The following is a 57,671-nucleotide window of genomic DNA, read 5'->3' on the forward strand; positions in this document are numbered from 1 at the left end:
GGGGGGGGGCTGTGTCGCGATGCACCCGGTTTCGAACGATGCACCCGGTTGCAACCGGGTGTTCGGTTCGAAACCAGGTGCAGCGGCAGGCATCACAGGTCGGCGTGGGCTCGCGTTGACAGGAGGGTGCGGCTCGTCTACTGTCGTGGAATCGGTTCCATGGAATCGATTCCACGCCGGGCGCACACCCTGCGACCCACACCACTACGACGAGGTAGAGCCCGATGAACACCGTGACGATCAGGGACGTGGCGCAGCGCGCCGGCGTCTCGGCGGCGACGGCCTCGCGCGTGCTGTCGGGCAACCCGGCCACCTCCGCCGAGTCCCGGGCCCAGGTCGAACGGGCCGTGCGCGAGCTCGACTTCCGGCCGAACGCCCAGGCCCGTGCGCTGCGCTCGACCCGCTCCGACACGGTCGGCCTGCTCGTGTCCGACGTCCGCAACCCGTTCTTCGCCGACCTCGCCCACACCATCGAGCAGTCGCTGCTCGAGCTCGGCTACGTCACCCTCCTCGGCAACGCCAACGAGAACCGCGAGCAGCAGGACCGCTACCTCGACACCCTCATCTCGCGCCGCGTCGACGGCGTCATCGTCGCCCCGCAGGGCACCGACTCCGCCAGCATCGACTCGCTGCTCGCCCGTGAGGTGCCGACGGTGTTCGTCGACCGCACGATCCCCGGCGTCGACGTGCCGAGCGTGACGACCGACAGCGTCCCCGGCATCCGGGCCGCCGTGCAGCACCTCGTCGACCTCGGTCACGAGCGCGTCGGGTACGTCGCGGGCCCGCAGAGCGTCTCCACCGGGCGCGAGCGACTCGAGGCCTGGACCGCAGCGGCCGCCGAACTCGGCCTCAGCACCGACCCCGACCTGGTCTACGTCGGCGACTTCCAGTCCGCCAGTGGCTCGGCCGCCGTGCACGCCCTGTTCGAGCTCGACGAGCCGCCGACCGCCCTGCTCGCGGCCGACAGCCTCATGGCCGTCGGCGCCATCGCCATGCTCAACCGGCTCGGCATGCGCATGGGCACCGACGTCTCGGTCGTCGCGTTCGACGACATCGAGTGGTTCTCGCTGCTCGACCCGGCCCTCACCGTCATCGCGCACAGCGTCGAGGAGATGGGCCGCATCGCCGTCCACCTGCTGCACGAGGTCATCGACGGGCGCACGCCCGACTCGGTCGTGCTGCCCAGCGAACTGATCGTCCGCGAGTCGACGACCCGCGCCTCCTCGTCCCCGACGGACCCCACAGACCCGACCGACCCCACCCCACCCCGACCCCTCGGCAGGAACTGACCCATGCCCCATTCGATCGACGACGATCGCCCCCTGCTCACGCTCGAGAACGTCAGCAAGTCGTTCGGCCCCGTGCGGGTCATCGACGACGTCACCGTGCACGTCCGGCCCGGCCGGGTGCAGGTGCTGCTCGGTGAGAACGGCGCCGGCAAGTCGACCTTGATCAAGATGATGTCGGGCGTGTACCAGCCCGACGCCGGCCGTGTGCTGGTCGACGGCGAGGCCGTCCACCTGCCGAACACGCACGCCGCCGAGAAGCTCGGCATCGCGACGATCCACCAAGAGCTCAACCTCGTCGCGTCGCTCAGCGTCGCCGAGAACGTGATGATGGGGCGGTTCCCGACCCGGTTCGGCCTGGTCGACCGTCGCGAGCTGAAGAAGCGCGCCCGCGCGGCCCTCGACCTGATCGGGCTCGACGTCGACGTCGACCAGAAGGTCGGCGAGCTCGGCATCGCCCGCCAGCAGCTGGTCGAGATCGCCAAGGCGCTGAGCATCGACGCGCGCATCCTGATCCTCGACGAGCCGACCGCGGCGCTGACCCGACACGAGACCGAGATCCTGTTCCGCGTCGTCGAGCAGCTGCGCGCCCGCGGCGTCGGCATGCTGTTCATCAGCCACCACCTCGACGAGATCGCCGAGATCGGCGACACCGTGGCCGTCCTGCGCGACGGTGCGTTCGTCGCCGAGGTGCCCGCGTCGACCGGCGAGGACGAGCTCGTCCGCCTTATGGTCGGTCGCGACATCGCCCACCAGTACCCGCGCACCCCCGGCAGCGAGAGCGACTCCCCCGTCGTCCTCGAGGTGCGGCGCCTGACGGGGTCGGTCTTCCGCGACGTCTCGTTCGAGGTGCGGGCGGGCGAGGTGCTCGGCATCGCCGGGCTCGTCGGTGCCGGTCGCACCGAGGTCGTCCGCGCGATCGCGGGGGTCGACAAGTACGACTCCGGCAGCGTGACCGTGCGCGGCAAGCGCCTCAAGAAGGGCGACGTCGCCGGGGCCATCGCCGCGGGCGTCGGCCACGTGCCCGAGGACCGCAAGGCGCAGGGGCTCGTGCTGGGCGCCTCCGTCAACGACAACCTCGGCTACGCGACGCTCGCGAGCAGCGCGAAGGCCGGCCTGGTCGACTTCGCCGGCCAGCGCGCGAAGGCCGACGAGGTCGCCTCGACCCTGCGCATCCGCATGCGCGACATCGACCAGGAGATCGGCTCGCTGTCCGGCGGCAACCAGCAGAAGGCCGTGTTCGGCCGCTGGATCATCGCCGGCTCGACCGTGCTGCTGCTCGACGAGCCGACCCGCGGCGTCGACGTCGGCGCGAAGGTCGAGATCTACGAGCTGGTGAACCGCATCACCGACGCAGGAGGCGCGGTCGTGATGGTCAGCAGCGAACTGCCCGAGGTGATGGGCATGAGCGACCGCATCCTCGTGATGCGCGACGGAGTCGTCGCCGGCGAGGTCGCCGCGGCCGACGCCACCCAGGACACGCTGATGACGCTCGCGGCACGCGACGTCCCCCCGACGAACTGACCCGAGAAGCACGGACCCGAGGACGACACCCATGACCACCACCACCGTGAAGGCGCAGCGACGCTCCTTCGACATCAAGACCTTCCTGGCCGCGAACGGGGCCCTCGTCGGGCTCGTCGTGCTGTGCCTGGCCCTCTTCATCGCGACGCCGGACTTCCTGACCGGCCGCAACCTGCTGAACATCGGCATCCAGGTGTCGACCGTCGCCGTGCTGGCGTTCGGCATGACCTTCGTCATTGTCGCGGGCGGCATCGACCTCTCGGTCGGCTCGGTCGCCGCGCTGTCGGCGATGGTCTCGGGCTGGTTCTTCGCCACGGCGGGGCTGCCCGGCGGCCTGGCGCTCGCCCTCGGGCTCGGCACGGGCCTCGTGGCCGGCCTGGTCAACGGGTTCGCCAGCGCGTACGGCAAGCTGCCGTCGTTCATCGCGACGCTCGCCATGCTCAGCGTGGCGCGCGGCCTGACCCTCGTCGTGTCGGACGGTCGCCCGATCGCGACTCCCCCGGCCGTGTCGTTCCTCGGAGGCAACATCGGCCCGGTGCCCGTGCCGATCATCGTGCTCGTGCTGGCCGCGATCGTCGCGTCGTTCATCCTCAACCGCACCGTCATCGGCCGCTCGATGTACGCCGTCGGCGGCAACGCCGAGGCCGCGCGCCTCTCGGGCCTGCCGGTCAAGCGCATCGTCGTCACCGTCTTCGGCCTGGCCGGGCTGTTCGCGGCCCTCGCCGGTCTCCTGCTCGCCGGACGCCTCGACTCGGCCCAGCCGCAGGCGGCCTCGGGCTACGAGCTCGACGCCATCGCCGCGGTCGTCATCGGCGGCGCCAGCCTGGCCGGCGGCGTCGGCCGCATCTCGGGCACCATCATCGGCGCCCTCGTGCTCGTCGTCATCCGCAACGGCCTGAACCTGCTGAACGTCACGTCGTTCTGGCAGCAGGTCGTCATCGGCCTCGTCATCGCCCTCGCCGTGGGCGTCGACGTGCTGCGGCGCAAGACGCGCAGCAGCTGAATCCCTCCACCCAACCCAACCCGAAGGACACACGATGAAGTTGACCTCGTTCCGCAAGGCCGCCACCGTCACGGCGATCGCCGCCCTGGTCGCGACCGGCACCGCCGGCTGCAACCGCACCCCCGCCGGAGAGGCGGACCGCCCCACGGTGGTCCTGTCGCTCAGCACCCTGAACAACCCGTTCTTCGTCGAGCTGCGCGACGGCGCCACCGCCGAGGCGAAGAAGCAGAACGTCGACCTCGAGATCGTCGACGCCCAGAACGACTCGGCCACCCAGGCCAACCAGCTGGCGACCGCGGCCTCGACCGCCGACGCCGTCATCCTGAACGCCGTCGACAGCGACGCCGCGGGCCCTGCCGCCAAAGCGCTCAACGAGGCCGACGTGCCCATCGTCGCCGTCGACCGCGCGGTGAACGGTGCCGACGTCGCCTCGTTCGTGGCGAGCGACAACGTCGCCGGTGGCGAGCAGGCCGCCAAGGCCCTCGCCGAGGCGATCGGCGAGAAGGGCGAGGTCATCGTGCTCCAGGGCGTCGCGGGCACCTCGGCCAGCCGCGACCGCGGTGAGGGCTTCACAAAGGGCATCGCCGCGTTCCCGAACATCACCGTCGTCGCGCAGCAGACCGCGAACTTCGACCGCGCCACCGCGCTCGACGTGACCACCAACCTGCTGCAGGCGCACCCGAACGCCGTGGGCGTCTTCGCCGAGAACGACGAGATGGGCCTCGGAGCGATCCAGGCGCTCGGCTCGCGCGCCGGCACCGACGTCCAGGTGGCAGCGTTCGACGGCACCGAGGACGGCCTCAAGGCCATCGAGGCCGGTACGCTCTCGAGCACGATCGCGCAGCAGCCCGCCGAGCTCGGCGCCCTCGCGGTCGACCAGGCCGTCAAGGCCGTCAACGGTGGCAGCGGCGACGAGGGCCCCTCGGACCAGGCCGTCGAGGTCATCACCGTCACGAAGGAGAACGTGGGTGACTTCACCGAATGAGTGGTCCTGATGTGAGCGGTCCAGGCGTCGTCGGGACTGCAGGAGGCGCGGGTGCGGTCGGCGCGGATGGTCCGGTTCCGGCCGGTTCGGCCGGCACGGTCGTCGTGGTCGGGTCGATCAACGTCGACCAGGTCGTGACCGTCGACCGCCTGCCCCTGCCCGGCGAGACGCTCATCGGCTCGTCGATGACCCTCTCCCCCGGCGGCAAGGGCGCGAACCAGGCCGTCGCCGCCGCCCGCCGCGGCGCCCGCACCGTGATGATCGGTGCGGTCGGCGACGACGGACGGGCCGACGACGCCCTGCCCCACCTCCGCTCGAGCGGTGTCGACGTCAGCGGCGTCGACACCGTCCCCGGGCCCACCGGCCTGGCGATCGTCAGCGTCGGAGCCGACAGCGAGAACACGATCGTCGTCGTCCCCGGGGCGAACGGTGCCGTCTCGGCGTCGTTCGTCGGCGGGCACGTAGGCGCGCTGGCCGATGCCGCGGTGGTCGTCCTGCAGGGAGAGATCCCCGTGGACGGCATCGCCGCCGCCGTGCAGCACGCCGGAGGGCGCGTGGTGTTCAACCTCGCCCCGGTGATCGACGTGCCGGCGGACGTGGTGAAGGCCGCGGATCCGTTGGTCGTCAACGAGCACGAGGGTCGGCTGCTGCTGGCCGCGTGGGCTGGTTCTGGTTCTGCCTCGGCGTCGGACGAGGAGGCGCGGGTCGACGACGAGTCGGTCGTCGCCTCCCTGCGCGCTCAGGGAGTCACCTCGGTCGTCATGACCCGCGGTGCCGCCGGCGCGATCGTCTCCGACGCGTCGGGCACCGTGCTGGTGGCCTCGCCTCGCGTCGCGGCCGTCGACTCCTCCGGAGCCGGGGACGCCTTCGTCGGCGCCCTCGCCGCCGGACTGGCCGCTGGTGCGTCGCTCCTCGAGGCCGCTCGGGACGCCGTGCGCGTCGGGGCGTTCTCGGTGACGGGCGTCGGCACGCAGGCGTCGTACCCGACGCTCGATGACGAGCTGCCTGCGGCGGCTGCCGCCCCGACGGAGGGGTCGGCGGATGCCGACTCAGCGGACGGAGTGACCTCGTGAAGCGGGGTGGCCTGCTCAACGCCCAGCTGAACCACGCGGTGAGCGGACTCGGCCACGGCGACCTCGTGGTCGTCGCCGACTGCGGACTCCCCCTGCCTGCCGGAGTCCCCGTGGTCGACCTCGCCGTCGTCCACGGCCTGCCGGCCTTCGCCGACGTGCTGGACGCCCTCACCGCCGACGTGGTCTTCGAGGCCTGCACGGCCGCGGACGAGAGCCACGACTCCCCCGCGGGTGCGCAGATCACGTCCCGGTTCGACGACGTCGCCTACGTCTCGCACGACGAGCTCAAGCGGCTGTCGGGTGGAGCGCGCCTCCTCGTCCGGACGGGCGAGGCGACCCCGTACGCCAACGTCGTGCTGCGCTGCGGCGTCCCCTTCTGAGGCACCTGCTCCCCCCTCGAACCCCGTTTACGAAGACGAACCCCGATCCCTGGTGGTTCTTCTTCGGAAACGGGGTTCTTCGGCTTCCGGGCCGACCCGCGCGTGGTGCGACCTCCCGGCCGCCCTCTCACCGGCCGTGATCGAGCCCAGGAGGCGCGGTGCCGGTCCCCGATACCGTCCTGACCAGGCTCTTCGCAGGCCCCCCTTCGGGGGTTACGAGAAGCTGAACGCAGGCTGCGTCGGTATCGGTCGAATGGGCCGAAAGTCAAATCCCTTGTGCACAGGCAGAAGTCAAATCGGATGTCTCAACCCCCGGTTTAGACAATTTTCTCCACACGTCTGTGGAATCGAGAAACCCCTGATCAAAGCCGGGTAAGCGAACTGAAGTATCTCGTTGTCCACAGCGTGATCCACAGTTCTCCCCAGGGTTGTCCGGCGTTGCTCACCTGTTCTCCCCAGAGTTATCCACAGGTGCATTTGCTGTGGAGAACTCGGTGTCCATAAGGTGTACCCGCGCTCGTCAGGGGTGGGTCACGGCGGTTCGGCAGGGGGATGTCGGGGGTCTGTCGTACAACTGCCTTGAGCGTCTTCGGTGCTGCCCCGCACCCACCCGATTCTCGCTGGAGGACCCATGTCGATCGCCCATCTCGGTCTCGCTCCCGATGCGTCGAACGCCCGCGATCGCGACCGTGGTGGCCCCGTCAACATGGACCGCGTCCCGCCGCACGACCTGCTCGCCGAGCAGAGCGCGCTCGGCGGCATGCTGCTCAGCAAGGACGCCGTGGCCGACGTCATCGAGACGGTCCGCGGCATGGACTTCTACGTGCCCAAGCACGAGGTCATCTACGACGCGATCCTGGGGCTGTACTCGCACGGCGAGCCCACCGACGTCATCACGGTCAGCGACGAGCTGATGAAGTCCGCCGACTTGTCGCGTGCCGGGGGAGCGGAGTACCTCCACACCCTCACCGGCGTCGTGCCCACCGCGGCGAACGCGGGGTACTACGCGTCGATCGTCGCCGAGAAGGCGGTGCTGCGCCGTCTGGTCGAGGCCGGCACGCGCATCGTGCAGATGGGGTACGCGAGCGAGGGCGAGGTCGTCGACCTGGTCAACAACGCGCAGGCCGAGGTCTACAACGTGGCCGGTGGCGTCCAGACCGAGGACTACGTGCCGTTGAACGAGGCGGTGACGGTCGCGATCGACGAGATCGAGGCGGCCAAGGGTCGCGACGGTCAGATGACGGGCGTGCCGACGGGGTTCGCGCAGCTCGACGCGCTGACGAACGGGTTCCACCCGGGTCAGCTCATCATCGTGGCGGCGCGACCGGCGCTGGGTAAGTCGACGTTGGCCCTCGACCTGGCGCGGGCGGCGTCGATCAAGCACGGGCAGGCGTCGGTGTTCTTCTCACTCGAGATGGGGCGCAGCGAGATCGCGATGCGTCTGATGTCGGCCGAGTCGAGCGTGCCGCTGCAGAACATGCGCAAAGGAACGGTCGACGCGCGGGACTGGACGAACATCGCGCAGGTGCGCGGCCGGATCAACGACGCGCCGCTCTTCATCGACGACTCGCCCAACATGACGTTGGTCGAGATCCGGGCGAAGTGCCGTCGCCTGAAGCAGCAGCACAACCTGAAGCTCGTGGTGATCGACTACCTGCAGCTGATGACGTCGGGCAAGCGGGTCGAGAGCCGTCAGCAAGAGGTGTCGGAGTTCTCGCGTGCCTTGAAGCTGATGGCGAAAGAGCTGCAGGTGCCGGTGATCGCGCTGTCGCAGCTGAACCGTGGTCCCGAGCAGCGCGCCGACAAGAAGCCCGCGATCAGCGACCTGCGAGAGTCCGGTTCGCTCGAGCAGGACGCCGACATGGTCATCCTGCTGCACCGCGAGTCCGCCTACGAGAAAGACAACCCCCGCCAGGGCGAGGCCGACTTCATCGTCGCCAAGCACCGCAACGGCCCGACCGACACCATCACCGTGGCGTTCCACGGCATGTTCTCGCGGTTCGTGGACATGCCCAGCTAGCGAACCGCCTCGCGGACGTCGGGCTCGGGCACGCACTGCAGCCCCGAACTCGTGTTCGCCGCGAGTTCGAGGGCGTGGGCCCACGCGGGGTTCACCTGCGGCCTCCGCGAACCGGAGTACGTGAAGAGCAGCAGCACGGCCGGTTGCAACCAGATGGTTTGTCGGCCCTTGCTTACGGGCGGGTCGTCAGCTCAGGGCCAGCTTCGTCACCAGGTTCAGGGTGGTGGCGATCAGGACGGTGCGGAACAAGTACGACACCAGGGCGATGAGGCCGGCCGTGCACCAGGTTGCCAGGGGGCCCAGCGTCGGTGCACCGGCCAGCCCCACGCCCACGCCGACGGCGACTCCGATGGCGACGTAGAGGCCCGTCCGTCGGGGGGACAGGATGCGGTCGTCCATCGGTACTCCTCGGTTCTCGGGCCGGTTCGGGTCCGGTCCGGGGTCGGGGTCGGGGTCGGGTTCGGTCGGGGTCGGGATCGGGTTCGGTCGGATCAGCCGGCCGACGGCACGGCGTCGGGGTGCAGCACGACCTTCGTCCAGCCCTCGTCGCGGGCGTCGAAGTGCGCGTACGCCTGGGGCGCCTCCTCGAGGGGCAGCTCGTGGCTGACGATCCACGACGGCTTCGCCTTCCCCCCGGCGATCAGATCGCGCAGGGCCCGGTTGTACTTCTTGACCGGGCACTGACCCGTGCCCATGGTCTGCCCACGGAACCAGAACTGGCCGTAGTCGAACGGGATGACGCCCTGCTTCGCCAGCTCGTCGGACGCACCCGGGTCCTGCGGCACGTAGACGCCGACGACGCCGAGGTCACCCGTGAACCGCACCGACTGCACGAGACGGTTCAGGGTCAGGTTGGGCTGCTCCGCGCCGTCGGGGTCGTGGGCCTGGTAGCCGACGCACTCGCAGCCGTTGTCGGCCCCGAGCCCCATCGTCAGGTCGAGGACGGCCTCGACCGGGTCGACGGACGAGTCGTCGATCGGGATCGCCCCGATCTCCTCGATCGCCGCGAGCCGGTCGGGGTGCCGGTCGACGACCATCACCTTGCTCGCCCCCTTGAGGATCGCCGAGTAGGCGGCCATCGCGCCGACCGGCCCCGCCCCGTAAACGACGGTCTGGTCGCCCGGCTTCACGCGGGCCATCTCGGTCGCGTGGTACCCGGTGGGGAAGATGTCGGCGAGCATGACGTAGTCGGTCTGCCGTTCTTCGGCGTCCTCGCCGAGGCGCAGGCAGTTGAAGTCGCCCCACGGCACGCGCAGCAGGTCGGCCTGCCCGCCGGGCCACGGACCCATGTCGGCGAACCCGAAGGCGGCGCCGGCCCAGGCCAGTTCGGGCTGCGCGGTGAGGCAGTAGTTGGTCAGGCCGCGTTCGCAGTTCTTGCAGTGGCCACAGGCCACGTTGAACGGCAGCACGACCCAGTCGCCGACCTTCACCTTGTCGACGCCCGAACCGACCTCGATCACCTGGCCCAGGTTCTCGTGGCCGAACCAGCGGCCGGTCTCGAAGTCGGTGCGGCCTTCGTACATGTGCAGGTCGGATCCGCAGATGTTGGTGCTGGTGATGCGGACGAGAACGTCGGTGGGCAGCTCGATGCGGGCGTCGGGGACGTCGCTCACCGACACCTTCCTCGGCCCTTCGTATACGACTGCTCTCATGATCTCTTCCCTTTCTTCGGTGGTGGGGCGACGGAGGCGCGGTGTCGGGTGGTGGGGGAGGCGCGCGTCGGGTGCCGGGGAGGCGCGCCTCCTCGGGTGGGTGGGTCGCGCCTCCTCGGGGTGGCGGGCACGGTGTCAGGTGCCGGGGCGGAAGACGGCGCGGACGCAGCCGTCGTCCTTGGACTTGAACATCTCGTAGCCCTCGGGCCCCTGCTCGAGCGGGAGGACGTGGGTCGCGAGGTGCTCGGTGTGGAGCTCGCCGGCCGCGATGCGGTCGAGGATCATCGGGATGTAGCGGTGGCCGTGCTGCTGGGCCCCGCGCAGGGTGAGGCCCTTGTTCATGACGGCTCCGAGCGGGAACTTGTCGACCAGCCCGCCGAAGACGCCGAGGCTGAAGACGCTGCCGCCCTTGCGGCAGGCGTAGATCGCCTCGCGCAGCGCGGTGGGCCGGTCGGTCTGCAGCCGCAGCTGTTGTTTGACCTGGTCGTAGAGGTGTTGCGCGCCGGTGCCGTCGGCTTCCATGCCGACCGCCTCGATGCAGACGTCGGGGCCGCGGCCGCCGGTGCGCTCCTTGAGTTCGGCGAGGACGTCGTCCTGCGCGAAGTCGAGGATCTCGGCACCGACGTGCTGCCGCACCTGGTCGAGCCGTTCGGGCAGCTGGTCGATGACGACGACCTGCTCGGCCCCGAGCAGCATGGCGGCGCGGGCGGCCATCTGGCCGACGCCGCCGGCACCCCAGACGGCGACGGTGTCGCCGGGCGTGATGCCGGCGAGGTCAGCGCCGGTCCAGCCGGTGGGGGCGGCGTCCGAGGCGAACAGGGCTGCTTCGTCCGAGACGCCGTCGGGGACGGGGAAGGCGCCGTGGTCGCCGTAGGGCACGCGGATGTACTCGGCGTGGCTGCCGGCGTAGCCGCCGAGGGCGTGGCTGTAGGCGAAGCATCCGCCGATGGGGGAGCCCCAGAGGGTCTCGGTGAGGGCGGGGTTGGGGTTGCCGTTGTCGCACAACGAGTACAGCTCGTGGTTGCAGTACCAGCACCGGCCGCAGGCGACGAACGAGCAGACCACGACGCGCTCGCCGACCTTGCGCTTGCGGACGCCCGACCCGACCTCGACGATCTCGCCCATGAACTCGTGGCCGAGGACGTCGCCCGACCGCATGGTGGGGATGTACCCGCCGAGCAGGTGCAGGTCGGACCCGCACGTCGTGCTGAGGTGGACCTTGACGATGACGTCCTGGTCGTTGAGGATCGTCGGGTCGTCGACGGTCTCGACCGAGGTCTCGTTGACGCCGGTCCAGGTGAGGGCCCTCACAGCAGTCCCTCCTCGTCGGCACGGTCGGTGGCCTCGTCGACGACGGCACCGGTGGGGGTGGCCTTGCGCTCGTCGTGGGGAGTGGGGTCGACCCGCAGGACCTCGCCGGCCTCGATGACCTGCTTCGCCCGTCGGAGCGCCACGCGGATCTCCTTGGCCGCCTCGGCGGCGTCGTCCTCGGACGAGGCGGGTTCGCGGAGGCGGGCGCGCAGTTCGGTGCCCTTGTCGGCGGGGGCGGGCCGCGCCTCCACCTCGACGGTGTCCCGGAGGTCGTCGAAGAAGGGCGGGGTGTCGTCGGCACCGAGCACGTCCTGCGGCTGGGCGAGGATCGTGACGGCCTGCCACCGGGAGCGGGACTCCTGGGGGGAGCCGGCGCCCTCGTCTGGGCGGCGGCGGTGTCGTCGTCCGACGACGGCGGCTGCGGCGGTCGCCACGGCGGCGACGCCGACGCCGGCCCCGGCGCCCGCCAGGCGGCCGGCCATCAGGCGGCCCTCCTCGTCGGGGGAGCGGGGGTGTCCCGCTGCGGATCGGTGGTGTTCATCTCGACCTCCTCGGTTCGCGCGAGTGCGCAGTTCTCTGGATGGGTGAGCGGGCGACCGGTCCCTGGATCTGCCCCCCGGCCGCCCGTTCGACCCCAGTGTGCGCACCGCGCGGCCCGTGCCGCGAGACGAATTTCTGCCCCTTGACACCGCCCGGGCGTCAGTTGTTACGTGGATCGGATGGGGTCCGGGAGGAGGCGCGGGGTGGGTCGGCGGATCGGCCCGGCTAGCCGATGCTCACGAGTGCAGGAGGGGCGGTGAGGGTCGTCGTCGAGAGGTGTCGGAGTTCGCGCGCGGGCTGAGGGCGGTGGTGACGGCGGTGCCGGTGATGGTGCTATGCATGTGCACGCACCTGTGCCGGTGATCGCGCTGTCGCAGCTGAACCGTGGCCTCGAGCAGCGTGCCGACAAGAAGCCGGTGATCAGCGACCTGCGAGAGTCCGGGTCGCTCGAGCAGGACGCCGACATGGTCATCCTGTTGCACCGCGAGTCCGCCTACGAGAAGGACAACGCCCGTCAGGGCGAGGCCGACTTCATCGTCGCCAAGCACCGCAACGGTCCCACGACACCATCACCGTGGCGTTCGACGGCATGTTCTCGCGCTTGGTCGACATGCCTAGCTAGGTTTCGCTTTTTGTCGTTTGCGATCTAGTTAGTTCAAATGCAGTCCAGAAAAACCCCTCATCGCGAAACGACAATCGCACTTGCACTCGGACCGAGGCGCCGCTAGGACAGACCATCTACGGGCTCAGCGGCACCATAGTAAACTTGTGAACGGCCGGGGATGTGCGCGCGTGACGCTGGAGCCGGCCATGATCCGGGGCTCTGCAGATTTTTGTAGAACCTATAAGACCCATTAGTGATGGCAAACTTTACTGAGGCACACCGCGGGCCACAACCAAAGGATTCCAGGCCAGCTTCCGCTCGTAATATTGATTGAATTAGACGGTGGCTTGAAACCGATCCCGAACGATCAGAGCTGGCGACTGAAGATTGCATCGACCACCTGAATGGCTTTGCGGAGCGCGGCCAGGGCGCTGGAACTACCGCGGCGCGCACTTGCTCCAGCACGTAAGGCCATTAGGGTCGAGAAAGCCTAGGTAAGAGCAATGTCAGGTTCTGTTCCAGTCTCGGGGGTTCACAGTGATGGCAATTCATGACCCATCTACCGATCGCACGTCTATGGCGGGTCTCGATGTGGAGCTGCGGGCTTCTCTGGCGCGCAGGCTCCAGAGCACATTGTTCGGCTGGATCGCGAGGAGGGCATGACAGGAGTGCGGAACCGCGGCGCTGGTTGGGGCATTTGGGACCTCCATGTTCATAGCCCAAGTTCAATCGTCCAAAATTACGGGGGCGATGACGACGCGACGTGGGCACGATACCTCGACGCGCTTGAGGCACTGCCCGAAGACATCCGAGTCATCGGGCTTAATGATTATTGGTTCCTGGACGGATACAAGCGAGTTCGCGATGCGAAGCTGTCCGGTCGTCTCGCAAATTTGGACGCAATCTTTCCCATCCTCGAAATGCGTATCGATCAGTTCGGCGGGACAGAGGGGAAACTTAAACGGGTTAATCTTCACGTGATATTTGATCCAGACCTCGACCCTATGGTTATCCAGCAGCAGTTCCTCGACAGATTGCACGGTAGTTTTTCTCTCACTGACACAACGAGCGGTGCCGACTGGAATGGAGCAGTCACACGGGAATCCATGGCGGATCTCGGACACAAGATCAAGGCATCTGTCCCTCCCCAAGAACTGAATCACTACGGCACTGATCTTGAAGAGGGCTTCAACAATCTGAATCTGCCTCTCGAGACGATTACAAAGGTGCTGGAGTCTTCTTATCTCCAGGGAAAAGCGCTCATTGGTCTGGGCAAGACTGAATGGGCCGCCATTAAGTGGAACGAGCAGGCGATCGCGTCAAAACGAAACACGATCTCAACCGCAAAGTTCCTCTTCACGGCTTTCGAAGACCCCAGCGATTGGCGCGCTCAGGTAGATAAGCTGAAAGATCAGAATGTCAACAATTGATTGCTTGATTGCAGTGACGCTCACACCTGGGCAGACGCCTCAGACAAGGATCGCCTCGGAGCATGCTCGACGTGGATGAACACCACCCCCACCTTCGCGGGCCTCATTCACGCCCTTGACGAATTCGATCAGCGAGTCTTCGTGGGTCTGGAACCTCCCGCACTAGGGCGTGTCCGTAAAGCACCCGAGCAAGTTATCGAAAGCATTCACATCACCTCGAGTGATTCGTCGAAATTTAATGCCTTCGACTACGAGCTCCCTCTAAACTCGGGATTCATAGCCATTGTTGGAAACAAGGGGCAGGGCAAGTCTGCACTCCTCGACTGCATCGCCTTGGCTGGCAACTCCTCAAGAAACAGCGAGTTTGCCTTTCTGAACCCAACACGTTTCCTAAGCGCAAGTAACAAGTCGGCCAAGGAATACTCATCTAATATAACTTGGCACACCGGTAATAATCGCAGCGTGGCTCTGACAGCTAAGTACGACTCTGCGGTCCCCGTTCTGGTCGAGTACTTGCCGCAGAAGTATGTCGAGCAGGTATGCACCACAGATCCCCTCTCTACTGAAAGTCACGACTTCGAGGACGAGCTCCGGGAAGTTCTCTTCACGCACATTCCCGAACAAGACAGAGCAGGAGAGACGTCCTTCGACGGTCTCATCGCCCGGAAAACCGAGGGAGCTCGGGACCACGTCGCAAGGCTGCGCGCCGCACTGCGCCGGACAGCAGAAAAGTACTCCGAGCTATCCGACTTCATCTCCGAAAACAATCCATCCGAAATAGACGGACGTATCAAGCTCAGAGTGATAGACGTCAGCACGGCTGAGAAGACCCTTGCTACGGATCGAGATGCCCTTTCCAGTCTTGATGCCACTAGCGCGGATGACCAAGGCATTGGTGCACTTCGTCAGGACTCAGAACAAATAGCTGCCAGGAGCCTGGAGGTACGCGCCGAACTTGCTCGGCTGCAACTGGTTGTCGGGGACATCGTCCGTCGAATCGGGGATGCTGAGGGCCTTCTGAGACAAGCTCGGAGCGTGAGAGCCGATGCAACCCGCATCAATGAGGCTGCGAGGGAGTTGTTTGTTTTTGACGACGACGCACCCGCAGCCGAATTCGTCACAATTGCAGTTGACGAAGCGCTTGCGGACCGATGGCGGGCTTCGCGGGAAGAGCTTGCTGCGAATGCGCGCGCACAAATCGCGGACTTGGAACTGCAAACCGTCGATCTAGCTGCGAGGAGCGCTGAACTGGCCAATTCCCTCGCTTCGGTCGACAGCACGAGGGAACTAGCCCGCCAGCGCGTCCTCCAGGGTGAAGAACGCCTCCGCCTTCTTAGGGGAGACCTTGAACAGCAAGATTCGCTCCTGTACCTTCAGGCGCTCCTAGAGCAGGCCAAGGCTGCTCCTCAGCGACTCATTGAAATGCAGGCTGAGCTGCTAAATATTTCTCAACAGATTCACGAGGCACTTCTCACGGAGCTCGCCGCCGTCCTGGACTTGTATGGCCCAGCATCACAGTTCATCTCGAACTCGCAGGTCGTCCAGAACGCCGGTCTGCAATTCAAAGCTGAGCTTGAATTCACTTCAGGCGTGCAACGACTTGGAAGTCTTCTGGACGGGCGTCGCAGTCCTGAACTTGGCGCGTGGATCGCGGAACTCCCACGGCGCGTTTCGGCCATGAGCTGGACCGACATGGTTACTGAGCTTTCCGTCATCGTGCGAAGACTCGGGACCGACCGCGGGTCCGAGACAGGAACACTTCGGCACGCCGGCAGCGGCCTACGCAGCGGCACGTCTCTTACCAGCTTCTTGGTCGATCTTCTCGACCTGTCGTGGCTGGAAGTCCGATTTGGTCTCACCGGCGATGGCCTACCCCTCGCTCAACTGTCACCTGGACAAAGAGGGCTCGTTCTTGCCCTCTTTTATCTGATCGTGGATCGCCGCACAACTCCGCTTCTTCTTGATCAACCCGAGGAGAATCTCGACAACGCGACCATCCACTCTCTTCTTGTCCCAGCCATTCGCGAAGCATCCGGTCGCCGACAAACCATCATTGTGACTCACAATGCCAATCTCGCAGTCGTCGGAGACGCCGATCAGATCGTTCACGCCACCGTCGCTGAAGGAGTCTTCTCCGTGACAAGTGGCTGCATCTCCGAGTTGGACGTGGCGCGATCAGCGATCGATGTCTTGGAAGGCACAAAACCAGCCTTTGACAGCCGACGACATAAATACGATGCATTCCCGAACTTGGGCGCTGCTGCATCCTGATACTTCCCGCTTAGAGAACCTGACCGCTGTCTTGAAGAGCCATCACCGTGGCTCTAGGGCGGTGCTAGAGGTCCTGCGACCACCGTTGGAGGCAAGGCGGCCTGCAGAATCAAACTTCTGTGACGATGCCTCACTTGTGCCGACTCGGCAGTCCTTCGAGGTGGCCCAAGCAGGCAACAGGGGGCGGGAGCGCATGGTGGGCCTCGAGACCGGCGGTGCGGTCGAGCTCGTAGCGTCCCTCACCGGGGACCATCACGACCGTGCCGTCGGCGTCCACCGTCACACCCTCGGGCGCCTCCAGACGGGTGGCCGCGGGGCGAGCGGCACGAGCGGGTCACCCGCGGTGGCCACGACGGGCAGGATGCGTACGCCATGAGATGCGTGACATGTCGGCTTGATCTACGGTGGGCGTAGCTCGTGCTGGGCGGGCTCTGATCGGAGGAAAGGCGTCGATGTCCGAGAACGAATTCCGCCGGGTCGGGTGACTGGGCCGTGTCACGCTACGAATTGCAGTGGGCGGTCGTCCTGAACTGCTCCGTCATCGCTCTCTTCGCGGGAGTCCACGCTGTCGACCCCGAGGGGTCGGTCTTCTGGGGGCTGCTCTTCGTCGGCCTCATGATCGGGCAGATCGTCCAGGCGACACGGCCAGAGCGTCCCGCGAAAGCCGCGCAGTCCGAGGTGGACGAGGCGGCGGCGAGCAGCGAGTGAGTGCTACGAGAACACAGGCCGTGCCCGCTCCCTAGGCTGAGCAACACCTGTCGCCCACGCCTACTCTGGTCTGCATGACCGATCTGCCTGCCCGCACCCGTTTCGCCACCGTCGACGCCGAGCGCTCGGTCGCCTTCGCCGAGGCCGACCTCGAGGCTCCGGGGGCGTGGCAGGTCGTCGTGCGCATCCGCTACACGGGCGTGTGCGCCACCGACACCCACGGGTGGGCGTCCGGCGGGCTCATCCCCGCCGCCGTGTTCGGCCACGAGTGGACCGGAACCGTCGTCGCCGCCGGCAGCCGGGTCACGGCCGTCGCCGTGGGGGACCGCGTCGTCGCCAGCGTCGGCCCGCCCTGCGGCACCTGCGCCATGTGCCGCGCCGGACACCCCGACCACTGCGACACCGCCTTCGCCGAGGCCAACGGCATCTCGCCCGACGCCCCCACCCACGGAGCCTTCGCCCAGCACGTCACCGTCCACGAACGCCGCGTCCAACGCGCCCTCGACGGCCTCACCGACGAACAGCTCGGCCTCGTCGAACCCACCGCCGTCACCTTCCACGCCGTCCGCCGCGCGGGCCAGCGCCTCGGCGACGTCGTCGTGGTGCAGGGCGCCGGTCCCATCGGGCTGCTCACCGCCCAGCACGCCCGCCACGCCGGCGCCGGAGCCGTCGTCATCGTCGAGCCCATGGAGGCGCGGCGCGAGACCGCCCGCCGCCTCGGCTTCACCGACGTCCACGCTCCCGGCGAGGGTTTCACGGCGCGGGTGCTCGAGCTGACCGACGGACTCGGGGCGGACGTCCTCTACGAGTGCACCGGCGCCTCCTCGCTGTTCCAGTCGAGCGCCGAGCTGGTCCGCCGCGGCGGCACGCTCGCGCTGCTGGGCTACCCGATGACCACCTCGGAGGTCTCGTACGGCGACTGGCAGAGCCGCGAGCTGACGGTCATCGGCAGCCTCGCCTACACGCACTCCGACTTCGTCGGCGCGATGCGCGCACTCGCCGACGGTTCGGTCGAAGCGGGGCCGCTCATCACGGGGACGGTCGGCCTCGACGAGCTGCCGGCCCTGCTCGTCGAGCTCGACGGCGGCGAGACGCAGCACGCGAAGGTGCTCGTCGCCCCCAACGGCTAGACCGCCGTCGGGACCGACACGAGGAGGCGCGGTGCGCGACGATCGCGCACCGCGCCTCCTGCGATCGGTCCGGGCTCCGCCCGCTACGTCACCGCTTGATGATCGGGTCCACCTGCTTCTTCATGCCGTCGACCATGCACGTGCCGAGCGTGGAGCCCATGCTCGACCACTGGTCGCGGGCGTCGTTGAGGTACGACCCCGACCCGAAGGCGTCGATCGAGTCGACCACCCACTGGACGCCCTGACTGCCGGCGACGCTCTTCTCGGCCTTGAGCTTCGGGTAGGCGAAGTTGATGGCCTTGTTCGCCAGGGCCGCCCCGCCCTTCGTCCCGAACTTCGCGGCGATGCTGCTCTCGGTCAGCTTCGGCCCGTGCGCCCAGCTCGAGATGCAGTCGGCGTACATGGCCGGGATCCCGGTGGTCGCCGTGACGATCGCGGTCACCCGGTCGTACTCGTCGAGACCCTTGCCCGAGACGCCGACGGCCTTCAGCCCCGTCGACACGAGCGACATCGCCGTCCCGAGCACCTTGAGCAGCGTCGCCTCCATCAACATGATGCCGGTGAGCACCACGGCCCCCAGGGCGATCGTCCGCTGGGCGACGCTCGACAGGCCGTTCACGATCTTCTCGCCGACGCTCGGCGTGTGGACGTCGGCCGTGACCGACCGGTCGCCCGTCATGACGACCCAGGACGTCTCGTTCTCGGTCTGGTCGGTGCCCGACCAGCTGTTCAGGTGGCCACCCGCCGGCACGTCGGCCTGCATCTGCACCACCGTTCCGAGGACGTACTTCGACGGGTCGTTGTCGCAGTTCGGACCGTTGGCGGCCGCCACCCGGGCGCCCAGCGAGAGCGTCGCGCACTTGGTCCGCAGGAAGATGCCGACCACGGGGGAGGAGCCGTCGGTGGGGATCGTCACCGTCTGCGGGCCCACCGGCAGGTCGTACCCGAGCGAGCCGTAGTCGGTCAACCCGATCGTGACGGTGCTGCCGGGGCGACCCCACAACGGCGGGCAGCCGCCGTCGTGCGCGATGATGTCGGCCCAACCACCGTCGTCGAGGTCGGAGAGGTCACCGAAGCGGTTGCCCGTGCGGAGCACGTTGTCGTACCGCCCGTCGGGCTTCTGGACGTGGACGTAGACGGCCAGGGGGACGCAGTACTCGATCCGGACGTCGGACATCGGGGTCCCGATGACCGATCCGTCGCGGCTCAGCATCGTGTAGAGGCGGCCGTCGGCTGCCCGGACTCCCTGGGGCCACCGCACCGTGTCCTCGGACGTCGGCCGGCCGACCGAGGCGATCGCCCGGACGGAGGACGGCGTCGGGGTCGTCGACCGGAGGACGACCGTCTCACCCCAGACCCCGGAGTTGTTCGGGCAGACGACCCGGCTCGAGTACTTGGCCGAGTAGTCGAACGACGTCTGCGTCGTGCCACCCTGCGGGTAGCTGAACTGGATCGGGCGGCACGTGTCCGACCAGTAGTCGGCGGCGATCGACACGCGGTCTGCGGGGGCGAACTCCATGTAGAGGACCGGGCCCCGTGACGAGCCGTCGGTCCCCGCGTCGGCGACGGCCTCGAGGCCGTCGACCAGTGACCACCGGATCTCGGCGACCGTGGTCGCCGGTGCGACGTAGTCCGTGTTGCGGTTCACCTGCAGCGACCCGTACTCGACCTTGTCGGCCCGCTCGGCGCGGACGATGGCTGTCCCGATGAACCAGTCCGTCTGGGTGACGACGGACTTGAAGCCCTTCGTCACCGCCCGGTCCACCGACGGGCCACGGCTGCCGCAACGCAGCTCGTCGATCGAGGTCGAGTCGCCGTCGGCCACGTTGGTGAAGGTCGTCGGCGTGTAGGCCGGCACCGTCTTGTCGGCGCTGATCGGCAACGCCGTGCTCGTCGTGACGGCGACGCAGCGCACGACGCCGTAGTTCACGCCGATGACGAGCTGCGCCTCCGCGGGGGTCGGCACGACGAAGGTGCGCGTCGCGGTGCCCGCGGCACCCGACCGTCCACCGGCCGGGGCGTCACCAAGGGTCGTGAGGGCGAGCGGGTCCTCGCCGGTGCGCTTCACCGGACCGAAGTCGCTCGTGCGCCAGTCGAGGAGGTAGGTGCCGTCGTCGGGCGTCGCCCTGACCGTCACCGTCGAGCCGGGCACGTAGCCCGCCGTGCCGTCGCCCGTCGTGCAGGTGCCGTCGTAGGGCTTCAGGTAGCGGCTCTCGCCGGGGCGCTCCGACGCGATGATCGCCTGCGTGCCACCGTCGCCGGGACGGATGTCGACGACGCTGCACTCGGCCGCCTTGAACGTGGCACTGACCTTCTGGTCGCCGGTGACGGTGGTCGTGTAGAAGCCACGACCGAGCTCGTCCGCCGTCGCCCCGTCGACCGTGTCGACGACGTAGGGTGTGCCGCCGTTGCGGCGGGCCTGGCCGACCGTCGTCACGGGCGTGATGGCCAGGTCGACGACCGTGCCCACCGCGTAGCGCGGTTCGCCGTTCGCGAGCTGCTCGAGCTCGTCGGCGGTCGGCGTGCGGGGGTCGGTGCAGTTGGGTTTCGTCAGGGCCTTGACCGTGCCCTTGGCGTAGTACCGCTCGGTGTAGGCGAAGGCCGGGTCGGTCTTCGCCACGATGTCGCCCCGCGGCGTGACCTGGAGCGTGTGGCAGACCGGTGCGTACCGGGTCGTGAACGAGAGGGACTGGAACGCCGTCACCGTGAAGCGGTACTCGTCGCTGGTCGCGACCCCCCGGCCGTCGAGGTACCACCCGGCGAACCGATAGGGGGCGGCGACGGGCTCGTGACGAGCCGTCACCGACGCACCCGTGACGAACCCGGCACGGTCGCCCCGTCGGCAGGCGGTCGACGGGTCGCCCGTCACCGTGCTCTGGTAGGCCGTGATCACGATGCAGTCCTTCGGCGTGACCGACGAGACCACGGAGGCGCTGGGCGCGTCGTCCGCGGAGGTGAAGCGCACCGACACGTCGAGCTTCGTCGACAGCGACGAGCTGGTGGGCAGCGGGACGGTCAGGGTGCAGCGACCCACCGACACGTCGGCCGAGCAGGTCGCGGAGCCGAGGCGCACCTCGACCGACCCCTTCGGCGCCAGCGAGCTGCCGGTGCCCACCTTCCAGCCGAACGTGACGGGGGTGCCCGAGACGACGGCCGACAGGTCGGGGGAGCTCGACCAGTCGAGCGTCGTCTGACGGGCCGAACCCGTGACGGTCACGCCGTCGACGGCGCCCTCGTGGTCCGCGTCGCCCGAGTATCGGATGTCGAGCGTGTTGCGCCCCGTGACGATCGTCTCGGCGGGCAGGGCGCAGAGGCCACCCGCGGCCGGAACGGTGCAGCTGAGGCCGGACGGCGAGGCCGTGACGGTGATGGTGCCCGACGGGTTCGGGGCGACGTCCGGGGTGACGTTCGACACCGACGGCGACACCGTCAGCGGTCGCCCGCTCGCGAAGACCGTGCCGGGCAGGTCGAGCCGGACGGTCGTGCGGGCCTTCAGCACCGAGACGGTCGTCGAGGCCGAGGTGGGCCCGTAGAGCACGCCGTCACCGGCCACCGAGACACTGGCGGTGAGGTCCGCGGCGCTGAGCACCTCGGTCGTCACGCGTCCGGTCAGGTAGGGCGACGTGGCCGGGAAGGTGGCCCGCTCGAGCAGCAGCGTCGACTCCACGCCGCCGATGGTGACGGTGGCCGGGGCGAGCATGAGCGGGGTCAGCGAGCGGTCGGCCGGACGGAGGCGCACCTCGAAGGTCGCACGGGTGCCGACCTGCATGCGACCGGTCGCGGCGATCTCGAGCGCCGCGGGGGCGGGCGCCGTCGTCAGTGTGACCGGAGTGCTCGACGCGGTCCAGGGGCGCGAGCCGTACGAGACCGACGCGACCAGGTCGACCCGTCCGCCGAACGGGCGAGTGACGTCGAGCGTGCCGGACAGGACCGTACCCACGGGGGACAGCGTCACGGTGCCGAGCCGGGTCCGGCTGTCACCGGCGACCACGGCCACCGTGGCCTCGGTCCCGGCCGGGATGCCGAAGCCTCCGCCGGGAAGGGCGCTCGCGGTGACGGTCACCGGGACGGCGACCCCGGCGACGTGGGGGCCGTCGCCGACGGTCAGGGCGAGCTGCGGGGCGGGCGGTGCCGACCAGGTCGTGACGGCCGGCGCGGACGTGATCGGCTCGACGCCCACCACCGAGGCGAAGCGTGCGACGGCCGTGTACCGCCACGCGCCGGGCTGCCGCTCGACGACGTCGAGGGTGCCCGTCAGGCCGCCGGCGAGGTCGACCCGGTCGACGAGCTCGGCCGTGCCACCGGGCAGGGCCCGGTAGACCGAGAGGCTGTCCACCGCGTAGGCGGGGGCGCCGCCGATGGTCGCGGTGAGCCGGATGGTCGAGTCCAGGGTGGCGGTCGTCGGTGCCGTGAGGGTCACCGTCGGGTCGAGGACGGGAGCGGTGGGCTGCGCGACCACGTAGGTCACCCCGAGCCAGGTCTGGTCGCCGGCGTACTCGATCCGGTACGAGTGGATGCCCTCGAGCACGGCCACCGGGACGTGGGCGGTGCCGTCGGCGGCGACGGTGCCGCGCCCGACGACCTGGTCCTCGCTCGTCACCGTGATCGCACCGGTCGGCGCGGGCAGACCGCGGACGGGCACGTAGGAGGAGTCGAGGTGGGCCGTCCCGGCGGCGGGGTCACCCGACCAGGTCCAGGGCTGGTGTTGCGGCCAGCGCTTCGAGACGACCTGCGAGTCGGAGTCCTTCGACGAGCGGGCCGAGCCCGCGAGGCCGCTGTACTCGGCCCGCCAGTCGTACGTCCCGGCGACCGTGGCCCCGGTGTAGCTCAGGTACGCCTGCCCGTTCGTGACGTCGACGCTGCGGACGACGCGCCCGTCGAGGGAGAAGGTCACCGCGCCTCCGGTGACCTTCGAGCCGTCGGCGGTGCGCACGTCGGCGACGAGTCCGACGGCGTCGCCGACCACGGGCGAGGGCGTCTGCAGCGTCAGGTCGGTGACGGTGTCGGCGAGGGCGACGTCGACGCCCGAGAACTCGGACCCGGTGCCGTAGTGGCTGTCGGTGTCGGGCACCTCGAAGATGAAGTCGTGGTGGCCGGCCTTGAGCTTGCCCGTGAGGTCGACGACGACGGTCGCCTTCCCGTCGACGACCGAGAACGGGGTCGACGCGACGGGGCCGGAGCGCTGGTCGATCATCTCGAGCACGAAGCCGTCGCCGTCGGCGTCGCTGGTGAACGAGAAGGTCACGGTGTGCTCGTCACCGAACGTGATCGAGTCCGACGGCGAGTGGACCGCCCGGTAGTCGTAGTCGAGACGGGCGCGCTGGAAGTCGGCGGTGACGGTCTGCTCGCTGCCGGCGTAGGTCGCGTCGGCCGGGACGTACACGAAGCGCAGGTCGACCGAGGTGCTCCCGAGCTCCTTGGTCGGGAGGAAGAAGGGGAAGGCCGAGTCGGCCAGGTCGAAGTCCGTGACCTCCACGTCCTCGGTCGCGGGGTCGTGGTCGTCGCGGAAGACCTCGACGGTGCCGGTGGGTTCGTCGGTCGTGCCCTCGGCCGCGACGTCGATCGCGAACTCCTGGTCCTCGCCGAGCGTGGCCACGCCCAGCTGCAGCACGTCGACGGTGGTGGCGATCGGGGCCGGGGCGGCCCGGGCGACCGACGGGGCCGGCGCGGGTGCCGGTGCCGGCGCGGCGGCCGGTGCAGGAGGCGCGGCCGGGGTGGGGACCGTCGGTGCGGCAGCAGGCGCGGGTGCGGGGGCGGGTGCCGCGGTGTCGGCGGGGCTCGTCGCCGCGGCGGCGGGTCCCGACGTCGGCTGCGGGGTGACGGCAGGAGCCGTGGTCGGCAGGTCGGCCGGACCGGTCGACGAGGTGACGGGGGCCTCGGCCGCGGAGGCGCTGACGGCGGGCATGAACGGCACCATCAGGGCGACGATCGTGACGACGGCGATCGGGCTCGCCTTCGTCCACGGGTGACGCAGGACGCCGGTCAGGTGCCCGGGGACCCGGGGACCGCCGCGTCGGTCGACGCGAACGTCGTCGAGGGGGAGCAGGACGGCTAAGGAGCTGGCCACGACGACGAGGAACAGGGCGACGAGGCCGACGAGGGCGAGCGTGCCGAGTGAGGTCTGCGCCGTCGTGGTGGTGGGGGCCGCGAGGACCACCTCCCCGAGGGCGGTCAGGGCGGTCGACACCGCACCGACCGCGACGACGAGACCCACCACGGCTGCGGTGCGGGTCCGGAGCGTGGTGACCGCCCGGCGCAGCAGCGACCGCAGCGAGCCCGGGTGCGACAGGGACGCCGGCAGGGCCGTGATCGTCAGGCCCACCGCGACGAGCACCGGCGCGAAGGGGATCGCGAGGAGCAGCGTGCGGCGGATCGTCCGACGCGGGGCGGACCGCAGTCGCAGCACCCCCGCCGTGATCAGGGCGCCCAGGCTGAGGGGCAGGGCGACGAGCGTCCCGACCAGGACGGCGAGCACGAGCAGCAGCTCGACCGCGAGGAGGCGCGGCAGCGACCGGAGCGCGTGCGTCAGGCCCCGACGGAGGGTGCGTCGACCCCCGGCGGTCGACTGCGAGATCGTCGACGAGACCGCCAGGACGGCCGTGACGACGGTGAGTGCGGCGACGCCGTACTGGACGGCCCGCACCACGAACGACGTCGTGACCAGGACCGAACCCGAGGCCTGGGTGACGTCGCCGGTGATCAGACCGACGACGAGCAGGGCGAGCAGTTCGAGCACGACGGCCGCGGTGACGACGACCAGGGCGAGGACGACTGCCCGGAGCAGGAGGCGGGGGCGGAGGACCGCGCGGGCACGGGTGCCGAGCGGGCGCAGGCGGGCAGGGAAGGATGAAGCCATGGCGGGGGTGTCCTCGACGGTCGAGCGCCTCGGGAGCGCGCCAGACGGAGACGACGGGTGAGCCCGGCACCACCTCCACACGGTGGTTCATCTGGATACCGAACAGTATCGAGATGGTCGAGGGCGCGACAATCGGCCTGGTACCCCCAGTAAGGAGGGGGTCAGTCGTTGTCGGGCACGCAGGCGTAGTCGTCGCCGAAGGCTTCGGTGACGCGGCGGATGGCCTCGGGGGTGCCCCACTGCTCGACGTGCTCGCAGGTGTGGTCCGCCCGGGACGCGTACATGCCGAAGGCCCCGACGTCGACGTAGCCGTAGTCGTAGCGATGCGAGGGGCGTCCGCCGGCGCCGGGCTCGTCGGGCAGGTCGATGACGAAACCGTCGGGGAAGCGCAGCTCGACCCCGTGCGGTGCGCAGGCCGGGAGGGTCTCCGTCGTGAGGTCCTCCACGATCACCGGCTCGTAGCTGGTGCAGTACGGGAGGCGCGCGTCGGACCCCGACAGCACGAGCGGCACGTCCGGGTCGGCTCGCACCGCGAGCACCAGCAGCACCGACACCACGAGCAGCGCGGTGACGATGCCGGCCAGGACCTTCATGAGGTGAACCTACCGCCGGATCGACGTGGGGCGATCGCGAATGGAGCGGTGTTCCTGGGCATCACGTCAATCGACTGGCATCGACCGGCGCGAGCGTCCTAGCGTTTTCCGAACGATCAGAACCGAGATGAAGGAGCAGTGCTTCTCATGACGAACTGGCTCCGCGCCCTCGCCCCGCTCGCCCTGACGGCGATCGCCCTGGTCGTCTTCTTCACGGCCGACCGCACCGTCGGGATGCTGATGATCGTGGCCGCCCTCGCCTCGGCGTTCCTCGCCGGCAAAAGCATCCGCGGCCGCCCGTCCAGGCGCCCCGAGCGTGACGTCGACCCCGCCGAGGTCCGCGCCTACCGCGAAGCCCACCCGGGCAGCACCATCAGCGATGCCGTCAGCGCCGTCGGGGGCCCTGCTCGACGCTGACCATCAATTACATGATGAGTCCTCAATAATGTGGACTGCGCCGACAGCACTCGGCCGCCAAGCTCGATGCATGACGCATTCTCATGAACCAAAGGCGCGTCCCGGTCCGGGCGACCTGAGCAGGCGCAATCTGCTCGTGTTCGGCGGTGCCGCGACGGTTGGCCTTGCCGCCCTCGAGGCGGGAGGGCTGGGCGGAGCCGCACCCGCCCACGCGGCCGTGACCTGGTACTACCCCTTCACGGCTGCTGTCCAAGAAGGTGACGGGTTCGGCATGCGGACCCATCCGATCTACGGCACCCAACGCATGCACAATGGCATCGACTTCCAGCCGGGAGCCGGAGCAGCCATCTATTCGGTCGCCGCCGGCACCGTGGTGGCCGCGGGCCGCAACGGTGGGTACGGCAACCAGGTTCAGATCAGTCACGCCGATGGCTACACCTCGGCCTACGCCCACATGCAGGACGACAGCATCAGGGTGGCAGTCGGGCAGTCGGTCAGCGCCGGCACCTTGGTCGGTCGCGTCGGCAGCACCGGCGACTCCACGGGTGCCCACCTCCACTTCGAGATCATGTCCGGCGGCCAGTTCGTCGATCCTTCCTTGTACGTGGACGCCACTCGACCGAACCCCGGCGCCCCCGTGACCTCCGAAATCCCCCTCGACGACAGGAACGACTCCATGCGCATTCTCCGACGCCCCTCCGACGGCAACACCTACGTGGTCGGTGCCCGCTTCATCAAGCACCTGCAGACTTCGTCCGAGGTCGACAACAACGTCAAGCTCTGGGGCGGCGTGGTCCGCCCGACGAGCGATGCTGCCTTCAAGCAGATCACCGACGGCCTCGGCATCCCCTCCGCCAACGTGCCCGCGGGCGGCGGAGGTCTCTGGGCCGCCTGACCCACCGACATCGCCCGCGTGCGGACGCCGGGCAGTGAGCCAAGGAGGCGCTGGTCACGTGACCAGCGCCTCCGTCGGTGTCGGCACCCCGCCCGCCGGCACGACCCCGACGCCGTCTCGACGCCGGATCACTCGTCAAAGTGAGATTTACTCTTAGGCTCAGCCTGTGCCCCTGAATTTTGTCGCCATCGACTTCGAGACCGCGAACTTCGATCGAGCGTCCGTTTGTGCCGTCGGCTTAACGAAAGTCGTCGACGGGGTGGTCGCCGACACCGACTCCTGGTTCGTCGACCCGCCGACCGGGCTGGACTTCACGAACACGTACCTGCACGGCATCGGCCCGTCTCACGTCGACGGCGCACCCTCGTGGGAAGAGACGCTCGCCAGAATCGGTCGCATGACGGCGGACGTCCCGCTGGTCGCTTACAGCCCGTTCGACAAGGGTGTCTACAACGCCGCCAACAACCTCACCGGTGTCGTACCCGGTGGGTTCCAGTTCCTCGACGCGCTGGCCATCGTCCGTCGTCACTGCCAGTTGCCCAGCCACCGCCTTCCTCTCGTCGTGGAGCATTTCGGCCTTCCTGACTTCAACCATCACGAAGCCGGTGCCGACTCTCTGGCTTGTGCCCTGATCACCCTCCGCGTGGCCGAAGAACGGGGTGCGAGCAGCATCGAGGAGTTGTGGGCGTCGGTCCCCACCAAGGACAAAGCGCGATCGACACGCATTCGCACGTACAGCAAGAAGGCCGAGCTTCCGCAGCCCAGCCTGGAGGCCGACCCCGGTCATCCTCTGTTCGGCGAGGTGGTCTGTTTCTCCGGTGACCTCGACAGCTACACACGCAGCAAAGCGCAGGAGATCGTCGCCTCGTTCGGAGCGACCGTGGCCGGCAACGTCACCAAGAAAGTCACCCTCGTGGTCATGGGAGGCTTCGACCCGACAACCCTGCGGGCCGGGGCCACCCTCAGTTCCAAGATCGAGCGCGCCAGAGAGCTCGCTGCAAACGGTCAAGCCATCGAGATCGTCACCGAACAGACCTTCCTCGAGATCCTGGCGGCCTGAGGTCGTGGGGTTCTACCTTCGCAAGACCGTCAAGGCGGGCCCGTTCCGCGTCACCGCCAGCAGATCCGGGGTGGGCGTCAGCGCCGGTATGCCGGGGTTCAGGGCAGGGACCGGGCCGCGGGGTAACTACGTCTCGATCAATGCCGCTGGTCTGACTTACCGGACCACGCGTTCCCGGCCGCACGGTGCCACGCGGGCCGCGCCTCCTTCCGTCTTGGCCACGGGACATGACGTCGAGATGCAGGACGTCACCGGGGCCACCATCCACGAGCTCGAGCCGACGAACCGCGGCGACATCGTCGAGCAGCTCAATGGCGCGGCCGGGTATCGGTCGTGGACGTGGCCCGCCTTCGTCGTGCTCTTCGCCGTGGGGATCGTGATCGCTCCGTGGGGCCTGCTGCTCTCCGCTGCCGCCGTCGTGCTGCTCGTCTGGCTGCTGCTCCGCGACGCGGCGAAGCGGAAGGTCGTCGTCTTCTACGACGTCGAGGGGCCGGATGAACGATGGTTCGACTCGTTGCTCGACTCGGCGAACGTCGCTGCTGCCTCCCAGAAGGTGTGGCGGGTCGTGGAGTCGGGCCAGGTCGTCACCACCCGTCAACACAAGACCAACGCCGGGGCGGGGAACCTGGTGAGTCGCCTCCCGGCGACCGTCACGTTCGAGGCGCCTCGGCACCTGGCCACCAACATCGTCGTGCCGACCATCACGGCGGGCGACACGAGCCTGCACTTCTTGCCGGACCGCATCCTCGTGAAGGAGGGGCGTCACTACGCCGACGTCGCCTACGGGGGTCTCATGAGCGGAGCCACGAGCACCCGCTTCATCGAAGCCCTGTCGTCGGTGCCGACGGACGCCCAGAAGGTCGACCGGACGTGGCAGTACGTCAACGTCAAAGGCGGGCCGGACCGGCGGTATCGGGACAACCCGGAACGGGCGGTGATGCTCTACGGCCAGTGGGAGATCTCGTCACCCGGGGGCCTCTACTGGAAAGTGCAGACGTCGGCCGTGTCGGCGACGAACCGGTTGCACGAGTCACTGATGGCTGCACCCCGGTACTGACACGGGTGCCGGCCAGCCGGCCCGCGCCTCCCGCGCCAGGCGTTACGCCTCGACGTCGAAGACGACGACCCGGGCGGACGCGTCGCCGAGGTAGCTCGCGACCGGCTGGTGCGAGGGGTGCGGCAGGTAGCCGTCGCGGGCCGCGGCGTCACGGAAGCGCACCACGAGCATCCAGTCGAAGCCGGCCTCGAGCTGCTCGGGGCTGACGCTCTCGCCACTCGACACCGACAGCACGCCGTCGATGCCGGTCAGGTGCTCGGTCGACAGCCGCGTCGCCTGATCGGCCACGTCGGCCGGGGCCCCCTCGGCCCACTCCACCAACACCACGTGCACGATCTCGTCCATGTCCGCCATCCGCGCATCCCCTCGTCGTCGCCGCTCGCCGCGGCAGGTCACCCGATCCTGACACGGGCGTCGCCCCGGCGGTCGGCCCGGGCGACCACCGCACCACGCGGGAACGCAGGAGGCGCGGGTCACGCGACCCGCGCCTCCTGCGTTCCCGTCGTCGCGGCCTAGCGGCGGACGGCGTCGATCTTCAGCATGCGCGCGATGACCGAGTCGAGCTGGCTGTCGTCGAAGATCTTCTTCCAGTCGTCACGGACGATCGACTCGCGGCCGTAGTCCATGGCGATGTGGCAGGCGTCGCTGAACGGGTTCGAGCCGCGCAGGCCGTTCGTCAGCGCGATCCAGGTGTGGCCGTAGAGCATGGCGCGAGCGGCCTCGTAGGGGACCCCGACTCCGTCGACGGTCTCCTCGAGCGCCTCCTTGAGGAACGCCCCGATCATGCAGGCCATCGTCTCGACCAGGGTCGGCTCGAGCACGGCCAGCTGCTTGACCGTCACGTAGTGCACGGCGATGACGGGTGCGTAGATCGTCGAGATGACCTGCGTCATGAGCTCACGGACGGGGGAGTCCTCGGCCACGCCCTCGAGCGCGGCGACGACCTCCTGCGGGGCGGCCACGCCACCGAAGGTGTCGGCCCACTCCTCCTTCGTGGTGCGCTCGAGGAACACGCTGGGGTGGCAGGGGTGCGCCACCGCGTAGTGGATGTCCTCGCGCACGGCGAGCAGGCCGGCGTAGGCGGCGGCCGGGTCGAGGGTGAGGATGACGGCGCCGGTCTTCATCGCCGGGACGACCTGCTCGGAGACCTTGCCGAGCACGACGTCGGGCACGGCCAGGATGACCACGTCGGCGTCCGCCACGGCCACGTCGGTCGCGGTGACCGTGCGGCCGAGCGACTCGATCAGCTCGACGCCGGCGGGCGACGCCTCGCTGTAGAGGGTCGTGTACGCGCTCTTGGCGAGGTTGTTCGAGACGCGCTGGCCCATCTTGCCGCCGGCGCCGATGACGGCGACGGTGACGTCGGACGAGCCCTGGCCGTCGGCGTACGTGACGGTGCTCTCGGGGGCGGTCGTGTCGAGGGTGTCAGTCATTGTTCTTGCTCCTTAGTTCAGAGATGGTTCGTGTCGTCCACTCGGCTTCGAGCCGGGTGGTGGTCTCGGGGTCGCCCTGCCAGGGCAGCCAGTGCTCGACGACCTGGTTGACGCGCGTGGCGCCTCCGTCGCGGGCGTCGAGCGCGGCACGGATGCCGTCGTAGTCGAGCCGGCCCTCGCCGAGCGGCGTGCTGGTCAGGGCGAAACCCACCCAGCCGTCCTTCCGCGAGAAGGCGAAGTCCTTCACGTGCCAGTTGGCGACGAACGGTAGGCAGCGCGCGGTCACGTCGGCCGGGTGCTCCAGGTTCGCGACGGTGTTGGCCGGGTCGAGCACGATGCCGAGCCGCGGGCTGGCGACCGCCCGCACGACGGCCACGAGCTCGGTCGAACCGACCTGCTCGTAGGTCTCGAGGGCGAGGGTGACCCCCGCCTCCTCGTACTCGGGTAGCACCTCGCGCAGCCGACGCTCGGTCTCGGCCGCGTCGGGACGGTCGTCGCCCGCCGTCCACATGCTGCGGACCAAGGAGGCGCGCAACGCGACGGCGAGGCGCAGCCACGTCCGCAGGACGGTCGGCCTGGTGCCCCGGGTGCCGAGTTCGAGCGTCAGCCCGAGCTCGTCGGCGAGGTCGCGCAGCGCGGCGAGCCGCTCGTCGGTGTAGCCGGTCAGGGCCTCGTGGTCGCAGATCTGGAACAGCCGGACGCCCTGCGCGGCCGTGTCGCGCAGCATGTCGTCGAGCGTCATCGGCTGCGGGACGAGGTCGCTGCCCCGCCAGAAGTACGCGTAGGTGCTGAGGCCGATCACGAGGCCACCCCGTCCCGGCGTGCGGCGTCGGGGGCCGGCGTCTCGTGGAGTGCGGCTGCCTCATCGAGCGCGAGTGCGAGCGCCTCGTCGAGCGCGAGCGCCTCGTCGAGGATGCGCTCCACCGCGGAGGCGTCGTGGGCGAAGCGACCGAGGAACAGCCCACGGACCTGGCCGCCCAGACCGGTCAGCAGCCCCGGACCGGCGCTGCCGCCGTAGATCACCCGGCTGCCGGCGCGATCGGGCAGCCCGGCGAGGTGGTCCTCGACGGCCGCGACCACCGCGGTGATGTGGCCCGCGGACGCCGGCACCGGTGCGCCGATCGCCCAGAGCGGCTCGTACGCGACGACGAGGGCGCCCGGGAGGCCGGCCTCGTCGGCCGCCGCGAGGGCGAGGTCGATCTGCTGCGTCACCTCGAGCGCGGCGAGGGCGGGCGACGTCTCGTCGGCCTCGCCCACGCAGAGCAGCGGGGTGATGCCGTGGCGCAGCGCCGCCGCCGTCTTGGCCGCGACGACCGCGTCGTCCTCGTGGAAGAGCGTCCGCCGTTCGGCGTGGCCGATCTCGGCGAGGGTGCAGCCGATCTCGGCCAGCTCGGCGCCGCTGACTTCACCCGTGAAGGCGCCCGAGTCGTCGGTCGCGAGGTCCTGGGCACCGAGGCGGACCGAGGTGCCGGCCAGCGCCTCCTGCACGGGGACGAGCGACGGGAACGTCGGCACGACGAACAGGTCGACGACGCCCCGCCGGACGGCCGGGTGGCGCCGCGCGATCTCGGCCACCTCGGTGCTCCACGCGAGGGTCCTCGCGTGCGAGAAGTACATCTTGAGGCTCACCCCGATCGTGAAGCGGGCCGAGGAGGGCCGGACGGGGGCGGTCACCGGATCGCTCACGCCGCGTCGATGCCGACGGGCTCGCCCGACCCGTCGTAGCCGCAGATGGCCGCGACCTTCTCGGCCGAGGCGCTCGAGGTGTCGAAGCGGTAGGTGAGGAACTCCTTCGCCAGGCGGCGCATGAGCTCGACGCCGATCACGCGCTGGCCCATGCAGAGCACCTGGGCGTCGTTCGAGAGGACGGCGCGTTCGACCGAGAACGTGTCGTGCGCGGTCACCGCCCGGATGCCGGGCACCTTGTTGGCCGCGATGGCGACGCCGAGCCCGGTGCCGCAGATCAGGATCGCGCGGTCGGCGCGGCCGTCGGCGACCATGCGGGCCGCCTCGACGGCGACGTGCGGGTAGGCGGTGTGGCCGTCGGCGGCGACCCCGACGTCGGCGACGCTCGCCACGCCGTCGTTCGCCTCGAGGTCCTTCTTGAGGACCTCTTTGTAGTCGTACCCGGCGTCGTCCGATCCGACGACGATGCGCAGCTGGTCAGCCATGGTGGTGCCTTTCGTGGAGGGTCTGGGGGGAGGGATCACGCGGCGGGCTGCGGCGCGAGGACGCGTCCGACGGCCCTCGTGATGAGCCCGAGCGAGGTGGCGCCGGCGTCGGGCGTGCCGAGGCTCTTCTCGGCGTGCGGCCGGGCGCGGCCCATCTTGGGCAGGAGGTCGGCCGTCGCCGCGGCCGCCGTCACGGCGACCTCGGCCGCGGTGGCCCAGGCCGTGGCGAGGTCGGCCCCGTCGTCGACCGCCGCGCTGAGGGCCGCGTCGAAGGGGACGAGCACGTCGACCATGGTCTTGTCGCCGACCGTGGCGCCGAACTCGAGGATCGCCTCGGTCGCGGCGGAGACGCCGCGGGACACGGAGGCGCGGTCCGGGGCCACCTCGTCGCCGACGGCCGCACCGAGGCTCGCGAGGGCGGCACCCCAGAGGGCCCCGGAGGTGCCCCCGGCCCGGTCGGACCAGGCGTCGCCGGCGAGGTCGAGGACGGTGCCCGCCCCCGCGCCGGCGAGCACGGCCTCGCGGGCGGCGGCGACGGCGGCGTGGACCCCGCGCTGCATGCCGATGCCGTGGTCGCCGTCCCCGGCGACGGCGTCGATGCGTCCGAGCTCGTCGACGTTCTCCTCGACCGTGGCCTGCACCGCCTCGAGGGCGCTCAGCACCAGCTGGGCGGCCTGCCGGGACGCCGGGGTCGCGGGCGGGATCGCGATGGCGACCCGCGCCTCCTGCTCGGCGTCGTCCGCCCGCGACGCGACGTCGACGGAGCCCTTCTTGTAGGCGGGTGCGTCGACCGGTGCCGCCCAGAGGCGCTCGAGCTCGTCGTCGAGCCAGAACAGGGTCAGCGAGACGCCGGCCATGTCGAAGCTCGTGACGAGCTCGCCGACCTCGGGCTCGACGACCTCGACGCCCGCCTCGCGCAGCAGGGCGTCGACCCGGGCGTAGACGACGAAGAGTTCTTCGTACTTGACCGAGCCGAGTCCGTTGAGCAGGACGGCCACCTTGCGTCCGCGTGCCTCGTCGACCCCGTCGGGCAGTTCGTCGCTCGCGAGCAACGCCTCGACGAGCAGCTCGGCGAGGCCGTCCGCCGTGGGGACGTCGGTCTCGCCGATGCCGGGCTCGCCGTGGATGCCCATGCCGACGGCCATGCGGCCCTCGGGCACGGTGAAGAGCGGTTCGTCGGCCCCGGGCAGCGAGCAGCCCGAGAACGCCACGCCGACGCTGCGGGTGCGTTCGTTCGCCTTGACGGCGACGCGGACGACGTCGTCGAGGTCGGCGCCCTCCTCGGCGGCGGCCGCGGCGGACTTGAAGACGGTGAGGTCGCCGGCGATGCCGCGACGCTTGTGCTTGTCGGCGATCGACGCGCTCGAGATGTCGTCGGTGACGGCGACCGTCCGGGTCTCGATGCCCTCGTCGATCAGCTTCTGCTGGGCCTTGTCGAAGTTGAGGACGTCGCCGGCGTAGTTGCCGTAGCTCAGCAGGACGCCCCCGCCGTTCTGGGCCGACTTCGCGACCGACCTGACCTGCTGCCACGAGGGCGAGGCGAAGAGGTTGCCGAGGGCGGCGCCGTGGGCGAGCCCTTGCCCGACGAGTCCGCCGAAGGCCGGGTAGTGACCCGAGCCACCGCCGACGACGAGCGCGACGCTGCCGGGGGTCGAGCGGGTCGCCCGGACCACGCCGCCGTGCACCCGTCGCACCCAGCGCTGGTTGGCGGCCACGAAGCCGTCGATCATCTCGTCGGCGAAGTCGCCCGGATCGTTGAAGAGGCGTGTCATGAGAACTCCAGGAGGCGGTGGTCCGGTCGACGGCGCGACGGCACGGCGACGGGGTGCGGAGGGGGCGGGGCCCGGGTCGGTGATCGTCCGGGCCCCGCGGGGGGAGGGGGGTGAGCGTCGGTCAGTCGAGCCCGGCGGTCGCCGCCAGGTCGGCCTGCTCGCGGGGGCTGAGGGTGCCCTCGGGCTTCTTCATCCGGCTGAGCGCGATCATCAGCGCGGCCGACAGCAGCATGAAGAACCCGACGATGAACATCGGCACCCGGTAGTCGCCGGTGACGTCGGTGACCAGGCCCGTGATGTACGGAGCGCTGAAGCCGGCGAGGTTGCCGACCGTGTTGATCAGCGCGATGCCCGCGGCCGCCGCGGCCCCGGTCAGGAACTGCGTGGGCAGGGTCCAGAAGTTGGGCAGGGCCGCGAAGATCGCCATGGCGGTGACCGCGATCACCGCGATGGTGAGGGCGGGGGACTGTGCGTAGAGCGCCAGCGGGATGCTCAGACCGCCCACGACGGCGGGGATGACGATGTGCCAGGTCTTGAGGCCGCGACGCGAGGCGTCACGCGACCAGAAGTACAGGGCGATGGCCGCGGGGACGTAGGGGATGGCCGTGATGAAGCCGCGCTGGGTGACGGTGAACTCGGTGCCGAACTGCTCCTGGAAGCCGCCGATGATGGTGGGCAGGAAGAACGCGAGCGCGTACAGGCCGTAGATGAAGCCGAAGTAGATGAACGAGAGCATCCAGACGCGGCCGTTCTTGAAGACGACGCCGAGGCCCGGGTGCTTGCCGGTGGTCGAGACGGCACCCGTCTTCGTCGAGGCCTCCTTCACCAGGGCCTGGGTCAGCCAGACCTGCTCTTCCTTCGTGAGCCACTTGGCGTCGGCGGGCTTGTCCTTGAGGTAGAACCAGGCGACGATCCCGACGACGATCGCGGGGATGGCGACGCCCATGAACATGAAGCGCCAGCCCTCGAGGCCGAAGAAGACGCCGTCGTGGCTGATCAACCAGCCGGCGAGCGGGGCACCGATGACGGTGGTGAGGGGCTGCGCCAGGTAGAAGAGGGCGAGGATCTTGCTGCGGTGGGCGGCCGGCACCCACAGGCTCAGGAAGAGGATCGCGCCGGGGAAGAAGCCGGCCTCCATGACGCCGAGCAGGAAGCGCAGCGCGACGAGCTGCTCGAAGTTCTGCACCCAGGTGAAGAGCAACGCCACGATGCCCCAGGTCACCATGATGCGGGCGAGCCACTTGCGGGCACCGAACTTGTGCAGGGCGAGGTTCGACGGCACCTCCAACAGGATGTAGCCGATGAAGAACACGCCGGAGGCGAAGCCGAACTGGGCGGCCGACAGGGCGAGGTCGGACTCCATGCCGTTCGGCGCCGCGAAGCCGATGGCGGTGCGGTCGAGGTAGTTGATGAAGAACATCAACGCCACGAACGGGACGAGCCGGACGGCGACTTTCTTGATCGCGGACTTCTCGACCGCGCTCTGTGGCGCGCTCGTTCGGGTGGTGGTGTCCACATCGACTCCTTCGGATCTAACGACGTTGTTGGATGACGCCTTCGACCGGTGCCGGTGGCGCGCAGGGACCATCGTGCCTTTTTCGCCGATATCTGTCAACCGGTTGACCAATTGAGCGACGGGACGAGGCGGAGCGAGTGCCCCGAGAGGTGGACCCGTGGGCCCCGCGAGCTGGACCGGTGGGCCCCGCTGACTAAGCTCGCACCGTGCCGGCATACCCAGAGAGCGACCCCACGAGCCTCGATCTCGAGCTCGAGATGGTCCCGCGCGGCACCGCGGTCAGCGAGGTCGTCAAGCAGCTCGTGGCCCTCCTGACGGCCGGCGAACTGACCCCCGGGTCGCGCCTCCCCCCCGAGCGGCAGCTCGCCGAACGCCTCGGCGTCGGGCGATCGGCCGTCCGCGAGGCCCTGGCCGCCCTCGAGATCCTCGGCATCGTCACGGTGCGTCCGGGCTCGGGCACCTACCTGCGCGACCAGACCTCGGAGTTGCTGCCGACCACCCTCAGCTGGGGTCTCATGCTGAACGCGGCACGCACGCGCGAGCTCATCGAGGTCCGGGGCGGGCTCGAGATCCAGGCTGCCGCCTACGCCGCCGAGCGGGCCACGGACGCCGACGTCGACGCCCTGCGGGGGTACATCGAGGTGATGGCCGACTCGCTCGAGGACCTCGACGCGTTCCTCCAGGCCGACATCCGGTTCCACCTGCAGATCGCCGTCAGCGCCGACAACGTCGTGCTCAAGGACCTCCTGCAGAGCACCCGGTCGCTGCTGCGCCTCTGGGTCGAACGCGGGCTCACCGAGAAGGACCAGGCCGAGGCCGCGTACCGCGAACACCGGGCCGTCTTCCGCGCGATCGAGGCACGCGATCCCGACGCCGCGCTCGCCGCGATGCGCGACCACATGGCCACCGCCGCCGACCGGGTCCGGAGCGCCACGGTCGTCTAGGTCGTCGCCCCCGACGGGCGGGGCGACGTCGTCGCCTCCGCTCGAGCGTCGGTCGGCACCGGCGTCACCGCACGAGGACGCAGGAGGCGCGGGTCACGCGACCCGCGCCTCCTGCGTTCCCTGCCGCTCGGATGGCCGTCAGGCGCGACGGCGCAGGGCGCGGTGGGCCAGGCCCGCCAGGGCGCCGCCGACCAGGGGTGCCACGACGAAGACCCAGACCTGGGCCAGGGCGTCGGGGCCGCCGTAGAGGGCGGCCGCCAGCGAGCGGGCGGGGTTCACCGACGTGTTGCTCACGGGGATGCTGATCAGGTGGATCAGCGTCAGGGTCAGGCCGATCGCCAAGGGCGCCAGGGCCTTGTACTCACCCTTGGCAGTTACCGACAGGATCACGCCCACGAACACGGCCGTCAGCACGATCTCGGTGACGAGGACGGCTCCGAGGCCGAAACCGCCGGGCGACGACGCGCCGAAGCCGTTCGAGGCGAAGCCCGAGTCCCGGGCCGCGGCGAAGTAGCCGGCGGGGCCGTCGGCGGCGACGAGCGCCACGACGCTGGCTCCGGCGGCGGCCCCGACGAGCTGCGCGACGACGTAGCCGGGCACGCTCGCCCACGGGGTCCGACGGGCCAGGGCGAAGCCGACCGTCACGGCCGGGTTGAAGTGGCCGCCCGAGATGTGGCCGACGGCGTAGATGCCGGCCATCACGCTCAGGCCGAACGCCAGGGCCACGCCGAGGAAGCCGACCCCGAGCGCGTTGCCGTCGTCCGGGAACGACGACGCGAACACGGCAGTGCCCACGCCTCCGACGACGAGGAGGAACGCCCCGAACGCCTCGGAGGCGTACCGCGCGAGGGGCGCGTAGGTCTCGGCGTGTTGCGTGCGCTGTTCTTTCGTGGACCGGCTGGCGGGTGTGGTGCGAGGCATGGGGGACTCCCTGGTGTCGGGTGGGGTCGGGTCGGGTGGGTTGGGACGGGGTCGGGTTGGGAGGGGGCCCGGTTCGGAGGGGCCGGCGGCTAGTCGGACGACGAGGTGAGGTTCTTCACCGTGTCGACGGGGACCGGCGGGACGCCCCGCCTGACGCCCTTCAGGCCGACGGCGACGAGCACCGCGGTGACGACCGCGAAGACCGCGAACGTGATGAGCGCGGCGGCCCAGAGGGGCAGGGCCAGGGCCAGCAGGGCGACGGCGGTGCCGGCCAGGAGGATCACGGTCACGATCGCCAGGACGGCCCCGACGGCGAGAAACACGACGCCCGATCGCGCGTCCCGAGCCCGACCGGCGACCTCGTCGCGGGCCGACCTCAGTTCGGCGCGCACGGCCTTGATGATGGGCTCGATCGCCCGGCTGCCGAGCTGGTCGCGGAACCTGCCGGCGAAGCCCGAGTCGGCCTGCTTGTCGTCGTCGCTCATGGTGGTCGTCCTTCTCTCGGCGCGGCCACTCGTCGGTGGCCGGGGATCGCGGTGCCGCAGTGCGGACGCGCTGTGTCTCGGTGACACACCATTCGGACGCGAGCGGCAGCCCACCCGTCATCGACCTCCAGCGAGCTTGCAGACTCGGGTCGACGGGCACTCGCGAAGCGGCCAGGCGGGGGACAGCGCGGGCCCGTCCGGCGGGCGGCGGGCGGCGGGCGGCGGACGGCGTCGGGCGGCGAGCGGCAGCGGGCGGCGTCGGGCGGCGGGCGTGCGGCGTGCGGCAAGATGGCCTGGTGGCTCGACGCGAACCTCCCGTCATCCGCATCGTCGCGTCGACCAGCGCCGCGGTGCGCCAGGCCGACGGGCCCGACCGGTTCGCGCGCACCGACGCCGCCGTCGACCGGCTGCGCGAGGGCGGACGCTCCCGCGAGGACGCCCTCTACCTGCTGTCGTCCTACTGGACCGGCGAGCACGGCCGACAGCTGCCGAGCCCACGCACGCTGATGATCACCCTGGTGGTGACGCTGGTCGTCTGCATCGGTGCGGTCGTCGCCTTCGGCTCGACCGGCATCGCCTGGATCGCCGCCGTCTTCTTCGGCGGGGGACTGCTCGTGCGGGGGATCGTCGAGCTGTGGCGTCTCCACCGAAACTGGTACGGCTCGCGCGAGCGGCGTACCGCCGTCCGCTCCCTCGTGGGCGTCGCCCTCGACGTCGTCGGCGTCTACCGCGACGGCTACCGCCTCCCCCGGGAGGCGCGCGCGGCCGACCGGCGCCAGGCCCGGTTCACGACGTCGAGGCCGTCACCACGACGACGGTGACCGGACGGCCCCGTGGTCGTCGCCCGGCTCGGCCAGGCGCCGACCGGCGTCGTCAGTCGACCAGGATGCGGAGGGCTTCGACGAGTGCGCGGTTGCCGGCGCGGAGAGCCGCGACCTCGGCCTCGAGGGCGGTGAGGCGGCTGTCGGCGGGTACGGCGGGTGCGGGTGTGGGTGTGGGTGCGGGCACGGATGCCGGCTCGGGCTGCGGGTCGGATCGGATCTCGGGCGTCGGCTCGGGCTCGGGCTCGGGGGCCGGGTCGGACGCCGCCCAGGGGTCCTGCTCGGGCTCGGGCTCGGGCTCCGGCTCCGGCTGCGGGTCAGGCTGCGGGTCGGACTCCGGGTCGGACGCGGCCTCGGTCTGCGGAACGGCCTCGGCCTGCGGCACGGACCCTGTCTGTGCGTCGGGCTCGGGCTCGCTCGCGGGCTCCGGAAGTGCGGCGGGCTGCGGAGCGTCGATCGCTTCGTCGTCCTCGGGGGACTCGACCCGCGCCTCCTTGGTGGTCTTGACGACCTGCGAGAACTTCGGGCGGGGCTTGCGCTTCGGCTTGGCGGACTCGGGCGAGGCCTCGTCGACCCAGTCGCTGAGGGTCTGCCGCGGGACGTTGAACTCCTCCGCGACGACGGTGAGGACGTTGCGGTCGGTGGGGTTCGTCATCCGCCGCTGCAGCACGCGGGCCGTCGCGGCCTCTCGTGTCTCGTCGTCGTACCACTCGTCGAAAGGCATGCTCCGAGTCTAGGGACGCGCGAGTCCCTCTCCCGTCCGACTCGAGGGGTGGTCCACGCATGACCGATTGACAGGACATACGGACATGGCTAGCCTCGTCCTGTCGCCGTTGCAGGGCGACGACCCGCACCGACGCGGGAAGCTGTAACCACAACCAATGGAGGAATCGTGGTCACCGACACATCGGGCAGTTCGCCCCGAGTAGCTCTTCCCGCCCTGGTCTCGGGCCCGCACACCAAGCGTCTCGGCACCGTCGCGGTCATCGCCACCTTCGGTGGCCTGCTCTTCGGGTACGACACGGGCGTGATCAACGGCGCGCTCGACTCGATGGAGGAGAGCCTCGGGCTCACGCCGGCCAGCGAGGGCATCATGGTCTCGGCCATCCTCATCGGGGCCGCGGTCGGGGCGTTCTTCATCGGGCGCATCTCGGACGCCTTCGGGCGGAAGCCGACCATCAACACCCTGGCCATCCTGTTCTTCTTCGCCGCGCTCGCCTGCGTGCTCGCCCCCACGTGGGAGTTCCTCACCGGGGCGCGGTTCTTCCTCGGCATCGCGGTCGGCGGGGCCTCGGTCACCGTTCCGGTGTTCCTCGCCGAACTCGCCCCCACCGAGCAACGCGGCGGACTCGTCAGTCGCAACGAGCTCATGATCGTCTCGGGGCAGCTCGCCGCCTTCACCATCAACGCCGTCATCGGCAGCGTCTGGGGCGAGCACGACAACGTGTGGCGCTACATGCTCTCCGTCGCGGTGCTGCCCGCCATCGCCCTCTTCATCGGCATGTTCCGTGTCCCCGAGAGCCCTCGCTGGCTCATCGCCAAGGGCCGCGACGACGACGCGCTCGCCGTGCTCAAGCAGATCCGTGCCGACGACCGCGCGGTGGCCGAGATGGCCGAGGTGCGCCTCCTGGCCGACGAGGAGAAAGAGGCCAAGAGCGCCCGCCTCGCCGACCTCATCGCCGAGCCCTGGCTCCGCAAGATCCTGTTCATCGGCATCGGCCTGGCCGTCGCTCAGCAGCTGACCGGCATCAACTCGATCATGTACTACGGCACCCAGGTGCTGCAGCAGTCCGGTTTCTCGCAGAGCGGGGCCCTGATCGCCAACGTCGGGGCAGGCGTCATCGCCGTCGTCGCGATGCTCGTCGCCCTCCGCATCATCAACAAGGTCGGACGGCGCACCATGCTCATGGCCGGCTTCGCCGGCGTCACGATCTTCCACCTGCTGATCGGCCTGTCGTCGCTGCTGATCCCCGAGGGGCTCGGCCGCGCGATCGTCGTCCTGATCTTCGTCATCGGCTTCGTCGGGACCATGCAGGGCACCATCGGCCCTCTCGTCTGGCTGATGCTCAGCGAGATCTTCCCCCTCAAGCTGCGGGGCGTCGGGATGGGGCTCACGGTGCTCATCCTCTGGGTGACCAACTTCGCCGTCAGCCTGCTCTTCCCGATCCTCGTCGCCGGCATCGGCATCTCGACGACGTTCTTCATCTTCGCCGTGCTCAACGCCGGGTCGTTCCTCTTCGCCGTGAAGAAGGTGCCCGAGACGAACGGGCGGTCGCTCGAGCAGCTCGAAGAGGACTTCAGCACCGGTGCCATCTACGTCGTGAAGAACGGCAAGAAGTGACCGCGACCGCACGCCACGCTCCCGAGAGGACGACCACGTCATGACCGACCACACCGACAACGACACCGCTCCGTACGACGTCCTCACCATGGGCCGCGTGGGCGTCGACATCTACCCGCAGCAGTCCGGCGTCCCGCTCGAAGAGGTCGAGACCTTCAGCAAATCCGTCGGCGGCAGCGCGACCAACGTCGCCATCGCCGCCGCCCGTCACGGCCGGCGGTCCGCGGTGGTCACCCGCACCGGCGACGATCCCTTCGGTCGCTACATCGTCCGAGAGCTCGAGCGGCTCGGCGTCTCGACCCGGCTCGTCTCGACCGTCGACGGGCTCAACACCCCCGTCACGTTCTGCGAGATCTTCCCGCCCGACGACTTCCCGCTGTACTTCTACCGGCAGCCGAAGGCACCCGACCTCATGATCACCGCGGGCTCGCTCGACCTCGCCGCCGTCGAGAAGGCCACGGTCTTCTGGGCCACGGTCACCGGCCTCAGCGAAGAACCGAGCAGACAGGCGCATCACGTGGCCTGGCAGGCCCGGGGTCGTCGGCCCCTGACCATCCTCGACCTGGACTACCGACCCATGTTCTGGAAGAGCCCGGAGGTCGCCACCCGAGAGGTCGGGCGCGCTCTCGAGCACGTCACCGTCGCCGTCGGCAACCGCGAAGAGTGCGAGATCGCCGTCGGCGAGACCGAGCCCGAGCGGGCGGCCGACGCCCTCCTCGACCGGGGCGTCGAACTCGCCGTCGTCAAGCAGGGCCCCAAGGGCGTCCTCGCCAAGACGCGTGACGAGCGGATCGAGGTGCCGGCGCACCTCGTCCAGGTCATCAACGGCCTGGGGTCGGGCGACGGGTTCGGGGGCGCCCTCTGCCACGGCCTGATCGAGGGGTGGTCGCTCGATCGCACCCTGCGTTTCGCGAACGCGGCCGGCGGCATCGTCGCCACCCGGTTCGAGTGCTCCACCGCCATGCCCACCACCGCCGAGGTCGAGGCCGTCCTCCAGGAGGCGCACCATGTCTGATCGCACCGCCCCGGTCCTCGACTTCGAGCGCCTCCGAACCCTCCGGGCCGCCGAGCCGCACCGGGTGGCCGAGATCCTCGCCGCCCGGACGCGACCCGCACCACTGGGTGCGGACGGACGCCTCTTCATCGTCGCGGCGGATCACCCCGCCCGGGGTGCCCTCGGCGTCCGAGGCGACTCGAGCGCCATGGCCGACCGGTACGACCTCCTCCGTCGCCTGGTCGTCGCCCTCGGCCGACCCGGCGTCGACGGGGTGCTCGGCACTCCCGACATCCTCGAGGACCTCGCCCTGCTCGGCGCGCTCGACGGCAAGGTCGTCGTCGGCAGCATGAACCGCGGTGGTCTCCAGGGCGCCACGTTCGAACTGGACGATCGGTTCACCGCGTACTCGGCCGCGTCGATCGCCGACTCCCGGTTCGACTTCGCCAAGCTGCTCGTGCGCGTCGCCCTCGACGACCCCGGCACGGCCTCCACGCTGGCCGCGACGGCACGCGCGGTGACAGAGTCGGCCAGGCTGCGCCTCCCGATCATGCTCGAGCCCTTCATGAGTTCGTGGGTCGACGGACGGGTGACGAACGACCTGACGGCCGACGCCGTCATCAAGTCGGTCGCCATCGCGTCGGGCCTCGGCGAATCCTCCGCCTACAGCTGGCTCAAGCTGCCCGTCGTCGACGACATGGAACGCGTCATGGCGGCGACGACCCTGCCCACCCTGCTGCTGGGCGGTGACCCCGCCGTCGACCCGGCCGACACCTACGCCCGCTGGGCCGCGGCCCTCGCGCTCCCGGGCGTCCGTGGGCTCGTCGTCGGGCGCACCCTGCTCTACCCGAGCGACGACGACGTCGTCGCAGCCGTGGACCACGCGGCCGGGCTCGTCCACCCACCCTCGACCACGAACGGATTGGCAGAACGATGACCAGCACCACCAGCACGCACACCGGCACCACCGCCACCGATCGCCCCCTGGTCGCGCACTGGATCGACAACGTCGAGGTGCCCGGCACGAGCGGCCGCACCGCGCCCGTCTACGACCCGGCCCTCGGCGTCGCGACGAAGGACGTCTCGCTCGCCGACGCCTCCGAGATCGAGGCCGCCGTCGCCTCGGCCCACCGCGCGTTCCCCGCCTGGCGCGACCTCTCGATCACGAAGCGCCAGCAGATCATGTTCCGTTTCCGTGAGCTGCTCAACGAGCGCAAGGGCGAGCTCGCCGAGATCCTCACGAGCGAGCACGGCAAGGTGTTGAGCGACGCCCTCGGCGAGATCACCCGCGGCCTCGAGGTCGTCGAGCTGGCGACCGGGTTCCCCCACCTGATCAAGGGCGAGTTCTCGCAGCAGGTGTCCACCGGGGTCGACGTCTACTCGACCAAGGCGCCGCTCGGCGTGGTCGGCATCGTCAGCCCCTTCAACTTCCCGGCCATGGTGCCGATGTGGTTCTTCCCGATCGCCATCGCCGTCGGCAACACCGTCGTCCTGAAGCCGTCCGAGAAAGACCCGTCGAGCGCCATGTTCCTCGCCCGCCTCTTCGCCGAGGCCGGCCTGCCCGAGGGCGTCTTCAACGTCCTCCACGGCGACAAGGAGGCCGTCGACGGTCTGCTCGAGCACCCCGACGTCAAGAGCATCTCGTTCGTCGGGTCGACGCCCATCGCCCAGTACATCTACGAGACCGCCGCCAAGCACGGCAAGCGCGTCCAGGCCCTCGGCGGAGCCAAGAACCACATGCTCGTCCTGCCCGACGCCGACCTCGACCTCGTCGCCGACAGTGCGATCAACGCCGGGTTCGGCTCGGCCGGTGAGCGCTGCATGGCCATCAGCGTGGTGGTCGCGGTCGAACCGGTGGCCGACGAGCTGATCGAGAAGATCACCTCGCGCATGGCCGGCCTCACCGTCGGAGACGGTCGCCGCAGCTGCGACATGGGTCCCCTCGTCACCGAACAGCACCGTGACAAGGTCGCGAGCTACATCGACATCGCCCTCGACGACGGAGCCGACGTCGTCGTCGACGGTCGGGGCGTCGAGGTCGACGGCGAGGCCGACGGCTTCTGGCTCGGGCCCACCCTGATCGACAAGGTGCCGCTCACGAGCCGCGTCTACACCGAAGAGATCTTCGGGCCGGTGCTGTCGATCGTGCGCGTCGCGTCCTACGACGAGGGCGTCGCCCTCATCAACGCCGGTGCCTACGGCAACGGAACGGCGATCTTCACCAACGACGGAGGCGCGGCGCGGCGTTTCCAGGCCGAGATCGAGGTCGGGATGATCGGCATCAACGTGCCCATCCCGGTGCCCGTCGCCTACTACTCGTTCGGCGGCTTCAAGGACAGCATCTTCGGTTCGGACAAGGCCTACGGCCTGCAGGGCTTCGAGTTCTTCACCCGCGAGAAGGCCATCACGTCCCGGTGGCTCGACCCCAGCCACGGCGGCGTCGACCTGGGCTTCCCCCAGAACTGACGGCACACCCGATCTGTCCCCAGGCAGTACCCCGCGGCCCCCGGGCCGCTCCGCTCGATGATGAGGTGGACGACATGAACGACGAACCCCGCTGGTTCTTCCCCCGCGGCGACCTGACCCGCGACGGCTGGCAGACCGTCGTCGACGGCGACCTCGCCGGCTGGCAGCACACCGGCCTGCGCATCGGCGAGCTCCGAGACGGCGTCTCGTCGACCCTCGCCGCCGGCGGGGTCGAGCGCATGGTGGTGCCGTTGGCCGGTGACGTCGTGATCGAGTGGAGTGACGACCGAGGTGGGTCGGGCACCGTCGAGCTCGCCGGGCGGGCGTCCGTCTTCGACGGGCCGGCCGACGTCGCCTACCTGGGCGTTCGGACGGAGGCGGTGGTCACCGGGCACGGTCGGGTCGCGGTCGCCGAGGCACCGGCCGACCAGGTGCTCGACGTGCAGGTGCTCCGTCGCGACGACATCCCCGTCGAGATCCGCGGTGCCGGCCGGGCGACCCGTCAGGTGCACAACTTCGGCACCCCGGACGGGCTGCACGCTCAGAAGCTCATCGTCTGCGAGGTCGTGACCCCCGCCGAGAACTGGTCGTCCTACCCGCCGCACAAGCACGACGAGGCCGTTCCCGGCACCGAGTCCCGCCTCGAAGAGATCTACTACTTCGAATCCGCCGTCGGTCGCGGCCTCGATGCCCCCGAGCAGGCCGACCCGTTCGGCATGTTCGCCACGTACGGCTCACCTGCGGGGCCGATCGACGTGAACGAGCTGGTCCGCACGGGCGACGTCGCCCTCGTCCCGCACGGGTACCACGGCCCCGCCGTCGCCGCCCCGGGCTACGACCTCTACTACCTCAACGTCATGGCTGGGCCTGACCCCGAGCGCGCCTGGCTGATCACCGACGACCCCGCCCACGGGTGGGTCCGTGCCGGCTGGGAGTCCCAGGCACCCGACCCCCGGCTGCCCTACCTCCCCACCGCTCCCTCGAAAGGACCGCGTCGATGACGACGAAGAGACTCACCGTCGGCCAGGCACTCGTCGAGTTCCTCGCCAACCAGTGGACCGTCGACGGCGACGTGCGAGAGCGCACGATCCCGGGCATGTTCGGCATCTTCGGCCACGGCAACGTGGCCGGGGTCGGCCAGGCGCTCAAGCAGTACCACGTGGACCGTCCGGGGCTCATGCCGTACCTGCAGGCCCGCAACGAACAGGCGATGGTCCACCAGGCCGTGGGCTACGCACGCATGCACCGGAGGCGCGCGACCTACGCCAGCACCGCCTCCGTCGGTCCCGGTGCCGCCAACATGCTCACCGCGGCCGCGCTCGCGACGACGAACCGGCTGCCGGCCCTGCTGTTGCCGAGCGACACCTTCGCCACCCGGGTCAGCGACCCGGTGCTGCAGCAGATCGAGCTGCCCCACGACACGTCCTTGCAGGTGACCGACGCGTTCCGGCCGCTGTCGCGGTTCTTCGACCGCGTCGACCGGCCCGAGCAGCTCTTCTCGGTCGCGCTCGCCGCGATGCGCGTGCTGACCGACCCGGCCGAGACCGGCGCGGTCACGATCGCCCTGCCCGAGGACGTCCAGGCCGAGTGGTTGGACGTGCCCGACGAGTTCCTGCAACCCCGCGAGTGGCACGTCAGGCGCCCCGTCCCCGAGCGTGGACCGCTCGAACGCGCCGTCGCCGCGATCAAGGCCGCGAAGCGCCCCGTCGTCGTCGCCGGCGGCGGAGTCCTCTACTCGGGCGCCGAGCAACAGCTCGACGCCTTCGCCCGGGCGACCGGCATCCCCGTCGGCACGACGCAGGCCGGCGGAGGGTCCCTCGCCTGGGACCACCCGCAGTACCTCGGGGGCATCGGTGCCACCGGCACGACGGCCGCGAACCGCATCGCCGCCGAGGCGGACCTCGTCATCGGCATCGGCACGCGGTACAGCGACTTCACCACCGCCTCCCGGACGGCCTTCCAGGACTCCGACGTGCGGTTCGTCAACGTCAACGTCACGTCGTTCGACGCCTACAAGCACGGCTCCCAGCTACCCGTCGTCGCCGACGCCCGCGAGACGCTCGACGCCCTCGCCGAGGCGCTCGCGGGGCATCGGGTACCCGACGAGCACTCCGCTCGCGTGGCCACCGAGAAGGCGAGGTGGGACGTCCTCGTCGACGAGGCGTTCCAGCCGTCTGGGCTGGCCCTGCCCGGCCAGCCCGAGATCATCGGCGCCGTCCAGGCGGCCAGCGACCCCACCGACGTCGTGGTCCAGGCGGCCGGGTCGTTGCCCGGCGACCTGCACAAGCTGTGGCGGGTGCGCGACGCGCTCGGCTACCACGTCGAGTACGCGTTCTCGTGCATGGGCTACGAGATCGCCGGTGGTCTCGGCGTCAAGAGGGGTGCACCCGACCGCGACGTCATCGTCATGGTCGGTGACGGCTCGTACCTCATGCTGCACACCGAACTGGTCACCGCCGTCGCCGAGGGCATCAAGATCATCGTGGTGCTCGTCCAGAACCACGGCTACGCCTCGATCGGCCACCTCTCCGAGACCGTCGGGGCCGAACGCTTCGGCACGCTCTACCGCAAGCTCGATCCCGACTCCCTCGATTTCCAGGGCACCGAGGTGCTGCCCGTCGACCTCGCGATGAACGCCCGCAGCTACGGGCTCGACGTCGTCGAGGTGGAACCGACGCCGAACGCGGTCGCCGACCTCTCCGCAGCCCTCGCCGCGGCCAAGGCGTCGTCGACGAGCACGCTCATCCACGTGAACAGCGATCCGCTCGTGTACGCCCCGGACGGCGAGGGCTGGTGGGACGTGCCGGTCGCGCAGGTCTCGACCCTCGACGGCACCACGGCCGCCCTGGCCGACTACCGCGAGCAGCGGGCCGCGCAGCGCCCGCTGCTCGGCTGACACCGCCACACCTCACCCGCACCCTCTCGAAAGGCACCGCCGCCATGACCGACACCGTCACCGACCCCGACGCCACGCCCACCGGTCCGGGCGGGCGCGGTCTCCGCATCGGGACCGCACCCGACTCGTGGGGCGTCTGGTTCCCCGAGCACCCCGGTCAGATCCCCTGGCCGCGGTTCCTCGACGAGGTGCAGCAGGCGGGCTACCACTGGATCGAACTGGGCCCCTACGGGTACCTGCCGACCGACCCCCACCAGCTCGAGGACGAGCTCGGTCGGCGCGACCTCAAGCTTTCCGCGGGGACGGTCTTCACCGGGTTCCACAAGGGCGACGACCAGTGGCGACGCGCGTGGGACCAAGCGCTCGCCGTCGCCGGCCTCGCCTCGGAGCTCGGTGCTGAGCACCTCGTCGTCATCCCCGACCTCTGGCGCAGCGACGCCACGAGCGAGGTCCTCGAGGCCCGTACCCTCACCGACGAGCAGTGGGCGGCGCTCGGCGCCGGCCACGACAAGCTCGGCAAGGCGCTCCTCGAAGAATTCGGCGTCAAGCAGCAGTTCCACACCCACGCGGACAGCCACGTCGGCACCTACCGAGAGACCGAGCGGTTCCTGGCCGAGACCGACGTGCGCTACACGAACCTGTGCCTCGACACCGGGCACTTCGCCTACTACGGCGGTGACTCCGTGCGGCTCGTCGAGGAGTACCCCGACCGCATCGGTTACCTGCACCTCAAGCAGGTCGATTCCGACCTGCGGTTCACCGTGCTCAAGAACGACGTGCCCTTCGGGGACGCGGTCGCGCAGGGGGTCATGGTCGAACCGCCCCGAGGCGTGCCCGAGCTGGCCCCGGTGCTCGACGCGGTCAGCCGCATCGACCCCGAGATCTTCGCCATCGTCGAGCAGGACATGTTCCCGGTCGAATCGATCGACCTGCCCCTCGGGATCGCGACCCGCACGCGTGAGCACATCATGAGCTGCTCGCCTCGCTCCCGTCTCGTCTGACGACCCGCCGCTGACACCCCCGCCCCGAAGGAGAACACCCGTGACCACCACAACCCCCGACCTCCGCGTCGCCGTCGTCGGTGCCGGCATGATGGGCGCTGACCACGTCGCCCGCATCACGTCCACCATCAGCGGGGCCACCGTCGTCGCGGTCGTCGACCCCGACACCGCTCGTGCCGACGCCGCGGCGGCGACCGCCCCCGGCGCGATCACCGCGGCCGACTTCGACGAGGCGCTCGCCGCCACCGAGATCGACGCCGTCATCATCGCCACCCCGGGCTTCCTCCACGAAGCCGTCCTCCTCCCCGCACTCGACCGCGGGCTGGCGATCCTCTGCGAGAAGCCCCTCACCACGGACGAGGCCGCCTCGCTCCGCGTGCTCGAGGCCGAGCAGAAGCTCGACCGGCCGCACATCCAGGTCGGCTTCATGCGTCGCTTCGACCAGGGGTACCGAGACCTCCGGGCCCTCGTCGCGTCCGGCGAGCACGGTGCCCTGCTCGCGCTGCACTGCGCCCACCGCAACGCCACGACCCCGCCGAGCTACTCAGAAGAGATGCTCATCCTCGACTCCGTCATCCACGAGATCGACGCCGTCCCCTTCATCGCCGGTGAGCCGATCGTCGCGGTCGAGGTCAAGAAGCCTCGCCGCAACTCGCTCGCGCCCGAGGGGCTCCGAGAGCCGCAGTTCGTGATCCTCGAGACCGAGTCGGGCACGATGGCGATCGTCGAGATCAACGTCAACGTCCAGTTCGGCTACCAGGTCACCACGGACGCCGTCTTCGAGAGCGGCGTCGCCTCCATCGGGCGCGAGACCGGGCTCCAGCTCACCACGGCCGCCCGGTCGGCCGTGGCCGTGCCGCCGACGTTCAAGGAGCGCTTCGGCGCCGCCTACGACACGCAGGTGCAGCGCTGGGTCGACGCCGCGCACCGCGGCACCATCGACGGTCCGAGCGCCTGGGACGGCTACCTGGCGAGCGTCGTCGCCACCGCCGGCGTCGAGGCCCAGAAGACCGGTCGGCGCGTCGAGGTCGACTACGCGATGCCCAAGCCGTCGTTCTACGACCTGCCCGGCGTCGTCTCGCCGGGGGAGTGACCGATGGTGAAGATCGCCCTCGACCCCACCCCGCTGCACCACAGCCACTCGCTGCTCGAACTGCCCGCCAAGGTCGCCGAACTGGGCTACGACCACCTGCAGTTGACCCCGCACCGCGACTTCATCCCGTTCTTCCGGCACCCGAAGGCCGACGACGAACTCGTCGACGCCTTCGCGGCGGCCTGCAAGGAGGCGCGGGTCGAGATCGCGTCCGTCCTGCCCGTCCTGCGCTGGTCCGGTCCCGACGAGGAGTCCCGTCGGGCCGCCGTCAAGCACTGGAAGCGCGTGATCGAGATCACCGCCCGCCTCGGCGTCGAGGTGATCAACACCGAGTTCAGTGGTCGTCCCGAGCTGTCCGAAGAATCCGAGCGTCAGTTCTACTGGTCGATGGAAGAGTTGCTGCCCGTCCTCGAACGCGAGGGCATCCGCGTGTTCATCGACCCGCACCCGGACGACTTCGTCGAGGACGGACTCGAGGCCCTCCGGGTCATCCGCGGCCTCAACACGAAGCAGGTCGGTCTCGCCTTCGTCGCGTGCCACACCTTCCACTACGGCGGCGACATGGCCGGGATCATGGCCGCCGCAGGGCAGTCACTCGGCCTCGTCCACATCGCCGACACGTTCGACCACCGCCGCTCGCACGGGCTGAGGTACATCAGCAATCCGCCCGGCAACGCGGCCCGCGTCCACCAGCACCTGAAGATCGGGGACGGTGACGTCGACTGGGACGGCTTCTTCGGCGGCCTGCAGGGGCTGGGCTTCTTCGATCGCGACGACACGATCGCCGTCTCGAGCGTCTTCGCCGAGGACGAAGCCGTCGACGGCGTCAGTCGCTACCAACGAGAGCAGATCCTGGCGCGCATCGACGCCGCGTCACGCGTCTGAGCAGTCGACCCGTCCGGCCCCTGCGGCACCCCGCGGCACCTCACCATCCCCGACCACACCCGACGAAAGAAGAACCCATGCCCCTCGTCCGCATCGACCTCCTGCCCGGTCGCAGCCCCGATCAGATCACCGCGATCGCCGACGCCGTCCACGACGCGATCGTCGACGTCTACGGCATCCCGCCTCGCGACCGCTTCCAGGTGATCAACGAACTGCCGGCCGGTCGCATCATCGCCCAGGACGCCGGGCTCGGCTTCGAACGCTCCGGTGGAGTCGTGATGATCCAGATCTTCACCCAGCGGGGACGCACCGACGACGCGAAACAGGCCCTGTACGCCCGCATCGCCTCAGGCCTCGAGGCCGTGGGCGTGGCCGGCGAGGACGTCTTCATCGGCTACGTCGAGAACGGCCCGCAGGACTGGTCGTTCGGCTTCGGGGTGGCCCAGTACGTGACGGGTGAACTGACGGTGCCCTCGGCCGCGGGACAGGCCGGCTGAGCGGCAGGGTCCCGGACCGCGCACCCGATGACGCCCGCCGTCGGGTGCGCGGCGCGCGGTGCCCGGCGGCTACTTGTCGACGAGGGTGATCGAGAACGAGTAGAGGTCGGGGCGGTAGCAGTGGTGCCCGACCTCGACGGCCCGACCCGACGCGTCGTAAGCCGTGCGGGTCATGGTCAGCACGGCCCCGCGCGGCTCGATCTCGAGCAGCTGGGCCTCGTCGGCGTGGGCGGCCCGGGCCCCGATCCGCTGCTTCGCCACCCGGATCGTGACGCCGAGGGCCCGGAGCAGTTGGTACAGGCCCTGGGCGGCGAGGTCGGCGTCCGAGAACGGAGCGAGGTCGAGGGGCAGGTAGTTCTCGAGCACCGCGACGGGGACACCGTCCGCCAGGCGGAGGCGCCGTACGTGGCTGACCCGGTCGCCGACCTCGATGCCGAGAGCCAGAGCGGTCTTCTCGTCGGCCGTGACGACCTGGTGGGCGAGCAGGCGTGTCGTCGGGGCCTTGCCGCTGTCGGTCAGGTCTTCGAACAGGCTGGTCAGCTCGACGTTGCGGGTCACGGGTCCGTGGACGACCTGGGTGCCGATCCCGCGCCTCCGGACGACGAGCCCCTTGTCGACCAGCTCCTGGATGGCTCGCCGGACGGTGGGCCTCGACAGGCCGAGACGTTCGCCGAGTCCGACCTCGTTCTCGAGTCGAGCGCCCGCCGGCAGCTGGCCCCCGAGGATCGCCGCCTCGAGCCGCGTGGACATCTGGAACCACAACGGGATGGGGCTGCTGCGGTCGAGGTCGGCGAAGAGGTCGGCCGGAAGCTGCGCGTCGGTCATGTGGTCCCCTCAGCCGAACGTATGTCGTGACAACCTTACGGGCGGCACGGGCCGGTGGCCATCTCGGCGCCGGGTCGATGCCTCGGCCGGTCCGTGGACGGGTCAGTCCCCGGTGAGCGCGGCCGCGTAGGCGCGGACGGAGCGGTGGTAGCGGGGGAGGGTCGGCTCGACGGCCTCGATCGCGACCCGCAGGGCCTCGTCGGAGCGGCCGGCGCTGTGCAGGGCGAGCGCGAGGAAGACCCTCGGCGCGGCTCCGGTGGCGGGGTGCTCGGGAGCGTCGCGCAGCATGGCGATGGCCTCGTCGACCCGGCCGAGGTTGCGCAGCGTCGAGGCGTGCTGCACGACCATCTGCGCAGCCCGGGTCGGGTCGACGGCGTCGAGGCCGGCCACGGTCGCCGCGGCGTAGTGCACGTGGGCCTCGGCCTCACGGCCCCCGGAGTCGTGCGCACCCCCGAGTTCGAACTCGCCCAGCGCGGGGTGCGGAGCGTCGGCGGCGAGAGCCGTCATGCGCTCGATGCGCTGCTCGTCGTCGACGGTCTCGTCGGCCCAGAGGGCGGCGACGCGGTCTTCCCAGGCCTCGGTGCTCATGCGCCCACGGTAGCGGGCTCCCCGATCGAGGCGACCCGCGCCTCCTGGTGTCGGAGCGCGGGCTCCGGGGTCGGAGCCGCGGGCGCCGGGCCCCGGCCCCGGGCCTCAGGCCCGCCGTGCGCGGCCGGACCGCGCCAGCTGCACGGCCACCGCCGCGACGGCCGTCGCGACCAGGACGAGAGCGCCCGCGAGGGTGCCGGCGAAGAACGTGAACGACTTGGCCGTGTGGACGTCGGTCGGCAGTCCCCGGGTCGAGGCGACGACCACGACGCCGGCGACGAGGGCTGCGATGAGCGAGCCCCAGAAGGCGAGGCGGATCCGCCGGGTCGAGACGGTGGCCGGTCTGCTGCTCGGCGGCGCCGGCGGAGTGCGCCGGAGGTACCGGGCGGCGGCGATCGCCAGCACGACGAGCCCGCCGAGCGACGAGGCGTACTGCGCCCACTGCGTCCCGACCAGTGGCCCCCACCGTTCGGCCAGGGCCGGGACCAGCGTGCTGCCGAACCGGTCCGGGTGCGTGAACGCGTCCCAGAGCACGTGGGTGACGACGCCGAGGACGAGGGCGAGGAGGGCCCACGGCACCGACCGGACGAGCCCGGTCCGCGAGCCGGCCCCGGGCACGCGTCCGGCCTCGCGCCCGTCCCACGACGCGGGCAGGCGCGATCCGATCGACGTCGGCAGCAGGGCCCGCGCCGCCGGCCGCAGCAGCAGGAGCCAGACGAGGTACAGCAGCACCGCGACGGGCACCGAGAACAGCAGCAGGCTCGGGAAGCCGTGGGTCTGCTCGTAGGTCACGCCGACGGGGAAGAACAGCGGCACGTCCGGCGCCATGGAGCCGACCGCGACCGCCCCGAACGGCAGGGGCGTGCGGACGAACGGCAGGGCGACGACGGCATGGCTGGGGGTGAACGGCACATCTCATCGTCGCGACCGGGGGCGAGTGTCGGCATCCACCCGTGGGTTGACACCGTGAGGCCTCGGGGGTGATCCGGCCCGATCGCGGATCCGTCGATCCCCGGTCCTGCGGGCTGGCCGCCACGAGGTCGCCGACCGCTCGCAGCAGCCGGGTCGCCGCCGTCTCGACGAAGGAGCCGCCGCCGCAGACGGTGTCGCGAATCCGGGATACCGAGGACCGTGATACGAGGGTGGTTCCGAGGGATCACCCCAGTAGGGCCGGGCGTGAAACAAAGCGTATTATCCATGTAACCTGTCCGAAACCGATTCCGGGATACAAAGTGAGGACTTCGTGCAACTGACCTCGTCGCCAGTCGCCACTCAACCCTCACCTGCCGTGGAGTCGCTCATGACTGCTGTATCCCGCACCACCGCACCCCCGTCTTCGTCCGGCGCGTCCGTCGCCTCCGTCCTCGACTCGATCGGGTTCACCCGTGCCCAGTTCTGGATCTTCCTGCTGATCCTCGCCGGGGAGTTCTTCAACACCCTCGAGCAGAACTCGGTCGGTGCCATGGGCAGCCACCTGAAGGACTCGCTGCAGATCGGCGACGTCCAGCTCACCGGCATCAACACGGCGACCGTCATCGGCGGCCTGATCGGGCGGCTGCTCGCCGGGTACCTGGCCGACAAGTACGGTCGACGCTTCTCGCTCGGCCTGAACCTGCTGATCTACACGCTGGGCGGTCTGCTCAGCGCGGTCGCCATGAACTACGAGTGGCTGCTCGTCAGCCGACTGATCGTCGGCATTGGCATCGGCGGCGAGTTCATGATCGGCATCGTCATGTTGTCCGAGATGGTGGCCACGAAGTTCCGGGGCACGGCCATCGGCATGATCAACGTCGGTGCGGGCGGCCTGGGCAACTTCATCTCATACGGACTGTTCCTGCTGCTGCTCGGCCCGCTCGAGGTCAGCCTCGGTGGTCCCGACGTCGTCTGGCGCTGGACCTTCGTCATCCTGGCCGTGCCCGCCCTGTTGGTCGTCCTCTACCGGCGGCGACTGCCCGAGACCCCGCGGTTCCTGCTCTCGAAGGGTCGCGTCGACGAGGCCAACCGCTCACTCGCCATCCTCGCGTCGAACTCGTTGCGCCCGACCGATGCGAAGCCGCCCGTGCAGCTGTCGCCGGACGACCTGCCACCCATGCCCGTCCACGCCAACCCCGCCGCCGTGTTCCACCGGTTCGTCCTGCGCCGCACCGTCGCCCTCGGGGTCGCGTCCTGGATGGCCTTCGGATCGCAGGTGACCCTGAACTTCCTGATGCCCACCCTGCTGGTCGAGCGTGGGTACAGCGTCACCCAGAGCCTGCTCTACACGATGATCATGAACATCGGCTCGCTCCTCGGCGCCACCACGGCCGCCCTCATCGCGGGCCGGGTCGGCCGCCGGACGGCGGTCACCACGGCCGGGGTGCTCGGCTGCGTCACCGCCCTCGCCTTCGCGGCGCTCGGCAACGGCACCGGGGCCATCCTGGTGCTGGGTGCCCTGTTCCAGTACTTCACCATGGTCACGAACACGACCCTCGCGACGTGGACCGCAGAGGTCTTCCCGACCGCGATCCGCGCCTCCGGGGCCTCGATCGTCAACGGCATCGGAAACATCGCCGGGGCGATCATGCCGTTCCTCGCCGTGGCGCTCTACGGTTCGTACGCCTTCGCCGGGGTCTTCGGCCTCGCGGCCGCCATGTACGCCGTCCTGGTGGTCGCCGCCCGCTTCGCTCCCGAGACCCGGGGGCGCTCGCTCGAGGACGTCAACGAGAACGCCCTGATGGCCCCGGCCCCCGCACCGACCCCGGTCGCGACCCGCGCGACCGACTGACCCCCCGACGGTGTCGCGGGTCGCCGACACCACCAGAACCGAACACCACCATCCCAGGAGGAACCCCATGGACCAGCTCAACGTCGCCGCCACGGCGAACGGCCTGAACTACCTGCCCGAGTACGTCGCCGACGTGGGCGGACTCTTCGCCGCCGCCGGCCTCGAGGTCACCGCCACGGCACGCGACCCGTGGACCGGAGTGCTCGACGACCTCGAGTCGGGCGCGGCCGACGTGGCGTTGGGCGGTCTGTGGGTGCCCGGCATGTACGCCGGCATGGACCGTCGCGTCACGGTCGTGGGACAGCTGAACCACCGCTTCCCCATGACGATCGTCGCCCGGGACGCCACGGGTCCGGTCGGTCTCGACTGGCTCGCCGGGAAGGTCGCCCTCGCCCCGGGGGCCGGCGGCAGCGCACCGTACGAGTTCACGGCGGGCCTCATCCGCGAGGCCGGTCTCGATCCGGCGGCCACCCGCTGGGTACGTGACCTGTCGACCGCCATGATGATCGAGCTCTACCGGGGCGGTCTCGGCGACGCCATCGTGCTCGACCTCCTGTCGGCGTCCGAGTTGGTCGCGGCCGGCCACGGCACGATCGTCTTCAGTCACCTCGCCGAGGGCGGCGTCATGCCGAACAGCGTCTACTACGTGCGCACCGACCGTGTCGACGAGATCGCGGACAAGGTCGAGCGCTTCGTCGGCGCCGTCGAGCAGGGCATGCGGAAGATCACGTCGGGCGACGCGGATGCCGAGATCAGCGCCGTCCTCGCCGCCCGCTGGCCCGAGAAGGACGCCGCGCTGCTCCGCTCGGCCGTCGAGCAGATGGCCGAGGGAGGCGTCTGGGACACGACCGAGATCGACGCCGCCGCCTCGGACCGCTGGATGCGCATCCTCGTCGACGGCGGCCTGATCGGACGCGCACCCACCCTGGACGAGCTCACCGGCGGCCACGCGGTCCGCACGGTGGGCGCCGCGTCGTGACGCTCGTCCTCGCCTCGACCGAGATCGCCGACCTGCTGTCCGGGGTCGACGCGTTCGCCGCCGTCGAGGCGGTGCACGCCGACCTCGGCACCGGGGCCATGGCGCAACCGGCCCCGGTGACGTTGGCCGGGTCGGACGACACGGTGTTCCTGCCCATGGCCGTGCGCTCGGATCGACTCGGCCTGGCCGCCGTCAAGCTGATGGCCGACGTCCCCGGCAACACCGCCCGGGGTCTGCCGTCCCAGCGCTCGACGATCGTCGTCTCGTCCGTCGAGACCGGTGAGTGCGTGGCCGTGCTGGACGGGGCCATGGTCACGCGGGTCAGGACGGCCGCCGCGTCCGCCGTCGCCACCCGGCACCTGGCACGTCCCGACTCACGCGTGCTCGGACTGGTGGGGGCCGGGAACCTGGCCGTCGAGCACGTCCGCGCGTTGCGGGCGGCCCGGGTCGCCCCGCAGTTGGACCACGTCGTGGTGTGGTCCCGCTCGTCGTCGACCGTCGACCGCTTCGTGGCCGCCGTGGGCGACTTCGCTCCCGGGCTCGCGGTGACGGTGGTGGACGACGTCCGGACCGTCGTCGAGTCCTCCGACGTGCTCTGCACCCTGACGCCCTCGGTCGAACCGATCGTCCGAGGTGCCTGGTTGCACGCGGGGCAGCACGTCAACGCCGTCGGGGCCCGACCGAGGCCGACCCACCGAGAGTTGGACGGCGCGGCCATGGCCCGGGGCACCCTCGTGGTCGACGGCGCCGCGACCGCCCGGGCCAAGTCCGGCGACCTGCTCGAAGCCCTCCGTGAGGGCGCCCTGCCGACCGACACGCGCCTCCGTGAGCTCGGCGAGATCGTGGCGGGCATCGCACCCGGACGGGTGTCCGCGCACGAGGTGACCGTGTTCGACTCGGTCGGACTCGCGGCGCAGGATCTGGCGGTGGCAGGTGCCGTCATCGACCTCGCCCGGGCCCGCGGGGTGGGTGACGAGCATCGCCTCGCACCCGTCGCGGTGTCGGCGTGACGGGCGGTGTCGGCGTGACGGGCGGTGCCGGGGTGGCCGGCGGTGCCGGCGGGCTCCGCATCGCCGTCGTCAACTGCAACACGACCGAGTCGATGACCGAGACGGCCGTCGCCCGTGCGCGACTCGCCGTCGGGCCCGGCACGACCGTCGTCGGCATCACGCCGAGCTGGGGCGTGGCCTCGGCCGAGGGGTGGTACGACAGCTTCGTCAGCGCGGCGGCCGTGCTGGACACCCTGGGCAGCTTGCCGGGCGACGTCGACGGGGTCGTCCTGGCCGGGTTCGGTGAACACGGCCGCGAGGGCGCCCGTGAACTGCTCGACATCCCCGTGGTCGACATCACCGAGGCCGCGGCGCACGTCGCCATGCTGCTCGGGCGGCGGTTCGGCGTGGTGACGACGGTGCGTCGCGCGGTCGGCCAGATCGCCGACAGCCTCACCACGGCGGGGCTGATGGAGCACTGCGTCGCGATCGAGG

At 70.1% G+C, this 57,671-nt stretch carries 50 protein-coding genes and 3 pseudogenes (1 of these 53 running past the window's edge); 33 read left to right on the top strand and 20 right to left on the bottom strand.

Going from position 1 to position 57,671, the window contains the following annotated elements; translation table 11 throughout:
* Positions 1 to 224: 224 nt before the first annotated feature.
* The 7 genes from IFT79_RS15345 (at position 225) to dnaB (ending at position 8,271) form a co-directional block, all read left to right on the top strand.
* Positions 225 to 1,289: a LacI family DNA-binding transcriptional regulator gene (locus IFT79_RS15345; protein ID WP_192125165.1), complete on the top strand. Its 1,065-nt coding sequence runs from the start codon at positions 225 to 227 to the stop codon at positions 1,287 to 1,289.
* A 3-nt stretch (positions 1,290 to 1,292) separates the two neighbouring features.
* Positions 1,293 to 2,810: a sugar ABC transporter ATP-binding protein gene (locus tag IFT79_RS15350; protein ID WP_192125167.1), complete on the top strand. Its 1,518-nt coding sequence runs from the start codon at positions 1,293 to 1,295 to the stop codon at positions 2,808 to 2,810.
* A 31-nt stretch (positions 2,811 to 2,841) separates the two neighbouring features.
* Positions 2,842 to 3,813 carry an ABC transporter permease gene (locus IFT79_RS15355; RefSeq protein ID WP_043595333.1) on the top strand — a complete coding sequence of 324 codons (972 nt, stop codon included), beginning with the start codon at positions 2,842 to 2,844 and terminating at the stop codon, positions 3,811 to 3,813.
* Between the two features lie 34 nt (positions 3,814 to 3,847).
* Positions 3,848 to 4,798 carry a substrate-binding domain-containing protein gene (locus IFT79_RS15360; protein ID WP_159825533.1) on the top strand — a complete coding sequence of 317 codons (951 nt, stop codon included), beginning with the start codon at positions 3,848 to 3,850 and terminating at the stop codon, positions 4,796 to 4,798.
* A gap of 11 nt (positions 4,799 to 4,809) precedes the next feature.
* Entirely contained in the window at positions 4,810 to 5,871 is a 1,062-nt protein-coding gene (locus IFT79_RS15365; protein WP_342211865.1) for a ribokinase, read from the top strand.
* On the top strand, positions 5,868 to 6,251 hold the full coding sequence (gene rbsD / locus IFT79_RS15370; RefSeq protein ID WP_056044255.1) for a D-ribose pyranase: 384 nt from the start codon (positions 5,868 to 5,870) through the stop codon (positions 6,249 to 6,251). The genes IFT79_RS15365 and rbsD overlap by 4 nt, the downstream gene beginning before the upstream one ends.
* 631 nt (positions 6,252 to 6,882) lie before the next feature.
* A complete protein-coding gene (dnaB, locus tag IFT79_RS15375) occupies positions 6,883 to 8,271 on the top strand; it encodes a replicative DNA helicase (protein WP_043595340.1) in 1,389 nt (462 codons plus the stop codon).
* On the opposite strand, the pseudogene IFT79_RS15380 reads toward dnaB, so the two are convergent.
* The 5 genes and pseudogenes from IFT79_RS15380 to IFT79_RS15400 all read right to left on the bottom strand — a co-directional run.
* Positions 8,268 to 8,435: pseudogene (locus tag IFT79_RS15380) on the bottom strand (DUF7882 family protein); the annotation flags it as partial. The gene dnaB and the pseudogene IFT79_RS15380 overlap by 4 nt on opposite strands.
* A gap of 22 nt (positions 8,436 to 8,457) precedes the next feature.
* The gene (locus tag IFT79_RS15385; RefSeq protein ID WP_192125173.1) at positions 8,458 to 8,670 is read right to left on the bottom strand and encodes a hypothetical protein; all 213 of its coding nucleotides are present in this window, start codon (positions 8,668 to 8,670) and stop codon (positions 8,458 to 8,460) included.
* Between the two features lie 92 nt (positions 8,671 to 8,762).
* A complete protein-coding gene (locus tag IFT79_RS15390) occupies positions 8,763 to 9,884 on the bottom strand; it encodes a glutathione-independent formaldehyde dehydrogenase (protein ID WP_342211866.1) in 1,122 nt (373 codons plus the stop codon).
* A 174-nt stretch (positions 9,885 to 10,058) separates the two neighbouring features.
* A complete protein-coding gene (locus tag IFT79_RS17010; RefSeq protein WP_192125177.1) occupies positions 10,059 to 11,234 on the bottom strand; it encodes an alcohol dehydrogenase catalytic domain-containing protein in 1,176 nt (391 codons plus the stop codon).
* On the bottom strand, positions 11,231 to 11,716 hold the full coding sequence (locus IFT79_RS15400) for a hypothetical protein (protein WP_192125178.1): 486 nt from the start codon (positions 11,714 to 11,716) through the stop codon (positions 11,231 to 11,233). Before IFT79_RS15400 ends, IFT79_RS17010 begins: the two co-directional genes overlap by 4 nt.
* A 316-nt stretch (positions 11,717 to 12,032) precedes the next feature.
* Between IFT79_RS15400 and IFT79_RS15405 the strand changes: the two are divergent.
* From IFT79_RS15405 to IFT79_RS15420, 5 genes and pseudogenes are all read left to right on the top strand, one after another.
* A pseudogene (locus tag IFT79_RS15405) lies at positions 12,033 to 12,396 on the top strand (DnaB-like helicase C-terminal domain-containing protein); the annotation flags it as partial.
* A gap of 641 nt (positions 12,397 to 13,037) precedes the next feature.
* Positions 13,038 to 13,808, top strand: coding sequence for a hypothetical protein (locus tag IFT79_RS16070; RefSeq protein WP_199859805.1), 771 nt, complete (start codon positions 13,038 to 13,040; stop codon positions 13,806 to 13,808).
* Complete coding sequence (locus tag IFT79_RS15410; protein WP_342211867.1) at positions 13,809 to 16,079, top strand: TrlF family AAA-like ATPase; 2,271 nt, start codon at positions 13,809 to 13,811, stop codon at positions 16,077 to 16,079.
* A gap of 492 nt (positions 16,080 to 16,571) precedes the next feature.
* Positions 16,572 to 16,787 carry a hypothetical protein gene (locus tag IFT79_RS15415; RefSeq protein WP_192125180.1) on the top strand — a complete coding sequence of 72 codons (216 nt, stop codon included), beginning with the start codon at positions 16,572 to 16,574 and terminating at the stop codon, positions 16,785 to 16,787.
* 74 nt (positions 16,788 to 16,861) lie between these two features.
* Positions 16,862 to 17,917, top strand: coding sequence for a zinc-dependent alcohol dehydrogenase (locus tag IFT79_RS15420; protein ID WP_192125182.1), 1,056 nt, complete (start codon positions 16,862 to 16,864; stop codon positions 17,915 to 17,917).
* An 88-nt stretch (positions 17,918 to 18,005) separates the two neighbouring features.
* Here IFT79_RS15420 and IFT79_RS15425 read toward each other — a convergent pair whose 3' ends face one another.
* Positions 18,006 to 24,773, bottom strand: a complete 6,768-nt coding sequence (locus IFT79_RS15425; protein ID WP_192125184.1) for an InlB B-repeat-containing protein — start codon at positions 24,771 to 24,773, stop codon at positions 18,006 to 18,008.
* Between the two features lie 161 nt (positions 24,774 to 24,934).
* Positions 24,935 to 25,366, bottom strand: a complete 432-nt coding sequence (locus IFT79_RS15430) for a hypothetical protein (protein ID WP_192125186.1) — start codon at positions 25,364 to 25,366, stop codon at positions 24,935 to 24,937.
* 147 nt (positions 25,367 to 25,513) lie between these two features.
* On the opposite strand from IFT79_RS15430, the gene IFT79_RS15435 reads away from it, so the two are divergent.
* The 5 genes and pseudogenes from IFT79_RS15435 (at position 25,514) to IFT79_RS15450 (ending at position 28,795) form a co-directional block, all read left to right on the top strand.
* Positions 25,514 to 25,783, top strand: coding sequence for a hypothetical protein (locus IFT79_RS15435; protein WP_192125188.1), 270 nt, complete (start codon positions 25,514 to 25,516; stop codon positions 25,781 to 25,783).
* Between the two features lie 70 nt (positions 25,784 to 25,853).
* Positions 25,854 to 26,678: a M23 family metallopeptidase gene (locus tag IFT79_RS15440; protein ID WP_192125190.1), complete on the top strand. Its 825-nt coding sequence runs from the start codon at positions 25,854 to 25,856 to the stop codon at positions 26,676 to 26,678.
* Between the two features lie 166 nt (positions 26,679 to 26,844).
* On the top strand, positions 26,845 to 27,738 hold the full coding sequence (locus tag IFT79_RS15445; RefSeq protein WP_192125192.1) for an exonuclease domain-containing protein: 894 nt from the start codon (positions 26,845 to 26,847) through the stop codon (positions 27,736 to 27,738).
* Positions 27,739 to 27,742: 4 nt separating this feature from the next.
* Positions 27,743 to 27,889, top strand: a pseudogene (locus IFT79_RS17095) (DUF4236 domain-containing protein); the annotation flags it as partial.
* Between the two features lie 87 nt (positions 27,890 to 27,976).
* Positions 27,977 to 28,795 carry a hypothetical protein gene (locus tag IFT79_RS15450; protein WP_249408105.1) on the top strand — a complete coding sequence of 273 codons (819 nt, stop codon included), beginning with the start codon at positions 27,977 to 27,979 and terminating at the stop codon, positions 28,793 to 28,795.
* Positions 28,796 to 28,837: 42 nt separating this feature from the next.
* On the opposite strand, the gene IFT79_RS15455 is transcribed toward IFT79_RS15450, so the two are convergent.
* From IFT79_RS15455 to IFT79_RS15485, 7 genes are all read right to left on the bottom strand, one after another.
* Positions 28,838 to 29,149 carry a Dabb family protein gene (locus tag IFT79_RS15455; protein WP_159825557.1) on the bottom strand — a complete coding sequence of 104 codons (312 nt, stop codon included), beginning with the start codon at positions 29,147 to 29,149 and terminating at the stop codon, positions 28,838 to 28,840.
* Positions 29,150 to 29,307: 158 nt separating this feature from the next.
* Positions 29,308 to 30,228: a phosphogluconate dehydrogenase C-terminal domain-containing protein gene (locus tag IFT79_RS15460; protein WP_082060228.1), complete on the bottom strand. Its 921-nt coding sequence runs from the start codon at positions 30,226 to 30,228 to the stop codon at positions 29,308 to 29,310.
* Positions 30,221 to 31,030: a sugar phosphate isomerase/epimerase family protein gene (locus IFT79_RS15465; protein WP_342211868.1), complete on the bottom strand. Its 810-nt coding sequence runs from the start codon at positions 31,028 to 31,030 to the stop codon at positions 30,221 to 30,223. Before IFT79_RS15465 ends, IFT79_RS15460 begins: the two co-directional genes overlap by 8 nt.
* On the bottom strand, positions 31,027 to 31,914 hold the full coding sequence (locus IFT79_RS15470) for a triose-phosphate isomerase family protein (RefSeq protein WP_342211869.1): 888 nt from the start codon (positions 31,912 to 31,914) through the stop codon (positions 31,027 to 31,029). Before IFT79_RS15470 ends, IFT79_RS15465 begins: the two co-directional genes overlap by 4 nt.
* The gene (locus IFT79_RS15475) at positions 31,911 to 32,399 is read right to left on the bottom strand and encodes a ribose-5-phosphate isomerase (RefSeq protein WP_056260280.1); all 489 of its coding nucleotides are present in this window, start codon (positions 32,397 to 32,399) and stop codon (positions 31,911 to 31,913) included. The genes IFT79_RS15470 and IFT79_RS15475 overlap by 4 nt, the downstream gene beginning before the upstream one ends.
* 35 nt (positions 32,400 to 32,434) lie before the next feature.
* Positions 32,435 to 34,171 carry a dihydroxyacetone kinase family protein gene (locus IFT79_RS15480; protein WP_192125197.1) on the bottom strand — a complete coding sequence of 579 codons (1,737 nt, stop codon included), beginning with the start codon at positions 34,169 to 34,171 and terminating at the stop codon, positions 32,435 to 32,437.
* 121 nt (positions 34,172 to 34,292) lie between these two features.
* A complete protein-coding gene (locus IFT79_RS15485) occupies positions 34,293 to 35,687 on the bottom strand; it encodes an MFS transporter (protein ID WP_056044281.1) in 1,395 nt (464 codons plus the stop codon).
* 206 nt (positions 35,688 to 35,893) lie between these two features.
* On the opposite strand from IFT79_RS15485, the gene IFT79_RS15490 reads away from it, so the two are divergent.
* Complete coding sequence (locus IFT79_RS15490; protein WP_267659096.1) at positions 35,894 to 36,631, top strand: FadR/GntR family transcriptional regulator; 738 nt, start codon at positions 35,894 to 35,896, stop codon at positions 36,629 to 36,631.
* 138 nt (positions 36,632 to 36,769) lie between these two features.
* Here IFT79_RS15490 and aqpZ read toward each other — a convergent pair whose 3' ends face one another.
* Positions 36,770 to 37,552 (bottom strand): aquaporin Z, encoded by a 783-nt coding sequence (gene aqpZ, locus IFT79_RS15495; protein ID WP_192125199.1) that lies wholly within the window; start codon positions 37,550 to 37,552, stop codon positions 36,770 to 36,772.
* Positions 37,553 to 37,641: 89 nt separating this feature from the next.
* A complete protein-coding gene (locus IFT79_RS15500) occupies positions 37,642 to 38,037 on the bottom strand; it encodes a phage holin family protein (RefSeq protein ID WP_192125201.1) in 396 nt (131 codons plus the stop codon).
* A 296-nt stretch (positions 38,038 to 38,333) separates the two neighbouring features.
* Here IFT79_RS15500 and IFT79_RS15505 point away from each other — a divergent pair, with 296 nt between their 5' ends.
* The gene (locus tag IFT79_RS15505; protein ID WP_192125202.1) at positions 38,334 to 38,858 is read left to right on the top strand and encodes a hypothetical protein; all 525 of its coding nucleotides are present in this window, start codon (positions 38,334 to 38,336) and stop codon (positions 38,856 to 38,858) included.
* Between the two features lie 52 nt (positions 38,859 to 38,910).
* Here the strand turns inward: IFT79_RS15505 and IFT79_RS15510 are convergent, their stop codons facing one another.
* On the bottom strand, positions 38,911 to 39,582 hold the full coding sequence (locus IFT79_RS15510; RefSeq protein WP_192125205.1) for a hypothetical protein: 672 nt from the start codon (positions 39,580 to 39,582) through the stop codon (positions 38,911 to 38,913).
* Positions 39,583 to 39,750: 168 nt separating this feature from the next.
* Between IFT79_RS15510 and IFT79_RS15515 the strand changes: the two genes are divergently transcribed.
* The 10 genes from IFT79_RS15515 to IFT79_RS15560 all read left to right on the top strand — a co-directional run bounded on the left by IFT79_RS15515 (position 39,751) and on the right by IFT79_RS15560 (position 51,031).
* Positions 39,751 to 41,199 (top strand): sugar porter family MFS transporter, encoded by a 1,449-nt coding sequence (locus IFT79_RS15515; RefSeq protein WP_342211870.1) that lies wholly within the window; start codon positions 39,751 to 39,753, stop codon positions 41,197 to 41,199.
* Positions 41,200 to 41,239: 40 nt separating this feature from the next.
* Entirely contained in the window at positions 41,240 to 42,214 is a 975-nt protein-coding gene (gene iolC / locus IFT79_RS15520) for a 5-dehydro-2-deoxygluconokinase (RefSeq protein ID WP_123571060.1), read from the top strand.
* Entirely contained in the window at positions 42,207 to 43,130 is a 924-nt protein-coding gene (locus IFT79_RS15525) for a class I fructose-bisphosphate aldolase (RefSeq protein WP_192125207.1), read from the top strand. The genes iolC and IFT79_RS15525 overlap by 8 nt, the downstream gene beginning before the upstream one ends.
* Complete coding sequence (locus IFT79_RS15530) at positions 43,127 to 44,659, top strand: CoA-acylating methylmalonate-semialdehyde dehydrogenase (protein ID WP_192125209.1); 1,533 nt, start codon at positions 43,127 to 43,129, stop codon at positions 44,657 to 44,659. Before IFT79_RS15525 ends, IFT79_RS15530 begins: the two co-directional genes overlap by 4 nt.
* Before the next feature lie 74 nt (positions 44,660 to 44,733).
* Entirely contained in the window at positions 44,734 to 45,660 is a 927-nt protein-coding gene (gene iolB, locus IFT79_RS15535; RefSeq protein ID WP_192125211.1) for a 5-deoxy-glucuronate isomerase, read from the top strand.
* On the top strand, positions 45,657 to 47,555 hold the full coding sequence (gene iolD, locus IFT79_RS15540; RefSeq protein WP_192125213.1) for a 3D-(3,5/4)-trihydroxycyclohexane-1,2-dione acylhydrolase (decyclizing): 1,899 nt from the start codon (positions 45,657 to 45,659) through the stop codon (positions 47,553 to 47,555). The genes iolB and iolD overlap by 4 nt, the downstream gene beginning before the upstream one ends.
* 44 nt (positions 47,556 to 47,599) lie before the next feature.
* Entirely contained in the window at positions 47,600 to 48,556 is a 957-nt protein-coding gene (locus IFT79_RS15545) for a sugar phosphate isomerase/epimerase family protein (RefSeq protein ID WP_123571056.1), read from the top strand.
* Positions 48,557 to 48,596: 40 nt separating this feature from the next.
* Positions 48,597 to 49,649 (top strand): Gfo/Idh/MocA family protein, encoded by a 1,053-nt coding sequence (locus tag IFT79_RS15550; RefSeq protein WP_342211871.1) that lies wholly within the window; start codon positions 48,597 to 48,599, stop codon positions 49,647 to 49,649.
* Between the two features lie 6 nt (positions 49,650 to 49,655).
* On the top strand, positions 49,656 to 50,534 hold the full coding sequence (locus IFT79_RS15555; protein ID WP_192125337.1) for a TIM barrel protein: 879 nt from the start codon (positions 49,656 to 49,658) through the stop codon (positions 50,532 to 50,534).
* A 77-nt stretch (positions 50,535 to 50,611) separates the two neighbouring features.
* Complete coding sequence (locus IFT79_RS15560; protein ID WP_056044305.1) at positions 50,612 to 51,031, top strand: tautomerase family protein; 420 nt, start codon at positions 50,612 to 50,614, stop codon at positions 51,029 to 51,031.
* A 69-nt stretch (positions 51,032 to 51,100) separates the two neighbouring features.
* On the opposite strand, the gene IFT79_RS15565 is transcribed toward IFT79_RS15560, so the two are convergent.
* The 3 genes from IFT79_RS15565 to IFT79_RS15575 form a co-directional block, all read right to left on the bottom strand.
* Positions 51,101 to 51,856: a GntR family transcriptional regulator gene (locus IFT79_RS15565; protein WP_173154205.1), complete on the bottom strand. Its 756-nt coding sequence runs from the start codon at positions 51,854 to 51,856 to the stop codon at positions 51,101 to 51,103.
* 102 nt (positions 51,857 to 51,958) lie between these two features.
* Positions 51,959 to 52,444 (bottom strand): tetratricopeptide repeat protein, encoded by a 486-nt coding sequence (locus IFT79_RS15570; protein WP_192125215.1) that lies wholly within the window; start codon positions 52,442 to 52,444, stop codon positions 51,959 to 51,961.
* A 105-nt stretch (positions 52,445 to 52,549) separates the two neighbouring features.
* Entirely contained in the window at positions 52,550 to 53,356 is an 807-nt protein-coding gene (locus IFT79_RS15575; RefSeq protein WP_192125218.1) for a DUF4184 family protein, read from the bottom strand.
* A 388-nt stretch (positions 53,357 to 53,744) separates the two neighbouring features.
* On the opposite strand from IFT79_RS15575, the gene IFT79_RS15580 reads away from it, so the two are divergent.
* The 4 genes from IFT79_RS15580 to IFT79_RS15595 form a co-directional block, all read left to right on the top strand.
* Complete coding sequence (locus IFT79_RS15580; protein WP_233568430.1) at positions 53,745 to 55,208, top strand: MFS transporter; 1,464 nt, start codon at positions 53,745 to 53,747, stop codon at positions 55,206 to 55,208.
* A 67-nt stretch (positions 55,209 to 55,275) separates the two neighbouring features.
* Positions 55,276 to 56,187, top strand: a complete 912-nt coding sequence (locus IFT79_RS15585) for an ABC transporter substrate-binding protein (protein ID WP_192125220.1) — start codon at positions 55,276 to 55,278, stop codon at positions 56,185 to 56,187.
* The gene (locus tag IFT79_RS15590; RefSeq protein ID WP_192125222.1) at positions 56,184 to 57,197 is read left to right on the top strand and encodes an ornithine cyclodeaminase family protein; all 1,014 of its coding nucleotides are present in this window, start codon (positions 56,184 to 56,186) and stop codon (positions 57,195 to 57,197) included. The genes IFT79_RS15585 and IFT79_RS15590 overlap by 4 nt, the downstream gene beginning before the upstream one ends.
* Positions 57,194 to 57,671 carry the 5' portion of an aspartate/glutamate racemase family protein gene (locus IFT79_RS15595; protein WP_233568429.1) on the top strand. The gene runs 317 nt beyond the window's last position, so the window shows 478 of its 795 coding nt (coding positions 1-478); it begins with the start codon at positions 57,194 to 57,196; the stop codon falls past the right edge of the window. The genes IFT79_RS15590 and IFT79_RS15595 overlap by 4 nt, the downstream gene beginning before the upstream one ends.

The sequence above is a fragment of the Frigoribacterium sp. CFBP 8759 genome (genome assembly GCF_014841655.1).
GTDB lineage: Bacteria > Actinomycetota > Actinomycetes > Actinomycetales > Microbacteriaceae > Frigoribacterium.

Coding starts and splice junctions, on each gene's coding strand:
- IFT79_RS15345 (WP_192125165.1), top strand. CDS start 225: ATGAACACCGTGACGATCAGGGACGTGGCGCAGCGCGCCGGCGTCTCG.
- IFT79_RS15350 (WP_192125167.1), top strand. CDS start 1,293: ATGCCCCATTCGATCGACGACGATCGCCCCCTGCTCACGCTCGAGAAC.
- IFT79_RS15355 (WP_043595333.1), top strand. CDS start 2,842: ATGACCACCACCACCGTGAAGGCGCAGCGACGCTCCTTCGACATCAAG.
- IFT79_RS15360 (WP_159825533.1), top strand. CDS start 3,848: ATGAAGTTGACCTCGTTCCGCAAGGCCGCCACCGTCACGGCGATCGCC.
- dnaB (WP_043595340.1), top strand. CDS start 6,883: ATGTCGATCGCCCATCTCGGTCTCGCTCCCGATGCGTCGAACGCCCGC.
- IFT79_RS15385 (WP_192125173.1), bottom strand. CDS start 8,670: ATGGACGACCGCATCCTGTCCCCCCGACGGACGGGCCTCTACGTCGCC.
- IFT79_RS15400 (WP_192125178.1), bottom strand. CDS start 11,716: ATGGCCGGCCGCCTGGCGGGCGCCGGGGCCGGCGTCGGCGTCGCCGCC.
- IFT79_RS16070 (WP_199859805.1), top strand. CDS start 13,038: ATGACAGGAGTGCGGAACCGCGGCGCTGGTTGGGGCATTTGGGACCTC.
- IFT79_RS15420 (WP_192125182.1), top strand. CDS start 16,862: ATGACCGATCTGCCTGCCCGCACCCGTTTCGCCACCGTCGACGCCGAG.
- IFT79_RS15425 (WP_192125184.1), bottom strand. CDS start 24,773: ATGGCTTCATCCTTCCCTGCCCGCCTGCGCCCGCTCGGCACCCGTGCC.
- IFT79_RS15430 (WP_192125186.1), bottom strand. CDS start 25,366: ATGAAGGTCCTGGCCGGCATCGTCACCGCGCTGCTCGTGGTGTCGGTG.
- IFT79_RS15435 (WP_192125188.1), top strand. CDS start 25,514: ATGACGAACTGGCTCCGCGCCCTCGCCCCGCTCGCCCTGACGGCGATC.
- IFT79_RS15440 (WP_192125190.1), top strand. CDS start 25,854: ATGACGCATTCTCATGAACCAAAGGCGCGTCCCGGTCCGGGCGACCTG.
- IFT79_RS15450 (WP_249408105.1), top strand. CDS start 27,977: ATGCAGGACGTCACCGGGGCCACCATCCACGAGCTCGAGCCGACGAAC.
- IFT79_RS15455 (WP_159825557.1), bottom strand. CDS start 29,149: ATGGCGGACATGGACGAGATCGTGCACGTGGTGTTGGTGGAGTGGGCC.
- IFT79_RS15460 (WP_082060228.1), bottom strand. CDS start 30,228: ATGACTGACACCCTCGACACGACCGCCCCCGAGAGCACCGTCACGTAC.
- IFT79_RS15475 (WP_056260280.1), bottom strand. CDS start 32,399: ATGGCTGACCAGCTGCGCATCGTCGTCGGATCGGACGACGCCGGGTAC.
- IFT79_RS15480 (WP_192125197.1), bottom strand. CDS start 34,171: ATGACACGCCTCTTCAACGATCCGGGCGACTTCGCCGACGAGATGATC.
- aqpZ (WP_192125199.1), bottom strand. CDS start 37,552: ATGCCTCGCACCACACCCGCCAGCCGGTCCACGAAAGAACAGCGCACG.
- IFT79_RS15500 (WP_192125201.1), bottom strand. CDS start 38,037: ATGAGCGACGACGACAAGCAGGCCGACTCGGGCTTCGCCGGCAGGTTC.
- IFT79_RS15510 (WP_192125205.1), bottom strand. CDS start 39,582: ATGCCTTTCGACGAGTGGTACGACGACGAGACACGAGAGGCCGCGACG.
- iolC (WP_123571060.1), top strand. CDS start 41,240: ATGACCGACCACACCGACAACGACACCGCTCCGTACGACGTCCTCACC.
- IFT79_RS15525 (WP_192125207.1), top strand. CDS start 42,207: ATGTCTGATCGCACCGCCCCGGTCCTCGACTTCGAGCGCCTCCGAACC.
- IFT79_RS15530 (WP_192125209.1), top strand. CDS start 43,127: ATGACCAGCACCACCAGCACGCACACCGGCACCACCGCCACCGATCGC.
- iolB (WP_192125211.1), top strand. CDS start 44,734: ATGAACGACGAACCCCGCTGGTTCTTCCCCCGCGGCGACCTGACCCGC.
- iolD (WP_192125213.1), top strand. CDS start 45,657: ATGACGACGAAGAGACTCACCGTCGGCCAGGCACTCGTCGAGTTCCTC.
- IFT79_RS15545 (WP_123571056.1), top strand. CDS start 47,600: ATGACCGACACCGTCACCGACCCCGACGCCACGCCCACCGGTCCGGGC.
- IFT79_RS15560 (WP_056044305.1), top strand. CDS start 50,612: ATGCCCCTCGTCCGCATCGACCTCCTGCCCGGTCGCAGCCCCGATCAG.
- IFT79_RS15565 (WP_173154205.1), bottom strand. CDS start 51,856: ATGACCGACGCGCAGCTTCCGGCCGACCTCTTCGCCGACCTCGACCGC.
- IFT79_RS15570 (WP_192125215.1), bottom strand. CDS start 52,444: ATGAGCACCGAGGCCTGGGAAGACCGCGTCGCCGCCCTCTGGGCCGAC.
- IFT79_RS15580 (WP_233568430.1), top strand. CDS start 53,745: ATGACTGCTGTATCCCGCACCACCGCACCCCCGTCTTCGTCCGGCGCG.
- IFT79_RS15585 (WP_192125220.1), top strand. CDS start 55,276: ATGGACCAGCTCAACGTCGCCGCCACGGCGAACGGCCTGAACTACCTG.